Annotated in this window: 56 protein-coding genes, 16 tRNA genes, 1 rRNA gene, 1 pseudogene and 1 other annotated feature (2 of these 75 only partly in view); of the genes and pseudogenes, 56 read left to right on the forward strand and 18 right to left on the reverse strand. The window is 55.2% G+C overall.

The genetic code is table 11. The features are described from left to right. From OCY70_RS01470 to OCY70_RS01550, 17 genes are all read left to right on the forward strand, one after another. Positions 1–746: ribosomal RNA gene (locus OCY70_RS01470) — 23S ribosomal RNA — on the forward strand; it begins 2,180 nt to the left of the window's first position. A 62-nt stretch (positions 747–808) separates the two neighbouring features. Further along, positions 809–884: transfer RNA gene (locus tag OCY70_RS01475), tRNA-Asn, on the forward strand. 1 nt (position 885) lies between these two features. Then, a tRNA-Ser gene (locus OCY70_RS01480) sits at positions 886–978 on the forward strand. Between the two features lie 5 nt (positions 979–983). Beyond that, a tRNA-Glu gene (locus tag OCY70_RS01485) sits at positions 984–1,058 on the forward strand. Between the two features lie 80 nt (positions 1,059–1,138). After that, positions 1,139–1,214 (forward strand) — tRNA-Val (locus tag OCY70_RS01490). A 5-nt stretch (positions 1,215–1,219) separates the two neighbouring features. Beyond that, a tRNA-Met gene (locus OCY70_RS01495) sits at positions 1,220–1,296 on the forward strand. Positions 1,297–1,300: 4 nt separating this feature from the next. Then, a tRNA-Asp gene (locus OCY70_RS01500) sits at positions 1,301–1,377 on the forward strand. An 18-nt stretch (positions 1,378–1,395) separates the two neighbouring features. After that, positions 1,396–1,471, forward strand: a tRNA-Phe gene (locus OCY70_RS01505). 12 nt (positions 1,472–1,483) lie between these two features. Next, positions 1,484–1,559: transfer RNA gene (locus OCY70_RS01510), tRNA-Thr, on the forward strand. A 4-nt stretch (positions 1,560–1,563) separates the two neighbouring features. Then, a tRNA-Tyr gene (locus OCY70_RS01515) sits at positions 1,564–1,649 on the forward strand. 5 nt (positions 1,650–1,654) lie between these two features. Further along, positions 1,655–1,728: transfer RNA gene (locus OCY70_RS01520), tRNA-Trp, on the forward strand. A gap of 21 nt (positions 1,729–1,749) precedes the next feature. Further along, positions 1,750–1,825, forward strand: a tRNA-His gene (locus OCY70_RS01525). A gap of 6 nt (positions 1,826–1,831) precedes the next feature. Continuing rightward, a tRNA-Gln gene (locus tag OCY70_RS01530) sits at positions 1,832–1,906 on the forward strand. Between the two features lie 5 nt (positions 1,907–1,911). Beyond that, a tRNA-Gly gene (locus OCY70_RS01535) sits at positions 1,912–1,986 on the forward strand. A gap of 3 nt (positions 1,987–1,989) precedes the next feature. Beyond that, positions 1,990–2,064 (forward strand) — tRNA-Cys (locus OCY70_RS01540). A 24-nt stretch (positions 2,065–2,088) separates the two neighbouring features. Further along, positions 2,089–2,165 (forward strand) — tRNA-Arg (locus tag OCY70_RS01545). Between the two features lie 14 nt (positions 2,166–2,179). Further along, positions 2,180–2,261, forward strand: a tRNA-Leu gene (locus OCY70_RS01550). 322 nt (positions 2,262–2,583) lie between these two features. Here OCY70_RS01550 and OCY70_RS01555 read toward each other — a convergent pair. Then, positions 2,584–4,122, reverse strand: a complete 1,539-nt coding sequence (locus tag OCY70_RS01555; RefSeq protein ID WP_213426537.1) for a flotillin family protein — start codon at positions 4,120–4,122, stop codon at positions 2,584–2,586. A gap of 65 nt (positions 4,123–4,187) precedes the next feature. Next, a complete protein-coding gene (locus OCY70_RS01560; protein WP_213426536.1) occupies positions 4,188–4,727 on the reverse strand; it encodes a protease in 540 nt (179 codons plus the stop codon). A 252-nt stretch (positions 4,728–4,979) separates the two neighbouring features. Between OCY70_RS01560 and OCY70_RS01565 the strand changes: the two genes are divergently transcribed. The 7 genes from OCY70_RS01565 (at position 4,980) to OCY70_RS01595 (ending at position 9,744) form a co-directional block, all read left to right on the forward strand. Continuing rightward, the gene (locus OCY70_RS01565; RefSeq protein ID WP_213426535.1) at positions 4,980–5,285 is read left to right on the forward strand and encodes a LiaF transmembrane domain-containing protein; all 306 of its coding nucleotides are present in this window, start codon (positions 4,980–4,982) and stop codon (positions 5,283–5,285) included. A gap of 44 nt (positions 5,286–5,329) precedes the next feature. Further along, positions 5,330–6,007: a PspA/IM30 family protein gene (locus tag OCY70_RS01570; RefSeq protein WP_213426534.1), complete on the forward strand. Its 678-nt coding sequence runs from the start codon at positions 5,330–5,332 to the stop codon at positions 6,005–6,007. 8 nt (positions 6,008–6,015) lie between these two features. Beyond that, positions 6,016–6,495 (forward strand): PspC domain-containing protein, encoded by a 480-nt coding sequence (locus OCY70_RS01575; RefSeq protein WP_213426533.1) that lies wholly within the window; start codon positions 6,016–6,018, stop codon positions 6,493–6,495. 1 nt (position 6,496) lies between these two features. Beyond that, a complete protein-coding gene (locus tag OCY70_RS01580) occupies positions 6,497–7,177 on the forward strand; it encodes a PspA/IM30 family protein (RefSeq protein ID WP_168182225.1) in 681 nt (226 codons plus the stop codon). A 133-nt stretch (positions 7,178–7,310) separates the two neighbouring features. Beyond that, positions 7,311–7,964 (forward strand): cell wall-active antibiotics response protein LiaF, encoded by a 654-nt coding sequence (gene liaF, locus OCY70_RS01585; RefSeq protein WP_213426532.1) that lies wholly within the window; start codon positions 7,311–7,313, stop codon positions 7,962–7,964. Positions 7,965–8,003: 39 nt separating this feature from the next. Then, positions 8,004–9,098 carry a sensor histidine kinase gene (locus OCY70_RS01590; protein ID WP_213426531.1) on the forward strand — a complete coding sequence of 365 codons (1,095 nt, stop codon included), beginning with the start codon at positions 8,004–8,006 and terminating at the stop codon, positions 9,096–9,098. 1 nt (position 9,099) lies between these two features. Beyond that, the gene (locus tag OCY70_RS01595) at positions 9,100–9,744 is read left to right on the forward strand and encodes a response regulator transcription factor (RefSeq protein ID WP_168182228.1); all 645 of its coding nucleotides are present in this window, start codon (positions 9,100–9,102) and stop codon (positions 9,742–9,744) included. Positions 9,745–9,965: 221 nt separating this feature from the next. On the opposite strand, the gene OCY70_RS01600 is transcribed toward OCY70_RS01595, so the two are convergent. Next, positions 9,966–10,376 carry a hypothetical protein gene (locus OCY70_RS01600; RefSeq protein WP_213426530.1) on the reverse strand — a complete coding sequence of 137 codons (411 nt, stop codon included), beginning with the start codon at positions 10,374–10,376 and terminating at the stop codon, positions 9,966–9,968. 164 nt (positions 10,377–10,540) lie between these two features. Here OCY70_RS01600 and OCY70_RS01605 point away from each other — a divergent pair, with 164 nt between their 5' ends. From OCY70_RS01605 to OCY70_RS01645, 9 genes are all read left to right on the forward strand, one after another. After that, positions 10,541–11,311 carry a YwmB family TATA-box binding protein gene (locus tag OCY70_RS01605; RefSeq protein WP_213426529.1) on the forward strand — a complete coding sequence of 257 codons (771 nt, stop codon included), beginning with the start codon at positions 10,541–10,543 and terminating at the stop codon, positions 11,309–11,311. A gap of 113 nt (positions 11,312–11,424) precedes the next feature. Next, positions 11,425–12,969 carry a glucose-6-phosphate dehydrogenase gene (gene zwf, locus OCY70_RS01610; RefSeq protein WP_213426528.1) on the forward strand — a complete coding sequence of 515 codons (1,545 nt, stop codon included), beginning with the start codon at positions 11,425–11,427 and terminating at the stop codon, positions 12,967–12,969. A gap of 205 nt (positions 12,970–13,174) precedes the next feature. After that, the gene (locus tag OCY70_RS01615; protein ID WP_213426527.1) at positions 13,175–14,767 is read left to right on the forward strand and encodes an ABC transporter substrate-binding protein; all 1,593 of its coding nucleotides are present in this window, start codon (positions 13,175–13,177) and stop codon (positions 14,765–14,767) included. Positions 14,768–14,867: 100 nt separating this feature from the next. Continuing rightward, complete coding sequence (locus OCY70_RS01620) at positions 14,868–15,818, forward strand: ABC transporter permease (RefSeq protein WP_213426526.1); 951 nt, start codon at positions 14,868–14,870, stop codon at positions 15,816–15,818. 5 nt (positions 15,819–15,823) lie between these two features. Beyond that, positions 15,824–16,669, forward strand: coding sequence for an ABC transporter permease (locus OCY70_RS01625; protein WP_213426525.1), 846 nt, complete (start codon positions 15,824–15,826; stop codon positions 16,667–16,669). A 57-nt stretch (positions 16,670–16,726) separates the two neighbouring features. Then, positions 16,727–17,746 (forward strand): ABC transporter ATP-binding protein, encoded by a 1,020-nt coding sequence (locus OCY70_RS01630; protein WP_213426524.1) that lies wholly within the window; start codon positions 16,727–16,729, stop codon positions 17,744–17,746. After that, on the forward strand, positions 17,739–18,725 hold the full coding sequence (locus OCY70_RS01635; protein WP_213426523.1) for an ABC transporter ATP-binding protein: 987 nt from the start codon (positions 17,739–17,741) through the stop codon (positions 18,723–18,725). Before OCY70_RS01630 ends, OCY70_RS01635 begins: the two co-directional genes overlap by 8 nt. A 97-nt stretch (positions 18,726–18,822) precedes the next feature. After that, positions 18,823–19,281 (forward strand): hypothetical protein, encoded by a 459-nt coding sequence (locus tag OCY70_RS01640; RefSeq protein ID WP_213426522.1) that lies wholly within the window; start codon positions 18,823–18,825, stop codon positions 19,279–19,281. Between the two features lie 250 nt (positions 19,282–19,531). Then, a complete protein-coding gene (locus OCY70_RS01645) occupies positions 19,532–21,118 on the forward strand; it encodes a peptide chain release factor 3 (RefSeq protein ID WP_168179866.1) in 1,587 nt (528 codons plus the stop codon). Between the two features lie 97 nt (positions 21,119–21,215). Here OCY70_RS01645 and OCY70_RS01650 read toward each other — a convergent pair whose 3' ends face one another. Together OCY70_RS01650 and sspI are read right to left on the reverse strand one after the other, a co-directional pair. Then, entirely contained in the window at positions 21,216–22,274 is a 1,059-nt protein-coding gene (locus OCY70_RS01650; RefSeq protein ID WP_213426521.1) for a MerR family transcriptional regulator, read from the reverse strand. A 164-nt stretch (positions 22,275–22,438) separates the two neighbouring features. Continuing rightward, on the reverse strand, positions 22,439–22,669 hold the full coding sequence (gene sspI, locus OCY70_RS01655) for a small acid-soluble spore protein SspI (protein WP_213426520.1): 231 nt from the start codon (positions 22,667–22,669) through the stop codon (positions 22,439–22,441). 265 nt (positions 22,670–22,934) lie between these two features. Between sspI and OCY70_RS01660 the strand changes: the two genes are divergently transcribed. From OCY70_RS01660 to OCY70_RS01685, 6 genes are all read left to right on the forward strand, one after another. After that, complete coding sequence (locus OCY70_RS01660; protein WP_213426519.1) at positions 22,935–23,603, forward strand: potassium channel family protein; 669 nt, start codon at positions 22,935–22,937, stop codon at positions 23,601–23,603. Further along, a complete protein-coding gene (locus OCY70_RS01665; RefSeq protein WP_213426518.1) occupies positions 23,600–24,430 on the forward strand; it encodes a TrmH family RNA methyltransferase in 831 nt (276 codons plus the stop codon). The genes OCY70_RS01660 and OCY70_RS01665 overlap by 4 nt, the downstream gene beginning before the upstream one ends. Before the next feature lie 291 nt (positions 24,431–24,721). Further along, positions 24,722–25,720 (forward strand): globin-coupled sensor protein, encoded by a 999-nt coding sequence (locus tag OCY70_RS01670; RefSeq protein ID WP_213426517.1) that lies wholly within the window; start codon positions 24,722–24,724, stop codon positions 25,718–25,720. Positions 25,721–25,874: 154 nt separating this feature from the next. After that, positions 25,875–26,843, forward strand: a complete 969-nt coding sequence (yunB, locus tag OCY70_RS01675) for a sporulation protein YunB (RefSeq protein ID WP_261944544.1) — start codon at positions 25,875–25,877, stop codon at positions 26,841–26,843. A 675-nt stretch (positions 26,844–27,518) separates the two neighbouring features. Continuing rightward, on the forward strand, positions 27,519–27,773 hold the full coding sequence (locus OCY70_RS01680; RefSeq protein WP_213426515.1) for a hypothetical protein: 255 nt from the start codon (positions 27,519–27,521) through the stop codon (positions 27,771–27,773). Positions 27,774–28,269: 496 nt separating this feature from the next. Beyond that, entirely contained in the window at positions 28,270–28,503 is a 234-nt protein-coding gene (locus OCY70_RS01685) for a hypothetical protein (protein WP_213426514.1), read from the forward strand. An 88-nt stretch (positions 28,504–28,591) separates the two neighbouring features. Here the strand turns inward: OCY70_RS01685 and OCY70_RS01690 are convergent, their stop codons facing one another. Beyond that, complete coding sequence (locus OCY70_RS01690) at positions 28,592–29,737, reverse strand: M23 family metallopeptidase (protein ID WP_213426513.1); 1,146 nt, start codon at positions 29,735–29,737, stop codon at positions 28,592–28,594. Between the two features lie 161 nt (positions 29,738–29,898). Between OCY70_RS01690 and lipA the strand changes: the two are divergent. Next, positions 29,899–30,804, forward strand: a pseudogene (lipA, locus tag OCY70_RS01695) (lipoyl synthase); the annotation flags it as partial. A 68-nt stretch (positions 30,805–30,872) separates the two neighbouring features. Further along, the gene (locus OCY70_RS01700; RefSeq protein WP_213426511.1) at positions 30,873–31,445 is read left to right on the forward strand and encodes a YutD family protein; all 573 of its coding nucleotides are present in this window, start codon (positions 30,873–30,875) and stop codon (positions 31,443–31,445) included. Positions 31,446–31,535: 90 nt separating this feature from the next. Here the strand turns inward: OCY70_RS01700 and OCY70_RS01705 are convergent, their stop codons facing one another. Then, positions 31,536–32,372, reverse strand: coding sequence for an NAD kinase (locus tag OCY70_RS01705; protein ID WP_213426510.1), 837 nt, complete (start codon positions 32,370–32,372; stop codon positions 31,536–31,538). Between the two features lie 99 nt (positions 32,373–32,471). Further along, positions 32,472–33,716 carry a sporulation integral membrane protein YlbJ gene (gene ylbJ, locus OCY70_RS01710; RefSeq protein ID WP_261944545.1) on the reverse strand — a complete coding sequence of 415 codons (1,245 nt, stop codon included), beginning with the start codon at positions 33,714–33,716 and terminating at the stop codon, positions 32,472–32,474. Between the two features lie 514 nt (positions 33,717–34,230). Here ylbJ and OCY70_RS01715 point away from each other — a divergent pair. Next, on the forward strand, positions 34,231–34,635 hold the full coding sequence (locus OCY70_RS01715; protein ID WP_373871412.1) for a globin domain-containing protein: 405 nt from the start codon (positions 34,231–34,233) through the stop codon (positions 34,633–34,635). A gap of 63 nt (positions 34,636–34,698) precedes the next feature. After that, positions 34,699–35,412, forward strand: a complete 714-nt coding sequence (locus OCY70_RS01720; RefSeq protein ID WP_213426508.1) for a DUF2225 domain-containing protein — start codon at positions 34,699–34,701, stop codon at positions 35,410–35,412. Between the two features lie 21 nt (positions 35,413–35,433). Here OCY70_RS01720 and OCY70_RS01725 read toward each other — a convergent pair whose 3' ends face one another. After that, a complete protein-coding gene (locus OCY70_RS01725) occupies positions 35,434–35,664 on the reverse strand; it encodes a hypothetical protein (protein ID WP_213426507.1) in 231 nt (76 codons plus the stop codon). Then, the gene (locus OCY70_RS01730; RefSeq protein ID WP_213426506.1) at positions 35,661–35,849 is read right to left on the reverse strand and encodes a YycC family protein; all 189 of its coding nucleotides are present in this window, start codon (positions 35,847–35,849) and stop codon (positions 35,661–35,663) included. The genes OCY70_RS01725 and OCY70_RS01730 overlap by 4 nt, the downstream gene beginning before the upstream one ends. Positions 35,850–35,978: 129 nt before the next feature. On the opposite strand from OCY70_RS01730, the gene OCY70_RS01735 reads away from it, so the two are divergent. Both OCY70_RS01735 and OCY70_RS01740 read left to right on the forward strand, forming a co-directional pair. Further along, complete coding sequence (locus OCY70_RS01735) at positions 35,979–37,769, forward strand: M3 family oligoendopeptidase (protein ID WP_213426505.1); 1,791 nt, start codon at positions 35,979–35,981, stop codon at positions 37,767–37,769. Between the two features lie 28 nt (positions 37,770–37,797). Then, on the forward strand, positions 37,798–38,991 hold the full coding sequence (locus OCY70_RS01740) for an MFS transporter (RefSeq protein WP_213426504.1): 1,194 nt from the start codon (positions 37,798–37,800) through the stop codon (positions 38,989–38,991). Positions 38,992–39,067: 76 nt separating this feature from the next. Here OCY70_RS01740 and OCY70_RS01745 read toward each other — a convergent pair whose 3' ends face one another. Further along, positions 39,068–40,324 (reverse strand): methyl-accepting chemotaxis protein, encoded by a 1,257-nt coding sequence (locus OCY70_RS01745; protein ID WP_213426503.1) that lies wholly within the window; start codon positions 40,322–40,324, stop codon positions 39,068–39,070. A 248-nt stretch (positions 40,325–40,572) separates the two neighbouring features. On the opposite strand from OCY70_RS01745, the gene OCY70_RS01750 reads away from it, so the two are divergent. After that, positions 40,573–40,965: an O-methyltransferase gene (locus OCY70_RS01750; RefSeq protein ID WP_213426502.1), complete on the forward strand. Its 393-nt coding sequence runs from the start codon at positions 40,573–40,575 to the stop codon at positions 40,963–40,965. Between the two features lie 136 nt (positions 40,966–41,101). Here the strand turns inward: OCY70_RS01750 and OCY70_RS01755 are convergent, their stop codons facing one another. Together OCY70_RS01755 and OCY70_RS01760 are read right to left on the reverse strand one after the other, a co-directional pair. Next, entirely contained in the window at positions 41,102–41,329 is a 228-nt protein-coding gene (locus OCY70_RS01755; RefSeq protein WP_006675718.1) for an alpha/beta-type small acid-soluble spore protein, read from the reverse strand. Positions 41,330–41,444: 115 nt separating this feature from the next. After that, positions 41,445–42,410, reverse strand: a complete 966-nt coding sequence (locus OCY70_RS01760) for an aldose 1-epimerase (RefSeq protein WP_213426501.1) — start codon at positions 42,408–42,410, stop codon at positions 41,445–41,447. A 238-nt stretch (positions 42,411–42,648) separates the two neighbouring features. After that, positions 42,649–42,921 (forward strand) — a binding site (T-box leader). An 83-nt stretch (positions 42,922–43,004) separates the two neighbouring features. Between OCY70_RS01760 and trpS the strand changes: the two genes are divergently transcribed. Continuing rightward, positions 43,005–43,985 carry a tryptophan--tRNA ligase gene (trpS, locus tag OCY70_RS01765; RefSeq protein ID WP_213426500.1) on the forward strand — a complete coding sequence of 327 codons (981 nt, stop codon included), beginning with the start codon at positions 43,005–43,007 and terminating at the stop codon, positions 43,983–43,985. Between the two features lie 80 nt (positions 43,986–44,065). On the opposite strand, the gene OCY70_RS01770 is transcribed toward trpS, so the two are convergent. Beyond that, on the reverse strand, positions 44,066–44,239 hold the full coding sequence (locus tag OCY70_RS01770) for a DUF5325 family protein (protein ID WP_197259984.1): 174 nt from the start codon (positions 44,237–44,239) through the stop codon (positions 44,066–44,068). 122 nt (positions 44,240–44,361) lie between these two features. Between OCY70_RS01770 and OCY70_RS01775 the strand changes: the two genes are divergently transcribed. Beyond that, complete coding sequence (locus OCY70_RS01775; protein WP_006675714.1) at positions 44,362–44,583, forward strand: alpha/beta-type small acid-soluble spore protein; 222 nt, start codon at positions 44,362–44,364, stop codon at positions 44,581–44,583. Positions 44,584–44,729: 146 nt separating this feature from the next. Then, complete coding sequence (locus OCY70_RS01780; RefSeq protein WP_213426499.1) at positions 44,730–45,239, forward strand: permease; 510 nt, start codon at positions 44,730–44,732, stop codon at positions 45,237–45,239. A 12-nt stretch (positions 45,240–45,251) separates the two neighbouring features. Here OCY70_RS01780 and OCY70_RS01785 read toward each other — a convergent pair whose 3' ends face one another. Beyond that, positions 45,252–46,241, reverse strand: coding sequence for a metal-dependent hydrolase (locus OCY70_RS01785; protein WP_213426498.1), 990 nt, complete (start codon positions 46,239–46,241; stop codon positions 45,252–45,254). A gap of 141 nt (positions 46,242–46,382) precedes the next feature. On the opposite strand from OCY70_RS01785, the gene OCY70_RS01790 reads away from it, so the two are divergent. The 3 genes from OCY70_RS01790 to OCY70_RS01800 all read left to right on the forward strand — a co-directional run bounded on the left by OCY70_RS01790 (position 46,383) and on the right by OCY70_RS01800 (position 48,429). Further along, positions 46,383–46,691 carry a hypothetical protein gene (locus OCY70_RS01790; RefSeq protein WP_213426497.1) on the forward strand — a complete coding sequence of 103 codons (309 nt, stop codon included), beginning with the start codon at positions 46,383–46,385 and terminating at the stop codon, positions 46,689–46,691. A gap of 139 nt (positions 46,692–46,830) precedes the next feature. Next, positions 46,831–47,763: a heme o synthase gene (gene cyoE, locus OCY70_RS01795; RefSeq protein ID WP_213426496.1), complete on the forward strand. Its 933-nt coding sequence runs from the start codon at positions 46,831–46,833 to the stop codon at positions 47,761–47,763. Positions 47,764–47,814: 51 nt separating this feature from the next. Beyond that, a complete protein-coding gene (locus tag OCY70_RS01800) occupies positions 47,815–48,429 on the forward strand; it encodes an SCO family protein (protein ID WP_213426495.1) in 615 nt (204 codons plus the stop codon). Between the two features lie 14 nt (positions 48,430–48,443). On the opposite strand, the gene OCY70_RS01805 is transcribed toward OCY70_RS01800, so the two are convergent. The 3 genes from OCY70_RS01805 to OCY70_RS01815 form a co-directional block, all read right to left on the reverse strand. Then, the gene (locus OCY70_RS01805; RefSeq protein WP_213426494.1) at positions 48,444–48,794 is read right to left on the reverse strand and encodes a toprim domain-containing protein; all 351 of its coding nucleotides are present in this window, start codon (positions 48,792–48,794) and stop codon (positions 48,444–48,446) included. Between the two features lie 156 nt (positions 48,795–48,950). Continuing rightward, positions 48,951–49,064: a sporulation protein YjcZ gene (locus tag OCY70_RS01810; RefSeq protein WP_213426540.1), complete on the reverse strand. Its 114-nt coding sequence runs from the start codon at positions 49,062–49,064 to the stop codon at positions 48,951–48,953. Positions 49,065–49,228: 164 nt separating this feature from the next. Then, positions 49,229–50,407 carry an MFS transporter gene (locus OCY70_RS01815; RefSeq protein ID WP_213426493.1) on the reverse strand — a complete coding sequence of 393 codons (1,179 nt, stop codon included), beginning with the start codon at positions 50,405–50,407 and terminating at the stop codon, positions 49,229–49,231. A 153-nt stretch (positions 50,408–50,560) separates the two neighbouring features. Between OCY70_RS01815 and OCY70_RS01820 the strand changes: the two genes are divergently transcribed. The 4 genes from OCY70_RS01820 to OCY70_RS01835 all read left to right on the forward strand — a co-directional run. Further along, a complete protein-coding gene (locus OCY70_RS01820; protein WP_006675706.1) occupies positions 50,561–51,001 on the forward strand; it encodes a hypothetical protein in 441 nt (146 codons plus the stop codon). Continuing rightward, positions 50,998–52,164 (forward strand): transglutaminase domain-containing protein, encoded by a 1,167-nt coding sequence (locus tag OCY70_RS01825; RefSeq protein ID WP_213426492.1) that lies wholly within the window; start codon positions 50,998–51,000, stop codon positions 52,162–52,164. Before OCY70_RS01820 ends, OCY70_RS01825 begins: the two co-directional genes overlap by 4 nt. Positions 52,165–52,252: 88 nt before the next feature. Further along, positions 52,253–54,361, forward strand: coding sequence for a peptidoglycan D,D-transpeptidase FtsI family protein (locus OCY70_RS01830; RefSeq protein ID WP_213426491.1), 2,109 nt, complete (start codon positions 52,253–52,255; stop codon positions 54,359–54,361). Between the two features lie 200 nt (positions 54,362–54,561). Next, positions 54,562–55,355, forward strand: the 5' end (the start) of a protein-coding gene (locus OCY70_RS01835; RefSeq protein WP_213426539.1) for a peptidoglycan D,D-transpeptidase FtsI family protein. 1,306 nt of this gene lie beyond the right edge of the window; only the first 794 of its 2,100 coding nucleotides appear in the window; its start codon is at positions 54,562–54,564; its stop codon lies beyond the right edge, outside the window.

Here is a 55,355-nt window from a genome sequence, read left to right on the forward strand (position 1 = left end):
GCTTCGGTGGAGGCGCCGTTGGGATACCACCCTGATCGTATCGGAGTTCTAACCTGGGACCGTGAAGCCGGTTCGGGGACAGTGTCAGGCGGGCAGTTTGACTGGGGCGGTCGCCTCCTAAAGAGTAACGGAGGCGCCCCAAGGTTCCCTCAGAATGGTTGGAAATCATTCGAAGAGTGCAAAGGCAGAAGGGAGCTTGACTGCGAGACCTACAAGTCGAGCAGGGACGAAAGTCGGGCTTAGTGATCCGGTGGTACCGCATGGAAGGGCCATCGCTCAACGGATAAAAGCTACCCTGGGGATAACAGGCTTATCTCCCCCAAGAGTCCACATCGACGGGGAGGTTTGGCACCTCGATGTCGGCTCATCGCATCCTGGGGCTGAAGTAGGTCCCAAGGGTTGGGCTGTTCGCCCATTAAAGCGGTACGCGAGCTGGGTTCAGAACGTCGTGAGACAGTTCGGTCCCTATCTGTCGCGGGCGTAGGAAATTTGAGAGGAGCTGTCCTTAGTACGAGAGGACCGGGATGGACGTACCGCTGGTGTACCAGTTGTCTCGCCAGAGGCATAGCTGGGTAGCCAAGTACGGAAGGGATAAGCGCTGAAAGCATCTAAGCGTGAAGCCCCCCTCAAGATGAGATTTCCCGCATTGGTAAGACCCCTTGAAGACGACGAGGTAGATAGGTTGGAGGTGGAAGTGCAGCAATGCATGGAGCTGACCAATACTAATCGGTCGAGGGCTTATCCTAACTAAGATGATTTGATGATTTTTGCTTTCGCATTCAGTTTTTAAGGTGCAAACCTTATATATTCCCTGATAGCTCAGTCGGTAGAGCACTCGGCTGTTAACCGAGTTGTCACAGGTTCGAGTCCTGTTCGGGGAGCCATGGAGAGATGTCCGAGTTTGGCCGAAGGAGCACGATTGGAAATCGTGTAGGCGTCACAAGCGTCTCGAGGGTTCGAATCCCTCTCTCTCCGCCAGTTATGGCCCGTTGGTCAAGCGGTTAAGACACCGCCCTTTCACGGCGGTAACACGGGTTCGAATCCCGTACTGGTCACCAATTATGACTTGCGACTGGTAAAAATTGAGGGTTGAAATTAACCCTGACAATCTGTTAAGATATATTAGTCGCTACAATATGGACGCTTAGCTCAGCTGGGAGAGCATCTGCCTTACAAGCAGAGGGTCGGCGGTTCGATCCCGTCAGCGTCCACCATATATCGCGGGGTGGAGCAGTTCGGTAGCTCGTCGGGCTCATAACCCGAAGGTCGCAGGTTCAAATCCTGTCCCCGCAACCAATCTGGAGCTGTGGTGTAGAGGCCTAACATGCCTGCCTGTCACGCAGGAGAACGCGGGTTCGAATCCCGTCAGCTCCGCCATTATGCTTAACATTATTAGGCTCGGTAGCTCAGTCGGTAGAGCAGAGGACTGAAAATCCTCGTGTCGGCGGTTCGATTCCGTCCCGAGCCACCATAAGAGGCTTGTGCCGGTGTAGCTCAGTTGGTAGAGCGGCTGACTTGTAATCAGTAGGTCGTGGGTTCGACTCCTATCGCCGGCACCATCGTGGAGGATTAGCGAAGTGGCCAAACGCAGCAGACTGTAAATCTGTTCCCGTACGGGTTCGGTGGTTCGAATCCATCATCCTCCACCATACATAGGGGCATAGTTTAAAGGTAGAACAGCGGTCTCCAAAACCGTTAGTGTGGGTTCAATTCCTGCTGCCCCTGCCAATCTAACAATTGCATAATGTGGCGGTCGTGGCGAAGTGGTTAACGCATCGGATTGTGGCTCCGACACTCGGGGGTTCGATTCCCCTCGATCGCCCCATACCTTTGGGGATTAGCCAAGCGGTAAGGCAACGGACTTTGACTCCGTCATGCATAGGTTCGAATCCTATATCCCCAGCCATTTACGCGGACATAGCTCAGTGGTAGAGTATCGCCTTGCCAAGGCGAGGGTCGCGGGTTCGAATCCCGTTGTCCGCTCCAGATGGCGCCATAGCCAAGTGGTAAGGCAAAGCTCTGCAAAAGCTTTATTCCCCAGTTCGAATCTGGGTGGCGCCTCCAAGTTATTTTTTTTCTGGATGATATGTGCCCTTAGCTCAGCCGGATAGAGCGTTTGACTACGAATCAAAAGGTCAGGAGTTCGAATCTCTTAGGGCACGCCAGATTAACTTCATATGCCGGTGTGGCGGAATGGCAGACGCGCGCGACTCAAAATCGTGAGGGAAACCGTGGAGGTTCGAGTCCTCTCACCGGCACCAGTTTTAACACCAAGACACCTGAAGGGTGTTTTTTGTTTATCTAAAAAATAGCAGATAGCGTTGAACCGCAGGCGTTAAAGCCCTACCTTGCTCGTCCTGTCCCTTGAGGGGAGAATACATACTATGGCTGTAATCGGCTCTCTGAAAGTGATGAAGGACGGTTTACGGTGATGACGGCGTACAAATGATATCCAGACACTGGGCCGAGCAACCCGGCAGAGGACAACCTAGATAGAACAAGAAGCCTTGCCCTAACAATCACGGCAAGGCTCTTTTATTATACTGTATAGAGGATAGATGTTCTATTCGTGCAATAACCGGTTTATTCTGCCTTCGGCAGCTCGGTGCCTCCTGATACTGCGGATGGAGCTTCCGTTGGAACTGGGGAACGCTTCGGCTGTGCCGAACCCGATCCATTCGTCAGGCGCTGAATCATTTTCTCGACATCCAGTCCGGATACATCCTTCAACATCTGCGGGGCCGTCGCCATCAGTTCCGTTACATAGTTGCTGACACGGGCCGCCCCTTCTCCATTGCCGGTATCGACGACCGTCAGCTTATCGATCTGCTGCAGCGGCTCAGCAATCTTGCCGGCCAACTCAGGCAGCATCTTCATGACGATATCGAGCACCGCGGCTTCGCCGAACTTCTCGAACGCTTCGGCGAGCTTCTGCTTCGCTTCGGCTTCCGCCAGACCGCGCAGCCGGATGACTTCAGCTTCCGCGGTTCCTCGTGCTCGTTCGGCGTCCGCTTCCGCCAAGCCGGCGAGACGCTTCTGCTCTGCCATGGCCTTCGCTTCCGCCTCGATCCGATACTGCATCGCATCGGCTTCAAGCACTTTCTTGGATTTATCTGCTTCCGCGGACTGAACGACCGCGTAGCGCTCCGCGTCCGCTTTCTTCTTCACTTCGGCGTCATACTGCTTCTCGCGGCGCAAAATTTCTTTGGCTTCCAGGTCGATTTCCCGCTCTTTCCGAACGAGTTCAACCCGCATTTGCTCCTCGACGACGCTTTGCTTGGAACGGGCTTCTTGCACGTAATAAGCCTGGTCGGCTTCCGCCCGGGCCATATCCTGCTCCTTTTTAAAAGAAGCGACCTTCAATTCCTTTTCTTTGGCCGCTTCGGCGATATTCGTATCGCGCAGCAGTTCGGCCTTCATCCCTTGCTCCTCGGCATTTGCTTTCTGAATGCGCGAGTCTCTCATCGCTTCGGCTTCCGCAATCTCCGCGTCGCGCTTCACCGCCGCAATCCGCGGCTTCCCGAGCGCATCCAAGTACCCGTGCTTGTCACGCACGTCTTTGATCGTGAAGGAGACGATCTGTAGTCCCATCTTCTTCAGGTCTTTGGCGGCGACGGCCTGCACTTCCTGCGCGAACCGGTCGCGGTTGCGGTATACTTCCTCGACGGTCATCGATCCGAGGATGGCCCGCAGATGGCCTTCCAAGACTTCCTGCGCTTCGCTCTTCAGCGCATCCGTCGGCTTGCCGAGGAATTGTTCGGCTGCGGTGGCGATATCTTCAACCGAGCTGCCGACCTTGATAATCGCGACGGCGTCGGTCATAACGGGAACGCCTTGTTCGGTATATACTTCCGGTGTCGTTACATCAAGCTTATGAGATAATAAGGACAAGAATTGCGACTGTTGAAACACCGGCAAAATAAATGCGCCGCCTCCCCGGACAATTTTCATCTTGCGCCCCGTTTCATCGGCGCTGACATTTTTGGAACCGAGATACGTCCCGGTCACGATCATCGCCTCATCCGAGCTGACCGTCTTGTAGCGGGCCCAGAATGCGAGGCCCAGCACGAGGATGACGCCGATTACAATCACCGGCACCATGATCGCTTCATTGAATTCCATGGCATACAGCTCCCTTTTCTATGTAAATTTGTAGTGAAACCGTGAGTCTTGCGCATACAACTTAATCAGTTCTGTTGGAGGCTGAGCATTTCTTGGGTAAGAGGGGATACATACAACGTGTCTTCAACGACGTTGATGACGACAACGGTCGTTCCGGCAGGGATGTTGTCTTTGTCGAAGGAAGCGGCGATTTGATTCGTCAAGCCGGCTCCGATCCGCAAGGTCACTTCCCCGTATCCGACGGAAGGAATCGAAATGCTGACTTCTCCGACTTTGCCCACCAGGTCCTGAATGGAGAAGCCGGTAGAGCTCTCTGTATTGTGCATCGGGCGAATATAGAGGAAATACATTAGAAGGCAGACGACGAGCGCGCCGGCGATAGCGACGACCAGAATGAGCGTGGATTGCCAAGCCGTATAGCGGTTCAGCAGAATGCCGAGTGCGCCGAAAGCCGTCAGGCCGCTCACGAGCACCGTCGGCTGCAAGAAAGGCAGCCCGTCTCCGAAAACCGCATCGAAAGCATGGCTTAATATTTCCCCGAATATCAAGGTAACAATGGAATATAAAATACCGAAGATGAACAGACCCCAAAATAACGTTTCCATGGCATTGCTCCTCTCGCCTGCCAGAACCAGGCCTGATAATTCGGAAAGCTTCTTATGAATATATATACGCTAAAGCAAACATGGAGTTTCAATTTCCCTTCCCTCCAGTCCAGTGCCGGTTGACCTTGGGACGGTCTGTCCCCCCGACCTGAGTCCAGTACGAAAAACCGCCCCCAGCCTGTTTTGAAGAAAAGGGGAATCTCCTAAAATAAAGACATAAGCAAGGCACAATGAAAGGTGGTGACAAACCGAATGCAAATGAAAAAAGGCAACTCGTTCGCTATTATTTTGATAGCATTGGGAGCATTCATCCTGCTCAGCAAATTTGGGGTTCACTTGGGAAGCTGGTTTGGCTACTTGTTCCCGATTCTGCTGATTGTGCTCGGTTATTATGGAGTCAAGGCAGGGAATTCGTTCTTCGGATGGATCTTCATCATATTGGGTTCCATCACATTAATCGGCAAGCTATTCTGGCTCATCGGCATTTTCATCGCCATCGGAATGATTGTGTTCGGTATCTCCATGCTGAATAACAAACGAAGCGGCCATCATTACTGAACAGCCGGCAGCAACGTATTTGGATGAAGGAGGGACAGAGAGGCATGAGCAATATTTTGAAAAGGGTTCGCGACATTACACTGGCGACGCTCAATGAGCGGCTGGACAAAGCGGAAGACCCGGTCCGGTTAATCGACCAATTCCTGATGCGCACTCGGCAGGACATCGCCGAAGCGGACCGCTTATATCAACAGTATGTCGTGCATGCGAATCAGATGAGACATCAGATGAACCAAGCCAATGAAATGCGAGAGCGCCGCGAGCAGCAAGCGATGCTGGCCTTGAAGGCGGGAGAGGAGTTCGCCGCCAAAATCGCGCTCCAGGAAAAATTGATGCATGACGAGAAGGCGCGGCAATACGAGGATCTCTACAATAGAAGCAAGCAGGCCATTCTGGAGCTGGAGGAACAGCTGAACATATTAAAGAGCGAGTATCAGACCGTCTACGACAAGCGGCAGTATTACTTCGCTCGCATGCAGAACATACGGCTTCAGCAGCAAATGAACCAGCGCTTCGGCCAATACGGATACGGGCAGGTGGACGGCATGTTCCGCCGCCTGGAGGATCGCGTATCCGACATGGAGTGGGAAAATACAAGCCTTCAAGAGGTGCGCCGCGCCAGCGGGACCTCGCCTTACGGCGGCGGCAATCCCGAAAGAGACATTGCACTGCAGCGCGAGATGGAACGTCTGCGCAAGAAATTGGACACTGCGAAGGAGTGACATGAACCATGAACAAAAAATTGTACCGTTCGGTTCGTGACCGGAAGTTCTGCGGTGTACTCGGCGGAATCGCTGAATGGTTGAATATGGATGCAACGCTGCTGCGCGTACTGTTCGTCCTGGGCGTGTTCTTCACGGCATTCTCCCTGATACCCGTCTATTTCATCGTAGCGCTTGTGGTTCCGAAAGAGCCATTTACGACATACGGACCGTATAATTACGGCGGACCGTATCAGAATTCGAACGGATATTACGGTAATGACGGCGGCTACTCCGGCGGAGGGTACAATGGCTACAACGGATACAACAACGGCCGGAACGATTACAGCAGCTTTGGATCCTACGGAACGAAGCCGAATAACGGAAGCAAAACTCAATATGATTCCTCCATCGATTCGATGATGGATGATATTGAAAGAAAAGCAATGCGCAAAGAACTTCAAGAACTTCGCGAGAAAATCGCGAAATACGAGAAAGGGGATAAGTAAAATGGGAGTATTCAAACGAATTAAAGATATGACGAAAGCGTCGATTCATGAAATGTTGGACAAGGTGGAAGATCCGGTAGTTATGCTGAACCAATACCTGCGCGACATGGAGCAGGAGATTCGCGAAGCCGAAGTGACGGTAGCGAAGCAAATGGCCAGCGAGCGCCGCATCAAGCATCGCTATGACGAAGCGATTCGGATGGTAGCCGACCGCGAAGCCCAAGCAGAGCGCGCACTCGTATCGGGTCATGAAGATGCGGCCCGCAAATACTTGGAAGAAAAATTGTACTTCGATCAAAAAGTTACCGAATATGCCGAACTGCATGCCCAAGCGAAAGCGCAAGCCGACGAGCTGATGCAGCAGCTGCATTCGATGAAGGACGAGTTCTACAAGCTGCGAAACAAGCGCAACGAACTGGCAGCTCGCGCCCAAATGGCCAAAGCCCGCAAGCAAATGGCTTCCATTACAAGCGTGCACAGCATCGAATCGGGCGAAGCCTCCCGCGGCTTCCAACGCATGGAAGAGAAGATTATGCAGCTTGAAGCGGAAGCGGAAGTCATTCGTGTACCGTACGGCGGATATGCCGCCACAACCTACCAACCGCCGGTTGATGTAGAGAAGCAAATGAAAGTCGATGAGCAATTGGAAGCTTTGAAACAAAAATTAAACCGCAGCGAATAACCTCTTGGGACTTGGACGCGGTTATGATATGCTAACTAAGGAGCTTACGGCGATGCCCCCGCATCGCCGTTAAGTTTCGTTGTGAGGTTATTCGGCACAATATCTATTGAATCTGAGCGACAGGAGGTGCGCCATGATAAAGGGGAACAATCGTATACTAGCATATTTGCTCATTATCGCAGGACTGTTCATTCTTATTGGCAAATGGATTAGCTTCGGAACTTTTGTCGCCCTGTTCATGCTGTACCTCGGCATTAGCAAAGTAAGATCGGAGGAGCTTCGTCTTGGCTATACTTTGCTTGGTATCGGGGGAGCTATCCTCTTGTTGGAGCATCTGATGCTGTTTGTCGGCATTATACTCATATCGCTCGGTATTTTTTATTCTCGGACCCGCCATGAACAAAAGTATGAATGGATGCAGAAGCGTCCCGATCTGACAGCGAATCTGAAATGGGATCGGGAGCCGTTCCATTTGCGCAGCCAGAGCTTGTGGCATGTCATCGGAGAAAGCGATATCGACTTGTCGCTCGCGATGATGGATGAGCCCGAGACGACGCTCTTGTTCCAAGGCGTGCTCGGAGATATGGATATTTCGATTCCTGACGATATCGGAGTCACCGTGGAAGCTTCTGTCCTGTTCGGACAGATCAATGCGGGCCAGCACCGTGAGACCGGCTTGCTCAACAAATGGACCTATACTTCGCCGAATTATGAACGATCGGAGCAGCGGGTGAAACTCCGTATCTCTTACATCGTAGGAGATATTGATATCCGATTGCACGCGTAATGCGGAGAAGATGCTGCAGAAAGGAGATGCAAGCCGGCAATGGAACCGAAGAAACAGACGAAAAATATGGTTGTGCGCTTGATGGGCGAGACGCTTCTCCTTTCCTTTGTCCTGTTTTTCGTCATCGTTTATTTAATGCAATCCTATGGATATGTCAAACCGTTCGAAACCTGGATGGCCGGCGTAAAATCGACGCTGTCTGTCTCGATCGTCGTAGCGATTATTGCGGCGATTTTCGGTTTTTTCCAAGGTTTTCGCATGAAACGGCGGGTTGAGCTGCTGCGCGAATCGATGCTGCTCTTGGAGAAGGGCAATCTGTCCCGGCCGATGCCGGACCTGGGGGACGACGAGATCGGCCAATTGGCCGAACAATTGGGCAGGGTAAGCAAGCGCTGGGAGGAACAGGTGACCTCGCTGCAGCGGTTGTCCACCAATAACGCCCAGTTGGCCGAACAGGCCCGGATATCGGCCATTATGGAAGAGCGTCAACGCTTGGCGCGGGAGCTGCATGACGCCGTGAGCCAACAATTATTCGCCATCTCGATGACGGCGACGGCCGTGCGGCGGACGGTGGACAAAGATTTTGAGCGAGCGGTGAGGCAGGTGGAGCTGATCGAGGAAATGGCCTCGGTCGCTCAATCGGAAATGAGAGCGTTGCTGCTCCATCTCCGGCCGGTTCATCTGGAAGGCAAGGGCCTTACCCAAGGTGTGGCCGAACTGATTCGGGAGCTTGAAGCGAAGGTGCCCATTCAGATTCAATATGAGATGGACGAGCATATTACGCTGCTGAAGGGCGTCGAGAATCATTTATTTCGCATCGTGCAGGAAGCGTTATCGAATACGCTCCGCCATTCCAAGGCGACTCGCATGGAAATCAAGCTTCAGGACCGGGGCGATTACGTGCGTTTATTCATTCGCGATAATGGCGTCGGCTTCGAATGGGATGACAAGAAGCAAGCGAGCTACGGTTTGCGCACGATGCAGGAGCGAATCAATGAGATCGGGGGCTCGGTGCAGTTCATTACGGCGCCGAACAAAGGAACCCGCATTGAAATACGCGTCCCCGTTGTCAATGAAGAGAGCGGGCTGAAGGACGAAGAGGGCAGCGATGGCCCAGGAGGTGAAGATGCCTGATATGGACACAGATATCAAAGTACTGCTCGTAGATGACCATGAGATGGTGCGCATCGGATTGGCGGCCGTATTGAGCACCGAGGATGGCATCGAAGTCGTTGGCGAGGCGAGCAACGGCGAAGAAGGAATCCGCTTGGCGCAAGAGTACAAGCCGGATGTCGTGCTGATGGATCTGGTGATGGAGGGGATGGACGGCATTGAGACGACGCGCAAGCTGCTGAGCCTGTATCCCGACTGCAAGGTCATTGTCCTGACCAGTTACTTGGATGACGAGAAAATGTACCCTGTCATTGAAGCGGGGGCATTCAGCTACCTGCTCAAAACGTCGCGCGCATCGGAAATTGCCGAAGCTATCCGGGCGGCCGCTCGGGGACAATCCGTTCTCGAATCGCAGGTCGCATCGAAAATGATGAACCGTTTCCGCCAGCCGAAGCCGACGCAAGCCGCGCATGAACAGTTGACCGACCGGGAAATGGACGTGCTGCGATTGCTTGCCCAAGGCAAGTCCAACCAAGATATCGCCGATGACCTGTTCATCGGAATCAAGACCGTAAAGTTCCACGTCACAAATATCCTGGCCAAGCTGGGCGTGGAGGATCGCACGCAAGCCGCCATTTACGCTTACAAGAACGGCCTGGCTGAATAACGAATGACCCGACCTGACAGGCCGGGTTTTTTTGTGCCCGGCTCGGAGAGCGCCGGAATACAACCGAATAGGAAACGCCAATGAAGCGCGAAAAAAGAACCGGGTGCCGATACCCGGTTCTGTCTGCATGATGGGCGTGCGTGAAGCCCCGGCGGACGCGTTGTCCGGCAACAACTCGATGCGGAGCGGCAGGAATTCGGGGAGGAAAAGCAGAATCAGTGTTAGATGAGCACAAGAAACAAGAGAGCGATAAGCGATAGGTCCAGTTCAATCCGGCCGCGGCTATACACGCCCGGATGCGGGGCCGGATACGAAGCTGGAAAGGCTCCGTATGGTTGAACCGACGTTACGCTGCCCTTCTTCCCGCTGCATGGCTTGCAGGGACGCTTCACAGGCTTGCATGGCCGCTTGACGCGTTTGACCCGCCGCTTGCGCCGCTTTTTCTTGGGTTCGCATTCTTCCTCAATAATTGGTTGTACCTCTTCGGGAACTTCTTCTTCGTTCAGAATGATTTTGCCGTCCCGGCAAAGGCTGAGGCGCCCGATGAACCGGCGGCCATCATGGGTAACGGCACATACGATCCGCCCGCAATGCGATCGGATGACTTCTTCATCCAATGGAATAGGAATCACGTTACATACCTCCTTCTATAGCGGGAATGTTCTGTCATCAGTCTATTCATTGGAGGACATTGGCGCATGGACATTGACCTAGGAGAGAAGCGCCTAATTTTGCAGCATGGAGAGTGCTCTCTATCGGTGAATTTATTATCCATACGAAAAAGGAGACGGATACGGTGAGACTGGTTCGCAGAACGAAGACTCCGGCCATTGGATTGCTTCTGTTGGCGCTGTGCGGCGCTGTCGCTGTCGCCTGGAGCAGCGACGCCTGGAAGCCGGCGCCATCCCCGATTGCCCCGTCAGAAGTGGCGAAGCGGCTGCAAATGCTGTGGGTGCTGGCAGAGCTGAGCGGCGAGCGGAAGTTCAGCTCCACGATAATGGTCCAAGGCAGCTTTCCCGCCGAGGACGGGCTTCCGGCCGAGGCAGAGCGCTGGCGGCGGGAAGCGGGGATTGCAACCGCCCTCGAGCCCAGGCAGGAGCGGGGAAGGGAAGTGTATCGCGGGGCGTATAATACGGCACCCTATCAAGGAGATGTGCTGTTGTTCCAGGAGAACGACGGGCGCGTTTACTACACGGTCAAGTTGTCTGCGGAGGCCAAAGGAGGCATGGTGCGCTCGGCGGAGGAAGCGGAGCGGCTGCTGCGCCAGCTTGGACAGGCGGGAATCGGGTCCGATTGGAACGCGACCGTCCGCACGGCAACAGGGGCTTCCTTGACCGAAGGCTTCGCCGCGGCGGAGCAGGCGTTGGAGGAATGGGGGACAGCCGTGCCGCTCGACCGGTATGAGGACGATCGCACGATCAGCATAACGTATGAGACGGACTATATGGGAGCCGGCGTCGCCATGAAGGGGCGGCAGGCCAATCTCCAGGTTGCGGCGCATGAAGATCGGGAACGGGGAGAGACGCGGCTCTCCTTTGGCACGCCGCTGATTGCGGGGGAATATTGATTCGACCTTTTTCGCTAACCCGTGGCGTCAATCTGACAAGTATGCTAAAATGTCATCACATTCGAAATGTGTGATGTCAAGTCTATAACAGAGTGTAAGGATGATGGAGAGAGATGACTGTGATGCATAACCAAGAATCCCAACTGGCTGAAGGCGCCGTCTTCTTTATATTCGGTGCGACCGGTGATTTGGCACGCCGCAAATTGTTTCCTGCCATTTACAGCTTATATCACGAAGGCAAATTAGGTGAGCGGTTTGCTGTCATCGGCTTGGCCCGCCGTGGACGTACGAATGATGAGTTTCGCGATGATGTGCGCGCGTCCATTGAAGAATTTTGTCGTTATCCGATTCCGAATGATGAAGTTTGGAGCCGCTTCGCGAAGCATTTCGAATATAAACCGCTTGACATCAACAATGTGGACGGCTTCAAGGAATTACGGGTACAGACCGAGCATATTGAACGGGAATTCCATATCCCGGGCAACCGCCTGTTCTACTTGGCGCTGGCGCCTGAACTGTTCGGCAGCGTCTCGATGAATCTGCGCGACGGCGGAATGCTCGACAGCGAAGGCTGGCATCGACTGGTCATCGAGAAGCCGTTCGGCTATGATTTGCCGTCGGCTCAAAAATTGAACGAAGAATTGAGCCAAGTGTTCAAGGAAGAAGAGATTTACCGCATCGATCACTATTTGGGCAAAGAGATGGTCCAGAACATTGAGGTGATTCGATTCGCGAATGCCTTCTTTGAGCCATTGTGGAACAATAAGCACATCGCCAATATTCAGATTACCCTGGCTGAGACGGTCGGCGTCGAAGAGCGCGGCGGCTATTACGATCATGCCGGAGCGCTGCGCGATATGGCCCAGAACCATATGCTGCAGATGCTCACGATGATCGCGATGGAAGCGCCAAGCCGGCTGCATCCGGAAGATATTCGCGACGAGAAGGTGAAAGTGCTTCGCTCCCTCCGCCAATTCGCGAATGCCGACGAAGTGAAGCGCAATGTCGTGCGCGGCCAATACGCGGCAGGCGCGTTGAACGGCATGCCGCTGCCGGCTTACCGGGAAGAAGAGAAAGTCAATCCGGCTTCCGTCACGGAAACGTACTTCGCCGCCCGTCTCTTTGTGGACAATTTCCGCTGGGCAGGCGTTCCTTTCTATATTCGCACCGGCAAGCGGCTTCCGGTCAAAACGACCGAGGTCGTCGTTGAGTTCAAAAATATGCCGACGAATGTATATTTGTCGCAAAAGCATAAGCTTGAACCGAATCTGCTCGTCATTCGGGTGAACCCGATGGAAGGCATCTACGTCAGAATCAACGGCAAGAAGCCGGGGGCCGACGCAGGCGTGCAGCCGCTCGCGATGGATTTCTGCCAGAGCTGCATGGTCGGCATCAATACGCCGGAGGCCTATGAACGGCTTATCTTCGACGCGGCGCGCGGCGACTCCACATATTTCACCCGTTGGGATGAAGTGGCGTCCGCCTGGTCGTTCGTAGACAAGATCGCCGGGGCTTGGAAGGCATCCAGCGAAGATCTGCACCTGTATCCGGCAGGGTCTTGGGGACCGGAGCAAGCGGACAAGCTGTTGGCCGAGGACGGCTTCCAGTGGTGGCCGGTGAACGGACAAGAGGAAAGCCAGGTCGTATGGAATAAGTAATTCAACAATAGGAGAAGGCTGTGCTCCCGGCGGGAGCACAGTTTTTTTAGGCAAATATGCGCTGCGGGTCCTGCTAACTTTCCCCGATTACAAGATTAAAATATCATATTCCTATAAAATCACTCGGAAAAAAAGATTGTGTTCTCTCAAAAGACAGTTATACTATAAAATATAAAGTGTGTTACAATTTTCGGGGGGAATCGACATGAAACGCAACAAGTTATGGCTCGCACTCTTATTAACTCTAGTCGTTGCGGTGGTCAGCGCCTGCGGCGGCAGCCAGACGCCGGCTCCGGATACGGCTTCCGGCACCGATACGGGAGGAGAGCCGAAGAGCGGCGGCAGCATCATTATCGCGGTTCAGGATGATCCGCGGGTGATGAATCCGGTCTATGCCGGGGACCGGGTAACCTTGACCATTAACCAATCGTTGTTCGCTCCTTTATATCATATCGACAACGGCGAGAAGAAATTTGTCCTGGCGGAAAGCCTGACTCCTTCCGAGGACTCGCTGACGTATACGCTGAAGCTGCGCCAAGGCTTGAAATGGCATGACGGGCAGCCGTTGACGGCGGACGATGTCGTGTTTACGATGAACAGCATTTTGGATGAGAAGCAGCACAGCTCGGATCGGGCTACCTATGTATTCAACGGCAAGCCGCTGACGGCGAAAAAAGTGGATGATCTGACGGTCGAGTTCGTGCTTCCGCAGCCATCGGCTTCGTTCGAAGGCGTGTTGGCCAATTTCAAGCCGATTCCGAAGCATGTATTCGAGGGTGAAGCGGATCTGGAGAAGAGCGGCAAGAACGACCATCCTATCGGATCCGGCCCGTTCAAATTCAAGGAATACCGCGCAGGCGAATATGTGACGCTGGAACGGTTCGACGATTATTTTGCGGGCAAGGCGTACCTGGATTCGGTAACCTACCGCGTGGCGAAGGATTCGAACTCCGCCAACCTGGCTCTGCAGAACGGCGAGCTGCAAATGCGCATGATCGACTCCGTTGACTATGCCAAGCTCGACAACACCGGCAAATTCAATCTGGTGACGTATCCGGAAGGACGCCTTATCTACATGGTATTCAACCAGAACGTCGAAGTGATGAAGAAGAAGGAAGTGCGCCAAGCCATCGCGTACGCCTTGAATAAGGAAGAAATGATTACGGCGGCCTTCGGCTCGACCGAATTCGCGGAACCGGCCGCATCGATCTTCACGCCGGACACGCTGTATCAGACGCCGGATGTCGCCACCTATGATTACAATGTGGAGAAAGCGAAGGAGCTGCTCCAGCAAGCCGGCTTCAGCAATCTGAAGCTGCGTCTCGCGTATGTGAACTCGAACAAGCCGCAGACCAGCAAAGCGCTGTATATTCAGCAGCAATTGAAGGAAGTCGGCATCGACGTGGAACTGATGGCGCTTGATATCGCGGCCTTCGGCAATATGTCGCTCGATATGAACAATACAAGCTATGACATCTCGTTCGGCGGCTATATTATGGGCTACGAGCCGGACGCATATAAATCGCTCTATATGAGTGACGCGGCTTACAACTATGCTCATTATAAAAATCCGGACTTCGATGCCCTCTGGAACCAGGCGGCCGTCGAAATGGACAAAACGAAGCGCGGCGAGCTGTACAAGAAAATTCAGCAAACCGTCGCAGACGAGATGACCGTGTACCCAATTGCGTACGGCAAAGCGATCGTGGCAGTAGACAAGCGCTACGGCGGGTTGGAAGAAGCTGTTCCGAAGCCGGTTGTCATGTTCGAGGATTTGTCCAAAATTTATATGAAGTAACCTCTCGGAACCGATCGTCATTAGGTAGCGGGAACTGAATCGAGAATTCGCGGGCGCTTGAAACGTTATCGTTTCAAGCGCTCTTTCGGAGGGAACCTTTGTGCAGAAATATATCGTGCGACGCGTTCTTCAAGCCATACCGCTATTATTCTTTATTTCTATCGTGTCGTTCGCGCTGATTAAGCTGGCTCCGGGAGATCCGGTCAATTCATTCGTGACGCCCGATATGAACAAGGAAGACGTGGAACGGATACGGGAAAGTCTCGGCTTGAACCTTCCGGTCTATATGCAATATTGGATCTGGCTGAAAAATGTGTTCATGGGCAACCTGGGCTACTCCCTGACCAGTCACCGGCCTGTGCTGACGCTTATTGTGGAGCGTCTTCCGGCTACGATTGGCTTAATGGGGGCGGCTCTCTTGTTGTCTTTGCTTATCTCGGTGCCGCTTAGCATGTACGCGGCTTCCCGGAAAAACCGCCCGGTCGATCGCGCGCTCGGGCTTGTATCGTATATCGGAATCTCGATCCCGAGCTTCTGGTTCGGGATTATGCTGATCTATCTGTTCGCCGTCAAGCTCAATTGGCTGCCGAGCATGGGCATGCGGACCATCGGCGTCGACTCGGTGTGGGATGTGCTGAAGCATGGCATTCTGCCGTGCACGGTGCTGTGCTTCATGAACGTATCCGTCTATATGCGCTATATCCGATCGAATACGATCTCGCAGCTGGAAGAGGATTATGTGCAGATTCAATATGCGTACGGCTCGACGCAAGGCACGGTGCTGCGGCGCCATGTGCTCAAAAATGTGCTGCTCCCGATTATTACGATTCTCGGGATGTCCTTCCCGGAATTGATCGCCGGGGCGTTCATTACCGAGTCGGTATTCTCCTGGCCCGGCATGGGCTCGCTCGGGATTACCGCCGTGTTCGCCTTGGATTATCCCGTCATTATGGGGATAACGATGTTCTCGTCGGTTATGCTCGTGATCGGGAACCTGGCCGCGGACGTTCTGTACGGCGTAGTCGATCCGCGCATTAAGACGATGAGGTGATTGTGATGAACCGAATGAAATGGCGTAACGTACTTACCCAAGTGAAAGAGCAAAAGGCCGCCATCGCCGCGATCATTCTCCTTGCCGTCTTTGCGCTCGTCTCGATCCTCGCCTTCCTGGTGCCTTACGATCCGAACAAGATCGTCGTGACGGAGCGGCTGCTGCCGCCCAGCGCCGCGCATTGGTTCGGCACGGATGATTACGGCCGCGATTACTTGGCACGGGCGCTGTACGGCGGGCGCGTCTCGCTCAGCGTCGGCTTCCTGGCGATGGCGATCGCCGTGATCGTCGGCACCGCCGTCGGTACGGTGAGCGGATATTTTGGCGGCTGGATCGATAATATGCTGATGCGGATCGTCGATATTTTGATGTCGATTCCGTCTTTTTTCTTAATGCTGATTCTGAATGCGTATCTGAAGCCGGGCATTACGACGATTATTCTCATTATCGGGATGCTCAGCTGGATGAATATCGCCCGCATTGTGCGGGCGGAGACGCTGTCGGTCAAGGAGCGGGAATACGTGCTCTATGCCCGGGTCTCGGGTCAGAACACACTGGCTATCATTTTGAAACATATTGTGCCCAATATTATGTCTACGATTATCGTGGCCGCGACGATCAACATCGCCTCGGCGATCTTGATGGAATCTTCGCTCAGCTTCCTCGGCCTGGGCATCCAGCAGCCGAATTCGTCCTGGGGCAGCATGCTGAACAATGCGCAGGGATTTATCGGAGAAGCGCCTTATCTGGCCTTGTTCCCGGGCTTGTTCATCTTGCTGACGGTCCTCTCCTTCAACGTGCTGGGCGACGTGTTCCGGGTCGCATTCGAGCCGAAGGCGAACAAGAGATAATGAGGGGAGACAGATGGGGAAGGGCTATGGAATTCACAGAGAACGGGAGTGGGACCAATGACTGAATTGCTGTCCGTCCGACAATTGAGAACATCGTTCATGACCCGGGACGGCGAAGTGCAGTCCGTCCGCGGCGTCAGCTTCGATGTGCGCGAGGGCGAGGTCATCGGCATCGTCGGCGAATCGGGAAGCGGCAAAAGCGTGACGGCCAAGTCGCTTATGGGCCTGATTCCGCCTCCGGGCGTCATCCGCGGCGGCGAAGTCCTGTATCGGGGCGAGAATCTGCTTGAGCTGCCGGAGAAGCGGCTGCGGCAGATTCGCGGTAACCGCATTGCGATGATTTTCCAGGACCCGATGACGTCCTTGAACCCGGTCGTCAAGGTCGGGGCTCAGATCATCGAGGTGCTGCAGCGGCATAAGAAGCTGAGCAAGCAGGCGGCCCACGCCGAGGCGATCGGGCTGCTTCGCAAGGTCGGCATCCCTTCGCCGGAGGAGCGGATCGATCAGTATCCGCATGAATTCAGCGGCGGGATGCGCCAACGGGCGATGATCGCCATGGCGCTCTCCTGCCAGCCGGAGATTCTTATCGCCGACGAGCCGACGACGGCGCTGGACGTGACCATCCAGGCCCAGATTCTCGGCCTGATGAAGCAGCTCCGGGATACGACGAACACGGCGATCCTGCTGATCACCCATGACCTGGGCGTCGTGGCTCAAGTATGCACCCGTGTCGTCGTCATGTATGGCGGCCTCATTATGGAGGAGGGCACGGTCCATGATATTTTCGAGCGGCCGATGCATCCGTATACGCAAGGGCTGCTGCGTTCGATTCCGAAGGTCGCGAATGGGGAGCGGGAGCGTCTCTACAGCATTGAAGGCACGCCCCCGAATCTGCTGCATCCGCCGGAGGGCTGTCCGTTCCAGGATCGCTGTCCGCATGCGATGGAGCAATGCCGGCAGCTTCCGCCTTATGCCGTGACGGAGACGGGCCACCGCGCGCTCTGCTGGCTGCGGCAGGATGCGCCGGGCGTTACGCTGGAGGCGGCCAAACCGGAGGAGGTGGAGCAGCATGAGTAAGCCGGATCAGACGCTGCTGGATGTGCGCGGCTTGAAAAAGTATTTTTATACCTCGAAAGGGCTGTTCGGAAAAAACAAGCAGACGCTGAAGGCGGTCGATGATGTCAGCTTTCAGATTCGGCGCGGAGAGACGTTCGGGCTCGTGGGCGAATCCGGCTGCGGCAAGTCGACGACCGGCCGCTCCATCGTCCGCTTGTATGATGTGACCGCGGGCGAGATTCGGTTCGACGGCACCGATCTGGCTCACCTGAGCGAGCGGGAGCTGAAGCCGTTCCGCAAGCGGATGCAGACGATCTTCCAGGATCCGTATTCCTCGTTGAATCCGGGCATGAACGTGACGCAGCTCATTAGCGAGCCGATGGAGATTCACGGCTTCGGCACGAAGGGGGAGCGGCGGGAGACGGTGCTGGAGCTGCTGAACAAGGTCGGGCTGAAGCCCGAGCATGCGGAACGGTATCCGCATGAATTCAGCGGCGGCCAGCGCCAGCGGATCAGCATCGCCCGGGCCTTGTCCGTCAAGCCGGAGTTCATCCTGTGCGACGAGCCGATCTCGGCCTTGGACGTGTCCGTGCAGGCGCAGGTGGTCAATATGCTGGAGGACCTGCAGGCGGAGTTCGGATTGACTTACTTGTTCATCGCGCATGATTTGTCGATGGTGCGCCATATTTCCGACCGCATCGGGGTTATGTACTTGGGCAAGCTGGTCGAGCTGGCGCCGAGCGATGAATTGTACGATCATCCTGCCCATCCGTATACGCAGGCGCTGCTGGCGGCGATCCCGGTGCCGGATCCGAGTGCGGCCGGCGGCGCCGCGGCGATGCTGGAGGGCGATCTGCCGAGCCCGCTGGCGGGAGCGGCCGGCTGCCGCTTCGCTTCGCGCTGTCCGTTCGCCACGGATCGGTGCCGCCAGCAGGAGCCGGAGTGGAAAGAGATCTCGCCGGGGCATTTTGCGGCTTGCCATTTATATGAAGAGAAATAACCGGTTCCGCCTATCAATGGAGCGTGAAAATGTGATATAAAGGAAATATGCGGGAGAGGCCGATTTATGCGGTTGCTCCGACAAGGAGGCATGGACAATGGGGAATGAAGCGCGATTGTCGCAAAATACGGCGATTCTGCTGGAACGCGCCCGGCGCAAAGGATTTACGGACGAGCAACTGCTGAGCATCATTCGTTCCGGCGATGTCAGCGAGCTGACGAAGGCGAACGAGGAATGGTATACGTACGATGATTTTCTGACGTATGCCGCCGAGCATGGCGAACCATTGGAACAAGCCGTAGCGGAAGGCTACCGCATCACGTTCAATACGATGAACGGATTGAAAATATGGCTGGAAACGCGCTTCGGCATCGAGGAAGGCGTCGATTTCACCCGGGGCGAAGGGAAATATACCGGGCTGACGCTGTCTGAAGCGGACCTGGAGGCGCTCCGCTCCGCGCTGGCCGCGAACTGGGTCATTCTCGAAGAGGAAGCGGCTTCCGGGACGAAGCGGACGGTTACGCTGGCCGTGAGAGCCTTGAGCGATCAGCAGTAAGGAATTATTGCAAGGGATAGTATTGTTATTGAAGAACAGCATGAGAAAAGCGAACAAGCCGCCCGTGCCTCCGCAGAGGGGGATGCAGGCGGCTTATTTGATATAGCAGGCGTGAAAATGTTATGTTTGGCGCTCCTATGAAAATATTTTTGCCGAGATCGCAAAAGATGTGTGCATTGTCCATTTATGGGCATCCCTGTTTTGTGATACAATAACGAATACGTGATTTTAGATGAGAGGGCTATGTCTAATGAGCAAATCATTATCCGAAGAATTGAAGCAAGAAGTGGAGAAGCGCCGGACGTTCGCCATTATTTCCCACCCGGATGCCGGGAAGACGACCTTGACGGAGAAGCTGCTCCTGTTCGGGGGAGCGATCCGCCTCGCGGGAACGGTCAAAGCCCGTAAAGCGAGCAAGCATGCGACGAGCGACTGGATGGAAATCGAGAAGCAGCGCGGCATCTCGGTTACGTCGTCGGTCATGCAGTTCGACTATAACGGCCATCGGGTAAATATCCTCGATACCCCGGGCCATCAGGATTTCAGCGAGGACACGTACCGGACCTTGACGGCCGCCGACAGCGCGGTCATGCTGATCGACGTGGCGAAGGGCGTCGAGAACCAGACGATCAAGCTATTCCAGGTCTGCGCGAAGCGGGGCATCCCGATCTTCACGTTCATCAACAAGCTGGACCGCGAAGGACGGAATCCGTTCGAGCTGATGGAAGAGATCGAGCAGGTGCTGGGCATCCGCTCGGTGCCGATGAACTGGCCGATCGGCATGGGACGCCAGCTCTGCGGCGTGTACGACCGCATGAAGAAGCAGGTGGAGCTGTTCCAGGGCGACGATCATTCCGTCATCAAGGTGCAGAAGGTGGACGATTACCGCGATCCGGTCATCCGGGATATCGCGGGAGAGCATCTGCATGACCAGCTGTGCGAGGAGTTGGAGCTGCTGGACGTAGCCGGAGACGAATTCGATTATGAGAAAGTGAAGCGGGGCGAGCTGACGCCGGTCTTTTTCGGCAGCGCGATCAATAACTTCGGCGTGCAGACCTTCCTCGAGAACTTCCTCCAATTGGCGCCGAAGCCGGCTTCGCGTCAATCGACGGAAGGCCCTATCGAGCCGACGAATGAGAAGTTCACGGGCTACGTGTTCAAAATTCAGGCGAACATGAACCCGGCCCACCGCGACCGGATTGCGTTCCTGCGCATTTGCTCCGGGAAGTTCGAGCGGGGGATGAGCGTCAAGCATGTGCGCGTCGGCAAAGAGATCAAGCTGTCGCAGCCGCAGCAATTCCTCGCCCAGGACCGGGATATCGTAACGGAAGCTTATCCGGGCGATATTATTGGGCTCTTCGACCCGGGCATCTTCCGCATCGGGGACAGCTTGAGTCAGGGAGGGGCCGTCACGTTCGACGAGCTTCCGATCTTCTCCCCGGAAATCTTCGCTCGCGTCACGGTCAAAAACGCGCTCAAGCATAAGCAGTACCAGAAGGGCGTCGACCAGCTCACCGAGGAGGGAACGATTCAGGTGTTCCATTCCGCGAGCGTCTTCGAGGAGACGATACTGGGCGTCGTCGGCCAGCTTCAGTTCGAGGTGTTCGAGTACCGGATGAAGGCGGAGTACGGGGTCGACGTGCAATTGATGAGGCTGCCGTATCAATTCGCGAGATGGGTGACCGGGCCGAATATCGATCCGTCCAAATTCCGCATTAACTCGCAGCTCGTCAAAGACAAGTCCGGCAACTTCGTCGCCTTGTTCGAAAATGAATATGCAATGCGCACCGCCATGGACAAAATGCCGGAATTGAATTTCCTGGAGACCGCGCCGTAACCGATTGGCATTCCAAGCGTTAATAATAAGCGAACCCCCTCATGCAGTGATGATGAGGGGGTTTTGTTGAAAAGCGGATAAGTGCTGTATTCCCGTGTCATGGCTTGCGAATGACGAGCAGGTGCATAAGATGATTCAACTGCTCGGCTCTCACCTCATAGCGGTGCTGCTCCAGCCAGCGGATGAGCCGGGAACGGTCGGCGAAGTACTCATCGAGCACCGCCTCGACGGAGGCCTTGTCGCCGCGGCCGTTCAACTCGTCAAGGAATGCGGTACGGTGCTCGTTATCCGTGAACATCAGATCGGCGATGACGATCCGTCCGCCGGGGCGGAGCAGCCGTCCCATCTCCTCGAAGGCAATCTCCTTCTGATCATCGGTCAGATGATGCAGCGCATAGGTCGACACGATGAAATCAAAGGCTAGGTCCGCCAGCGGAATGGCCATCAGATTGCCCTTCAGCAGGCGAATGGCCGGGTATTTCCCGCGGCATTGCTCCAGCATCGCATCGGATTGGTCGATGCCGGTCATGGCCGCCCCTTCGCGAAGGAAGCGTCCGGCCAGATTGCCCGTGCCGACGCCGAGCTCCAGGCCGCTCTCTCCCGGCCGGGGACCAGCCTCCCGCGTCACCCGGTCCAATATGCTGTCGTAATCGGCATGAACCCGCAAGGAATCCGTATTGTTCGCTACGGCTTCATCATAGCGGCTTGCCTGCGCGTCGAAATTCCAACGATCGCGCCACTCCGCGCGCAGCTTCTCATAGCGCTGCGACTGTTCCCCGATATGATGCAGTTGACTCACAATCTTGTCCCCTTCCTGTTCGTTGTCCTCCATGTCCAATAAATGGCGCAGCATGCCCAGCAGACGCTGCAGCTCCGTATACTGCAAGGCCAACTGCTGCATTTGCTGATTAAGATAAGGGCGCAGCGCCGCCAGACGCCCTTCCAGCGCCTCGTCAAGACACTCGCGAATCTGATCGAGCGGCAGATTCAGCTCGCGCAGCGCGGCAATCATGCGCAGACGCTCGATATCCTCCTCCCGGAAGACGCGGTAGCCGTTGTCCTCCTGCTTGGCCGGGGACAGCAAGCCCTTCTGCTCATAAAACCGGATCGCGCGCGTCGTCAAGCCGAGCCGATCGGCAGCTTCCTGAATTTTCATAGGCCAGCTCCTTTCAGATGTATTGTAACGCTTGACGCCGCGTTAAAGTAAAGTCTCTATTTTTAAATCCTCTATATAAAAAGTTGGAGGCGTCGTCCCAGAAAGCGGCGCAAAAACACGAATCCGTCTCGGTGAATCCGGCAGATCCGCGTTTTTGCATTCCATCAGGCGCGGGGTTGATCGTCTTGATGCAGCTTATGCTGCAGCGTATCCACCATCTGTTGACGCAGCTCGCTGTCGCTTTCCTTCCAGATTACCTCGAACAGAACGCCAAGACCGGGAAGCGCCCGCTCATCATAATCGATAGAGCCTTCGATCATGTCAATGACATCTTTATCCGGCTTATTGGACACCTTCTCCATAATCGCCTGACGCAAGTTCAGCGTGACGCCCATCGGCTGCTTCCTCCTTCCTTTCAGTGCCGGTTACGTATCTATCCCCATCGCAGCGACACCCTGAGGGATGAGTTGGCACAAAAGCCAGATATCCATCGGGATACGCTATCGACTGACAGACGGCGAACCGGCACTTCGCGTATAACGTTCCCCAATTGGGTGCCCCTCATACGGGCGGGGACGGGGCATCCTTTTATCTCGCTGGATGGGCGTGATATAATTGAGATAGAATAAGCAGTGTCGGATGAATGGGGAAGGTGATAGTATGACGGCTAAAAAGCAATTTGCGATTATCGGCATGGGACGATTCGGCTCCAGCGTCGCGCAAAATTTGAGCAACATGAATTTCGAGGTGCTGGCCATCGATTCCAGCGAACAGAAGATACAGGAAGTCGCGAATATCGTTACGCATGCCGTATCGGCGGACTCGACGGATGAAGATGCGCTCCGCGCCCTCGGCATCCGCAACTTCGATGTCGTCGTCGTGGCGATCGGACAAGATATTCAGTCCAGCATTCTGACGACGCTGATTTTGAAGGATCTGGGCGTGCCGATGATTGTCGTCAAGGCGCAGAACGAGCTGCACGGCAAAGTATTGAGCAAAATCGGCGCCGATAAAGTGGTGTTCCCGGAGCGGGATATGGGAGCAAGGGTGGCGCATCACTTGATTTCGCCGAATATTTTGGATTATATCGAGCTGTCGGAGGACCATTCGATTGTGGAGATGCGGGCTTCCTCGCTTATGATAGGCAAGAACCTGAAGGAATTGGATATCCGCGCCCGCTTCGGCTGCAACGTCATGGCGATCAAGAACAATGGCAAGACGAATATATCGCCGTATGCGGAAGACCGGATTCAGGGTGGGGATATTTTGGTTATCGTGGGGCAGAATAATCATCTGAAAAACCTGGAACTGGCGTATGCCGAATCATGATGAAACGCACTGAATCGATTACTTCCGTTCAAAATCCCCGCATCAAGCGATGGGCGTCGCTGCGGGAACGCAAAGGCCGCAAGCAGGAAGGATGCTTCCTCGTGGAAGGCATCCATCTCGTGCAGGAAGCGCTTGCCTCCGGCGCCCCGATAGAGGCCGTCCTATGCGATGAAGCGCGCGATGTTCCCGCGGAGCTGCTGCCGTATGCGGATGCGCCGCGAACCGCGGCGGCAGGCGGCGGGCAGCCGGAATGGATCGGCGTCACGGATGCTATTATCCGCAAGCTGAGCGAGACGGAGACCCCGCAGCCGGTCATCGCGGTCGTGCGCAAGCCAGCTCTCGATCCGGGCGCTCTCTTCGGCGCGGACATTCCGCTCGTGGTGGCGGTAGACGGGGTGCAGGATCCCGGCAATCTGGGCACGATCATCCGCTCGGCCGACGCGGTCGGGGCGACGGGGGTCGTCCTCGGCAGAGGCACGGTGGACGTGTACAACGCCAAGACGGTGCGCTCGACGATGGGCTCGCTCTTCCATCTCCCGGTCGTCGAGGCCGACCTGCTGTCCCTGCTCCCCGAAGCGAAGGCGAACGGGATGCGGCTGGCCAGCACGAGTCTGCAGGCTTCGCATTCCTGCTACGGCTACGATTACCGCCAGCCGCTCTGGCTCGTCGTCGGCAATGAGGGCCAAGGCGTATCCCCGGCCGTACAAGCTCTCGTCGACGACACCTTGATTATCCCGATGCGCGGCCAGGCCGAATCGCTGAATGTCGCCATGGCCACGACCGTGCTGCTCTACGAGGCGATGCGGCAGCGGCATTATGCAAAATAAACTGGCGGCTGTGAAAAAATAGCACAGCTTCTAAAAGGCCGAGTGCATGGCGCACCGGCCTTTTTGCCGTAAACCTGAGGCAGAAGCTTCCCTCAGGATGAAGGTTTTCCGTTTGTCTTTTATGCATGGGGCAGGTGGCAGGTATTTTTCTTGTCGCATGCAGAGCAAGCAGAGGTTGGAAAAAGAAGCGCTGGCTGTTATGATTTTCTCCGTGTTGGCCGATATATATATTCTGGGATCCAATAATAGGAAGATTTTGATTCAAAGTAAGGAAAAAGGCGGTCGGTCTGCATGATTCAACTTGGAGCGAAGCGAACAGAACAGATAAATTACATCGGGATAACCGACTTCGACGTCGATTTATTGCATAGCAAGGAAAGCGAATTTCGTGCTGTCGTCGATGCGTTGGTGGAGGAGCTCTACGAAAAAATTACGGCTCAGCCCGACCTTCATCGCATCATTCTCCGGCACAGCACGGTTGAGCGGCTGAAGGAGACCCAGCGCTGGTACTTTTTGTCCATGGCGTCGGGAGTCATTAATGAGCCATTTATTGAAAAACGGTTACATATCGGAAAAATCCATTCCCGCATCGGACTGACGACGAATTGGTATTTGGGCACCTATATCCTGTATCTCGATCTGGCGACAGCACATTTCCAGCGGAAGATGCCGGAGGAATGGAAGCCGATCATTCACTCGCTGAGCAAAATGTTCAATCTCGACTCCCAATTGGTTCTCGAGGCGTATGAAGGCGACGAGAAAGGAAAAATTCGGGAGCTGGTCGAGAAACAGAAGGATGTGCTGACGGTGGTCAGCGCATCGATTCAAGACTTGGCTGCCATGGTGGTGCAGTTGAGCGGAAGCAGTGAAGCGGTTGCGGCAGCAGCCGGACAGACGGCCGATTTCCAGGAGCAGACACATCATAACGTCGAGTATTTGGCTCAGGAAGTCACAGCGATTCATCATATCGGAGCGGTGATGAAGGAGGTTGCCGATCAGACGCATTTGCTCGGATTGAACGCAGCCGTCGAAGCGGCAAGGGCGGGAGAACACGGCAGAGGCTTCCAGGTGATCGCGGAGGAAGTGCGGAAGCTGGCCAGCCGCACGAAGGAATCGCTGAAGACGATCGAGGACAAGCTGGAGCATATTCAAGCGAGATTGTCGGCCGTCCAGCATAATTCGGAGCAGTCGGCCGCCCATGCGAGAGCGCAGGTGGCGTCCTCCCGGGAACTGGCTTCTTTGGTGAAAATGATTGAAAAGGTGTCGGCGCAGTTGGAAAGCGTAAAATAATTCGGGACAGCTATTTCTCTTATAGGCAAAATCTCTGCCGCTTCTTCCTTCAAAGTCGCTGAGGGTGTCCTTCTTTTTTGGATGATGGCCGCATAGACTGGGATCGTACAGGCCAACCATGATATCCGAGGCCGGAAAGGGGGAGCGGAGAGGTATGGCCAGATGGCGTTCCCGCGGATTCCGAGCGACACGGTGGCGTCTGCCGCGCATCTCGATTCAGCCGCGCAAGCCCTCGGGATGGCGTCCCCGCAGAGTCTGGGGCGGAAGCCTGCGCAGCAAGGCCCCCCAAGGCCCCGCCTGGCAAGGGAGGAAGCCGTCCAAGCCGCGCCGCAAACGCAAATATGTGTTCATTGCGCTCGTTATTATGACGCTGTTGACGGCACAGCTCTTCGTGTATGTTGAAAAGCATGTGCGAGGGCCGCTCATGCATCTCGCCAAAATCCGGGTCAAGCAAATTGCGACGCAAGCGATTAACAGAGCCATTACCGATCAGGTGATGAGGGGCCGGGATCTGGATAAGCTGATCGAATGGAAGACGGATTCACGCGGCAAAGTGACGAGCTTCGTCTTGAATTATAACGAACATATGCGGATAACGTCCGAGACGGTCGAGATTGTGCAGCGGACGCTGCAGCAGGTCCAGGAATTGAAGGAGCATATTCCGCTCGGGCAAGCGTTGGGCAGCCCGCTCATCGCTTCCTTCGGTCCAAGGGTCCCTTTCCGTATGGAGCCGCAGGGCGCAGCGAAGGTAGAGTTGAGCACCCGGCCAATGGATGTCGGCATCAATATGGTGCTGGTAGAGGTTTATATCAAAGTCATTGAGGAAGTCGCCATTGTCATCCCGTTCGATCTGGAGCCTGAAGTGGTGGAAACGGAAATTCCGGTCTCGTATCTGCTCGTCGTCGGCGATGTGCCCATGTACTATTACGATGGCAAGGGGCAGCCCGTCGGCAACAACCGGGACAAAGCGCCCGCCCTCTCCTTGCCGGTGCTGCCGCCATCCGGCGCCGTCAATTCCACGGACAACGATAACCCTAGCGTGCCGGCGCATACCGATACGGTTCCGCCGGAGGCGGTACCTGGCGGCGAAAGCCAATCTTCTCCACCTGCCGTAGGAGAATAATTTTCTGACGAAGTGATTATAATTCGCAGTGGATAATGTTCAGAAGCGATGTACAGATCGTAAAAATCTGCATATCGCTTTTTTTACATTGCTGATTACGCTTTATTGCTATTGATGTGGTGGGATACTATTCGCAAGATCAAGGTGCGGCAAGGCAAATTGACGATAGTCACCTCCGATAAGCTGTCAGGTCATGGGTGGACCATAAAGATAATATAATACTGCTGCAATTCACATCATTGTGATGCTTTGTGCCTATCGTTATTGTAATCGCAAACAAGCTGATGGGGGTAGCTATAAAATGCCTGGTAATCGCATTAACCTTTTGTTGCCGAGAAATTATTGAAAAAATCAAGGCGTATGGTAAAATATAGAATGTGGGTTCATTTTCCAAAAAAGGAAGATGAATTTGTGAATGCCGTTGCTGTGAAGCCAACCAACTTGGGGAGTTGCTCCACTCTTATCGCCATACCAAAGAGTTATCAAAAATGCAAGTAGCGGTTGACGGTGATAAGGACAGCTTTTTCTATAATCAAAAACCCCAAATGGCCCGATTTTCAATCTATTGAATCCATTGCTGCTATACTAGATAAATTACCTACAAGCGACATCATCCAAAAGAACATCGAGATTGGACATCGAACTATTGTGCCGGATTAGGAGGAAGCGAGAAATATGAAACGAAGAGTACTTTCCGTCATTACTTCGGTGGCATTATCTTTTTTCATTCTTTCGATGTCGGTTTATGCAAATGGTCCAGACGAGCTGAAAACGAAAGTATATGAGTGGCAAGGGAAAACATACATTGCGATTCAGGGGCCTGTCCTCCCGCCTCCGGAAGAGGCAATTACACTTCAGGGCGCACTAGATGAAGCAAGCGTTAAAGAATCGAAGTTGATGGATGAGCGTTCAATGATCAGAAAGTGGTAGATCCGAAATTACAGCGATCACTTCGGAGGCACATATACTGATGAGCAGGGGAATATTGTCATTCAGATGAAAGGGGAAGAAACGGGGCTTGAACAAAAAATCAAACAGATGATGTCTACCCCCGAAAATCTCAAAGTTTCATAGGAAATGGTTCCCCAATATATTAACGAAGATATGATTGACTGGAAGCTAGTTGATGGTCTGAAGTTACGGGATAAAGCATATTATTTATATCCAGGTGAACAAATTGAAAGGCCAGTAAGTGAGTCATCCGCTTATATATGTAGTTTGGCTTTCAATGGAGAGAAAAACAACAAAAACGTTGGGGGTACAGCCGGGCATTGCGGCAATGGGACATGGTATGATCTTTCCGATGGATATGAACCTATCGGTTTTATGAATGATGCAAATACAAGCGGAACTTATGATGCGGGCTCTATTACTTATGTTAGCGGCGTAATCCCCAGCTATTACTTGAATGGCAGCAAGCTAACCATTGGCACTTTTGATTATGACGGCAGAAGTTTCCGGTGCAAGATCGGGGGATAGCGGTGGGCTTGTCTATTCGGATATTACTCGAAATAATAAAAAATATGCTTGTATTGAAGGTGTCTTTAAAGGATCGTTGTATAACCGTCAGGGAATAGATATACTTGATGTCTTCTCAAAAGTTTCTAATGTGTATGATGGAGCAGGGCTTAGTGGAGTGTATGCAGACCCGAATTATTAATATTATTCTGTTTAAGACAACACACGCGATTTCGAAATGGAATCGCGTGTTGTTGTCCGTCAAGTCTAAACCTGCCTTGCTGTCAGCACTATGGTTGCTTCTCGCCCCTGCCTCTACTTGCTGGAACGGCCGCGGATGGCAGCTCCGGCAGAAGCTGTGAGGTGCGGCGCCGCTCCTTCAGCTTGCGCAGGTCGGCCAGCTCCCACTGCCGCAACAGCGGATACGGATCGTAGGCATATTCCACCAGTCCGCGATCCCGGTAGATGCCGAAGTGGAGATGCGGCGGGAATTTGCCGGAGGTGCCGGGCGGACCGTAGCCGGAGCTGCCGACCCAGCCGATCGTCTGTCCCGGGGTGACGATGTCGCCGATTTTTATGTTTTTGTGGTATCCGGACAAGTGGGCGTAGTAATGGTAATTGTTGTTGATGTCGCGGATGCCGATTCGCCAGCCGCCGTAGCGGTTCCAGCCCTTGATCTCGATGATGCCGTAGCAGGTGCTGCGCACGGGAATGCCGTAACCGGCAAATATATCGGTTCCTTCGTGAATGCGGAACCCTCCGTAATGCCGCCCCATCCCCCAGGTGCTGCGGTAGGAATAATCGGCGGTCACGGGAAGCGGGAAGGCCGTGTCGAACAATTGAAGCTGATCGAAATGTTCATAGAGACGGGCGAACTGCTTCACGCGCTGCACGGCGCGGGGGTTGGCATAGTAATTCCACAGGCCGGTGCCGAAGTCGTCATCGCTCAAGCCGTAGGAGCCAACAATAGCCGCTACGCTGTACAGCAAGTCGGTGTCATTGTTCATATCGGCCCGTCCGTCTCCGGAGCCGTCGCGGCCCATCCCCTTGAACATCGAGATGGAGACCGGGTTCTGATCTTCCCAATCCGGATTCAGGATGCCGACCCACTTCGGCGGGTCGATATATACGCCGGTCAACCGCTCCGGATGCTGGCGCTGCTTCGGCTTGGCTTTCGTCAATGTCCGTTCGTATTGATCGATGGCCGCAAGCCGGTACCAGGGAATGCCGGTCAAGGTTCCCATCTTTTCATATAAATCACGTCGTTCCCGCCATATATTCACCGTGTCGGACTTCGGCGAGGCCGAGGCGGATCCGGGCACTGAAGACGCGAGCGAATGGAGTATATCCTTGTTGCCTGCCGACCAGGCGTCCAATGTGGGGCAGATGACGGCCCATAGCGCCAAGCCGGCCCACAATATGGCAGCTTGCTTCATTCGTAATTTCCCTCCTTATGCCTGTCCGAAATGCAGATGTAATGTTAGAATGTGCAGGAACGGGCTTTTTATCCGAACCTGGGACATGCAGGTATGGAATTTGGGGGGTTCATGGTATAATACTAAATTGAGGTCAAGTAAAGCGAACGGAGAAAGAAGGTAATGACTCGATGAAAACGAAAGAGCAGAAACCAGACTGGATACGCATCAAACTGACCACAGGAGAAAATTATTCCGAAATCAAAGATATGATGCGCTCAAAAACGCTTCATACCGTATGCGAGGAAGCGCGGTGTCCGAACATTTACGAGTGCTGGGCCAACCGCACCGCGACATTTATGATTTTGGGTGATATCTGTACACGTGCTTGCCGCTTCTGTGCGGTTAATACCGGCATGCCGACCGAGCTGGATCTGCAGGAGCCGGAACGTGTTGCGGAAGCGGCCGAGCGCATGGGCTTGCGCCATTGCGTCGTTACTTCCGTAGCGAGGGATGATCTGAACGACGGAGGCGCCTCCATCTTCGCGGAGACGATTCGAGCGATTCGCCGGCGCATGCCATTATGCAGCGTAGAAGTGCTTATTCCCGATTTTATGGGAAATTGGGATGCGCTGCGTGTCGTGATGGATGCGAAGCCGGATATTTTGAACCATAATATCGAGACGGTAGAGCGGATGTCCGACCGGGTACGGGCCAAGGCGAAATATTCCCGATCCCTGGAGCTGCTGCGGCGGGCGAAGGAGATGCAGCCGGGGATTCCGACCAAGTCGAGCATTATGCTCGGCGTGGGCGAGGAATGGGACGAAATTTTGCAGGCCATGGATGACTTGCGGGCGGTCAATTGCGATATTTTGACGCTGGGACAATATTTGCAGCCGTCCCCGAAGCATTTGGATGTCGCCAAATACTATCATCCGGATCAATTCGCCGAGCTGAAGCAGGAAGGGATGAAGCGGGGCTTCAGCCATGTCGAGTCGGGACCGCTCGTTCGCAGCTCGTATCATGCGCATGAACAAGTGAAATCGGCCCATCAGGCCATGTCCACGTCGCAAGCGACCGGCAGCTAACAATTTAGCTGCTTAAGAGGCCATGGCTCTGACGCAATCCGGGGTTACGGGAAGGAGGAATAACGGGCATGTTCCATATTAGCGGCCAGACATATGAACTGATTCAGGAGCATAAGAACGCGTGGAATCCGGAGGCATTCCGCGACCGATACAGCGAAGTGCTGGAACGGTATGATTATATCGTAGGCGACTGGGGATACAATCAGCTGCGTCTGAAAGGCTTCTTCCGGGATAATCATCCGAAGTCGACGAAGGACACGAATTCTTCCGGTATCCTAGATTACATTAACGAATATTGCAATTTCGGATGCGCTTATTTCATCGTGGAGAAGCTAAGCAGCAAAGATCCGCGCCACCGCCAATCCCTGGAGAATGGGGATGGAGAGGAGACGCAGCAAGGGGCCGCGCCGGACAATAGGGAGGGTGCCGCGATGAAGCAAGGCATCTCGCTTCAGCCGAAAGTCCCGACCCCGGAATCCGATGCCGAGCCTCCGGCGAAGCCGGCGATGCAGGAGCGCAAGCCGCGTCCGCGCCATCGTCACCACAAGAACCGGGGCCATCATTCCAATGAAGCCAAGCGATCGGATATCGCGAAGGTATCCGCGAAGGAGCCGCGTCCCCCGAAGGACAACCGCTCCTGATCGCGGCTATAAACATGAACACCTCCCTTATCGCAGGTTGCGAAGCGGGAGGTGTTGTTGTTTTCTCTACCGGTAATCTGTCTAATCTGTCTAATTCGTCGGGTAGCAGCCGTTCTCATCGTATCCGAGGAAGGCTTCACGGACGCGCTTCCAGAAGGGGAACGGCCGATAGCGGACGAAGGTGACCCGCTGATCCGCCACCCGGCAGCGAATCGAGCGCAGATGAGACAGCCGGATATTGATATGATCGATGGACAGCAGCAGGTTCTGCCCTTGCCGCGGCCGGATATCGAAATGGTGATGCTCCGGCAGTATCAAGGATGAGCCGAGTGTCCGGTATACCCGGTTGTTAATCGATGCGATCTCCGCCAGTTGGATGGACGGGATGGAAGGGTGAACCATCGCCCCGCCCAAGCTCTTATTGTAGGCGGTGCTCCCCGACGGCGTCGATACGCAGATTCCGTCTCCGCGGAACATTTCAAATAATTCATCATTGATGTCGATCTGGGCGACCAATGTATTGTCCGTGCATTTGAGCGTAAATTCGTTCAAGGCGATATAGGTCTTCTTCCCCGTGTCCTCCCTGTCAACCTCAAGCTCGATGAGCGGGTATCTGACAATCCGGGGGTTAATCTGATCCTTGGAACGGTTCTCCGCCATCATATGGACGAGCAGTTCGATCTCATCCGGCTTCCAGTCGGCATAGAAGCCAAGATGCCCCGTATGAATCCCGACGAAGGCGGTATGGTCGATCCGGTTGATATAGCGGTGAAAGGCTTGCAGCATCGTGCCGTCCCCGCCGATGGACAGAACGATCTCCGGTTCTTCGTCATCTCGCACCAGTCCACGCGCCTCAGCCAAACGATGAAATGTCTCCGTCAAAGAGACGGACAAGTCGTCTCCCCGGTTCAATACTGCATATTTCAAGGCGTTGACTCCTTTGTCGAACGGTATTGTTGGAACATATCAACTCCATCTTATACGTTCCGCGGCCGGATTACAATCGTGTTTTCGACAAGAATCCCTCTATCTGCTATTCCGCATCCTCTGCCAGGCAACGCACAGGAGGGAGGCGGCAAAGAGCAGGCCGCATACCGCCAGCAGCGTCCATAAGCCGCCGCGCAAGGAATGCCAGGCGGTCTCCCAAGGGGCGTAGGCTTCGGTCCACATCTGCGAGGGGAACCAGATTGCCGCTTCCGCGGTGTACGGCGCGAGCAGCGGGAAGAGGAAGTAGGCCGCCCCTGCAGCCAGCAGGCTGTGGAGCACCCGAGCTGCAAGAAAAGGCAGGTACCGCATATCGCATTCATTCATGATGCTCGCGATCTGAGCGTGAACGGACAGTCCAGCCCAGGACAGGATCCAGGCTGCCGCCACCACCTGCGAGCGAAGTCCGGCCGCATCGGCCGCTCCGGCTCCTTTGGCGCCGAGGGTGACCTCGAACAAGCCGCCGGAGAAGGCCGGCGCAAGCGAAGGCGACAAATGGAACAACGCCAGGGCCGACTGGAGCAGGCTGTCAATGATATGCATGACGCCGATGCAGGCGAGCATTTCCATCAAGACGGAGAAAAAGACGACGAGCCCGCCGACCACGGTCATCAACCGGAGCGAGGAGCCGATCGCATCCCGCAGCAGCGTGCCGAGCGAGCGCCCGTCCTGACGTCTCGCTTGGTGCATCGCCTGGAACGCGCGCCGGAACAAGAAGCCTTCGAAATCTCGGATGGCGCTTGACGAAGGGGTCATCGGCGATGCGGACGCATGGAAGCGCATCATGATGCCGATAATCAATCCGGCTCCATAATGGGCGGCCGCGAGGATGAGGGCGAGACCGGCATTGCCGAAAAAGCCGACGGCTACGGCGCCGATCAGGAATATCGGGTCGGAGGTGGAGGTGAAGGCGATAAGCCGTTCTCCCTCCTCGCGGGTGACGAGCCGATCGGCCCGCAGCCTTGTCGTCAGCTTTGCCCCGACAGGGTAGCCGGACGCATAGCCCATGGCGACGACGAAGCCGCCGATTCCCGGCACGCGGAACAGCGGCCGCATGACCGGATCGAGCAGAGCGCCGATAAAATGCACGATGCCAAAGCCGAGCAGCGCTTCAGAAATAATGAAAAAAGGGAGCAGGGAAGGGAACAGGACGTCCCACCATATCGATAGCCCGCGAACCGCCGAACTGAGGGCGGCAGACGGGTAAATGGCCATCAGGGCCGCAAAAGCGCTCAATACTCCCGCGATAACGAGCATGAGAAGGGTGCGGCTTGTCCTGCGGTTCATACAAAGCACTCTCCTTTCCTGTCACGCCGATGAGCACTCCATACTTTCAAGTTTATGAGAGGAAAGGGACAATCATGACAGGCGTGAAGCCGCGCCCTGCCTTCGTTCCGCAATATTTCTGTAATCAAAATGTAAAGAAAACGCTTGCATGTTTTCGTATTATTTTGAAAATAATTATGATAAAATACAAGTATAGAGAGATGGAACGCGTTCGTTAGGGGTGATACGGATGAGCATTATTGCTGGCATCCTGGTTTGCGCTTTCGTCTATGTCATTCGAGAGTCGTTGATGGGACCACCGGAAGAAGATTGGGAAAGTTAATCCTATTACGCAAGCGCTGAAGGTTTCAGCGTTTTTTTGTTTTTTAGCGGGAACGTGAAGCATCACATTGAAAAGCCCCCCTTTTTATAATAAAGTGGGGGGAGCAAGCAACCATTTAAATGAACCGGAGGCCGGAATGGCGGCGTCGCGTGACAGATGCTGCGGCTGGCCCCGCAAGACAGGAGCTGTGCTATGGAACGAATGCATCGCTACAATACAATTTATGATGCGATTGGCGGAGCGGATACGATTCGCCGCATCGTGGAAACCTTTTATCCCAAAGTCCAAGCTCACCCGCTGCTGGGTCCTTTGTTTCCCGAAGATATTTACCCGGTTATGGAAAAGCAGTTCATGTTTTTGTCGCAGTTCTTCGGCGGACCTTCATTATATTCCGATGCTTACGGCCATCCGATGATGCGGGCGCGGCATTTGCCGTTCCCGGTAACGCCTGCCCGGGCCGAAGCGTGGCTCGGCTGCATGCGCGAAGCGCTGACGGAGATCGGCTTGGAGCCGGAGCTTCGGGAGATGGTGATGACCCGGCTCTCCGGCCCGGCGCATCACTTCGTAAATACGGCGGATGAAGAGGGAGAAGCGTAGCGTGCCACCCAGCCGGCCCGGCGTCGGCATCCCAGACAGAGAACGCGTAAGGAGAGGAGAATTTTGGTAGAGATAGAACCGCTGTTTACAAGTAGATTGGAATGTCCGTTTTGCGCGGAATCATTCGAGATCTCGCGTGTCCGTTCACGCTTCAAAAAGCCTTCCCAGATCGACAGTGATTTTTGTCCCCATTATGCGGAGGACCGGCTGAATCCGGATTATTATGTCGTGCGGGTATGTCCGAACTGCGGCTGCGCATCGACCGAGAATTCGATCAAGGACTGGAATCAGGCCCAGCGACAGGCGTTCCGGGAGCGTATCGCTTCCCAATGGACGCGCAAAGAGTACGGAGGCGAACGGACGTGGGAGCAGGCAATGGAGACGTACCAGTTGGCCTTGCTGACGGCGCAAACCATCGGCGAGCACAAGCGCGTCGTGGCCGGCTTGCTGCATCATATCGCCTGGCTGTTCCGTTACCGCGGGATGGCGGCGGAGGAGCAGCGCTATTTGCGCTTCGCGTTGGAGGCCTATATATCGGTGTATGAGTATGAATGGCAGGGTCAGAACGATGCGCGCCTCATGTATATGATAGGCGAGCTGCACCGCCGGCTTGGCGAGTATAATGAAGCGGGCAAATACTTCACTCGCATCATCCAGGACAAGCGGATTATGGATGCGGCGATGATTCGGGCCGCGCGCGAACAGTGGCAGCAGATGCGCGAGGAGATGCAGGAAGCAGCGGAAGGGAAGGAACACCCGGAGAGCACGCCGATCTGACGGAGGACGGAGAAGCGGGAGCTAGCGAATCTTCCGATTCGCCAGCAAATAGTCGCGATCGGCATCGAGGACGACGAACTGGTTATGGCAGCAGGGCATGACGAGCAGCCGTTTTTTCCCGTCGCGAATATCAGGCAGCTCCTTCGGCTTGAGCGATACAAGCACATTATCCGTATGGCAAAAAGGGCACTCCGGAATATACATATCCCCCATAATGATGTCATAAGGAACCGTATTCTCGAACGGAATCATTGCGAACGCTCCCCATCGGAATCGGCCGCCGGTTCGGCCGGTTCCTTCTCCGCTTCGGCGGCCGCCAGTTCGGCCAGCTTCTTCATCAGAATATACTGCGGCATATGCATAAGCTGTTCAATGGGAACGCCCAGCGCTTGGGACAGCTTGACGGCGGTATCCGCAGATATTGGCAAAGGTCTCATAAGTCGCCATCCTTTCTATGCGGGTTGCTCAATTTTTTGATATAGTTTAGTTATACACGCTCAACATGCAAAACTCAAATTGTTGCAGTTATCTTTTTATTCCAAGATAAGAAAGGTGTGTCCGCAATTATGCAGCATCCGTTAAATCCGACATGGGATCTGGAATCGATCTTTCCGGGAGGGTCCGATTCGGAAGCGCTTCAACAATCTTTTGCCGCGATCGAGCAGGATTTGGCTCTGTTGAACCGGGAACTGAAGGAGATATCGTCTCCGCTCAGCCAGGACAGTATCCCGGCGCTGGCGAACATGACCACCCGGCTGCAGGATCTGAACCGCCGGATGCAGGAGGCGGGCGCCTTTATCAGTTGTTTGACCGCCCAGAACCTTCATGACAAGAAGGCCGTGCAATTGACGGGACGCAAGTCGGCGCTGTCGGCGCAGCTGGTAACCATCGACGCATTGTACGATGAGCTGCTCCGCGGAATGCCGGCTGAGCTGTGGTCCCGGTTCCTGGCGCTGCCGGAGATTGAAGGGGTGGCCTTCAATCTCAACGAACGCCGCGAAATAGCCAAGGAGAAGCTCGGGCCGGAGCTGGAAGCGCTCGCCGGAGATCTCGCGGTGGACGGTTACCATGGCTGGGCGGAAATGTACAATACGATCGTCTCCCATGTGCGAATCAATTATGAGGAGAACGGCACGACCCGGCAATTATCGGCAGGACAGGCTCATAACAAGCTCTCGCATCCGGATCGCCGCGTTCGCGAAGAGATGTTCAAGCTGTGGGAGCAGGAATGGAGCGACAAGGCTGATTTCTGCGCCGACGCGCTGAATCACATTGCCGGCTTCCGCCTGAAGCTGTATGAACGCCGCGGCTGGGACAATGTCCTGAAGGAGCCGCTTGCCAGAAACCGGATGTCGCAAGCGACCCTGGATGCGATGTGGGATACGATTGTGCGCAACAAGCCGAAGTTCGTTCAATATTTGGAGCGGAAGGCGAAGCTTCTCGGCGTAGAGAAGCTGAGCTGGTGCGATGTGGACGCTCCGATCGGCGGAAGCCAGACGACCATCAGCTATGATGATGGGGCGGAGGCCATCGTCGAGCAATTCCGCAAGTTCAGCCCGCGGATGGCGGACTTCGCGGTGCGCGCGTTCGAGAACCGCTGGATTGAGGCGGAGGACCGCCCTGGGAAGCGGCCGGGCGGCTTCTGCACCTCCCTGCCGGTCAGCAATCAGACGCGTATCTTCATGACGTATGCAGGCACGCCGTCCAACGTGTCGACACTGGCGCATGAATTGGGCCACGGTTATCATCAGCACGTGATGGAAGGACTGCCTGCCTTCGCCCAGCGCTATGCGATGAATGTCGCGGAGACCGCCTCGACCTTCGCCGAAATGATCGTCGCCGATTCGGCCGTGAAGGGGGCGAAGGATGAGCAGGAGAAGCTGGGGCTGCTCGGAGACAAGATTCAGCGGTCGATTGCTTTCTACATGAACATCCATGCGCGCTTCCTGTTCGAGACTCGCTTCTATGAGAAGCGGAAGGCCGGACTGCTGTCGAGCGATCAAATCAGCGCATTGATGGAGGAAGCGCAGCAAAAAGCCTACTGCGGGGCGCTCGGTTCGCTGCATCCGCATTTCTGGGCTTCCAAAATGCACTTCTATTTCACGCATGTGCCGTTCTACAACTTCCCGTATACGTTCGGCTACTTGTTCAGCACCGGCTTGTATGCGCGCGCGCTGGAAGAAGGCGAATCGTTCGCTGCGAAATATGACGCGCTGCTGCGGGATACGGCGGTCATGACGGTGGAGGACCTGGCCAGCAAACATCTTGACGTCGATCTGACGAAGCCGGACTTCTGGCAATCGGCCATAAATGTAACGCTCAAGGATGTGGAGCTCTTCTTGCAGATGACAGAATAAACGTATCCGGGAAAGGAACGACATATTCGTGACATCCAATCGCCTTTTGAAGGGATTCCATGCCGTGTTCTATTCGACGAATGCGCTGCTGATTCCCTATTTGCCCCTCTTGCTGACAGAGCGGGGATTTAACGCATGGGAAGCGGGGACGCTTCTCATGCTCGGGCCATTTCTGGCGATGTTCGTGCAGCCATTGGCCGGCGTGCTGAGCGATCGGCTGAAGGCGGTCCGGCCGCTGCTGTTCGCGTGCTGGATTGCGCAAGGCGCGGCCGCCGCCTGCCTGTTCCTGTCTTCGGAGAGAGTGGCGGCGGCGTCCAGCCTGCTGGCGCTGTATATTTTCTTCCTGCCGGCCGTGTCTCTGCTCGATTCCTTGACGGTGAAGACGGCGGTCGCCGCAGGCCAGTCCTACAGCAGCATCCGCTTGTGGGGATCGGCAGGGTTCACGGTGACCGGCCTTGTCCTCGGAAAAATGTTCGATGCCTGGGGCGGCGTCGATTCGCTTATGTGGATGTATGCGCCGATATGGATCAGTCTGCTTATCGGCATCGGGTTCCTGCAGGAGGCGCCGGCCGATGCGAAGGAGGCCGAGACCGCGGTCGATCTCGCGGTCTTGCGCAAGGCGCTGTCGGTGCCTGCCTTGCTGTTGTTCCTGCTGCTCGTCTTCATTGTGGCGATGCCGCATCGGATGAACGATGCGCTGCTGTCGCTTCATCTGAGCGACTTGGGAGCGACCTCCGCCCAAATGTCCTGGGCCTGGTCGGTCGCCGGGGTGGCAGAGGTTATTGGCTTTGCGGTCATGGCGAGATGGGTATCCCGAAAGCGGATGCTGCGGTTGTTCGCTATCGTATGCGCGCTGTATGCGATCCGATGGCTGCTGTACGCTTTTGTGAAGGAGCCTTGGGTCATCATCGTCATGCAAGGAGGGCAGGCCGTGACGTATGCCGCATTGTGGGTGCTGTCGATCGAATTCGTGGCAACGCTGCTCCCCCGGCACCTTGCGGCGACCGCCCAGGCGCTGCTCGGCATGGTGTTCCTCGGCCTGGCCGGCCTCGCCGGGGGGATGAGCGGCGGGGCGCTTCAGGAAGCGTACGGCGGAACCGGGATGTATCTGTATGGGGTCGTATGCGCGAGCGTAAGCGCGATCGGCTTTGGCATCTGGTCGATCCGGCGCGAGCGCGCTGAGCGTCTGCAGGCCGCGTCACCGAAGGCAACAACTTATTAGAATAGCCTTATAAAATGAATCAGGCGGCCGAAGCTTCGGCCGCCTGTAGGTATGTCTATGGGAAGTCCTGCAGGACTTACATTTTGAACACTTGAATCGTTCGCTGCAATTGGGTCACCTTCTGCTGCAGTTGCTCGGTCAACTCGACGGTAGCCTGAACGGAAGCGATCTGTTCGCTCATCGACGCCGACATCTGCTCGGTGCCCGCAGCCGCCTGCTGCGTAATCGCGGAAATGTTCACGATGGAACCGGTAATCGTCTTCGCGCTCTCCAGCATAAGATCGCTCTCCTGCGCGAAGGCGGCGATCTCTTCCGTGATGAACTGGATGGAGTCGACGATATCGTGGAAGACCCGTTCGGTCTCCCGGATCAACTCGGTCTGGCTCTGTACGACCGCCTCATTGGCCTGGATATTCGCAATCGCCTGCTTCATCCCCGATTCGATCCCCTTGACGAGCGAAAAGACTTCCTTCGTGGATGCGGAGGCCTCTTCCGCCAGATTGCGCACTTCCTGCGCGACGACGGCGAACCCGCGGCCATGCTCCCCGGCTCGGGCCGCTTCAATGGAGGCGTTCAGCGAGAGCAGGTTCGTCTGCTCGGCAATCTCGGAAATGGCGCGGGTAATCTTGGAGATGCCTTCGGCTTGCCGGGCCAGCTGCTCGATAGTGGCTGCGGCCTGCTCCGTCGCCTCGATATTGCGCTCCATGCCGGCGGACTGGCTCTCCACCGCCTGGCGGCCCTTGGCCACCAGTTCCAGCGTCGTGGCGGAGCGGTTGTTCATCTCGCGGGTGGACTGGGCATAGGCTTCTACTTTCTGCTCGATTTCTTTGATAGATTCGGACATTTGAGAGATATCCTCGGAAATCTCGGCGGAGCCGACGGCCAACTCATTGGCGGATGCGGCAACCTGTTCCATCGCGATTTTCATGTTCTGGTTCTTATGGTACATATCCCGTCCGGAATCGGACACATGGCGGGTAATATCGGTCGTCTGCTGCAAAATTTCGCGAAGCTTGAGCAGCATGGAGTTGAAGGAATGCCCCAATTCGCCTAGCGCGTCATCGCTCGTCACCTGCACGGTCTGCGAGAAATCGCCTCTGGCAATCTGCAAGGCGGAATTCGCCATGTCCTTGATCGGTTCATTAAGCGAACGTTCCAGCATATTGATGATGGGATAGCTGATTCCAACTAGGATGAAAAGGGTGATCAAGCCTGGAATCAACGTGGCGTTAGTCGTCAATAGGACTATCGTAGTAAGAGCGAACAAGCCGACGATGCCATAACAGCCAAAGAGTAGCTTTTGCTTAAAATTCAAGGAATTGAACCAATTCATATGACCGCCCCTTCTTTCATCCCAATACGTCCATAATATAACAACATTATAGCATCGCCCTTAGGGCCGGTCTATGTAATTGTTAGCAATCCGCTATAGTTTTACAATTGAAGGCCTGGCTTGCAGCAGAAGGGAAATGCTGTGATTATCTGTTGAATAAAGGTAATATCTCCTATATAATGTGTCTAAAGAACTATTTTGATGTCGTTTGAAAATGGTTCTCTATTCTTGGGGAGGTGTGATTCGTCATGGGCTCTTATGAAATATCATTGGCCAGACAATTGAGCATGGTATTTGATAAGCTGGAATCGGAGCTGCTTGGACTGACAGGAGGCACGGTGATCGTGTGCATTCGCAACGATGTCATCGGGAAATTCGGCGTCAAGCATGATGCGCTTGAAAGCCAGAACGGGGTCATCAAGCCGCTGCGCCAAGGATTGATGAAGCGGCACGTCGCGGAATTCCGGCAGACGGCGATGGAGGTGCTGAGGCACAAGAAGCAGTGGACGCACGGAGAGATTGTGTTTGATTTTGCCATGAAGCAGGACACCTTGCACATCAGCACATGGTTCGAATCGAACTATAATTTGATACATATGTTAGACAAGCCTGAAGCGCGCACATATAGACGCGTCTCCTGATGGCCGTCCGTAACATCGGGGAATGCCTTGAATAGATACAGCAAAAGAAGCTCTCTGCCTGTCGGCGAGAGCTTCTGCGGTGTTATCAGGCAATTGACGTAAGTATGGTATACACGATGCTCGAGATCGCTTGAACTTATCGAGTCGTACGGCCTGCCAGTTGCTGCTCGGCCATTTGAACGAGACGCTTCGTGATGAAGCCCCCGATAGAACCTGTATCGCGAGTCGTATAGTTGCCATAGTATCCGTCTTGAGGAATCGGAATACCCAGCTCTTGAGCGATCTCGTACTTCATTTGCTGCAGAGCTGCAGTCGCTTGAGGCACTACGAGATTGTTGGTGCGGCTTCCACCTTGATTCGGCATGCTGTTTCACCTCCCTGTGATTGTTAGTATGGAGAACGAGAGTAGAAATATGCAGACAGGGAGGGGGACCGAGGATGTAAATAATGTCAGGCCGAAAACCCGGCCTGGCATGCGTTTATGGATGGATAATCTCGAGATCCAGGGTCAAGGTAACCGGGACTTGCGGCTTCAGATCGATCAGTCCCGTCGTCTCGCTGCCGAACGGGAGGTTCGGCGCATCGGTTAACCATGTATACGGCTCGACGCAAATGATCTCGTCGGCGGCGCCGCGGGTATAGAGCACCCAATGCTTGAAGTGAGGCTGGCTTCCGGAATAGCGGATGCGGTAACCGTCATCCCGGGTCAACCACGCCTCCGGCTTGCCTTCGCCCGCGCTGAATACCGTATCGAAGTCGGCGCCTTCCAGATTCATGCCTTCAAGCAGCGCCTTATGTTCGCCGAGCGGCAGCGTCTTGCCTGTCGTAATCAATTCCTCGTCCAGCTCATATATTCCCGCTACCGGCACCTGCAGCGTCCAACGGTTCGGTTCTCCGTCGATCAGGAACCAGGTATGGGTGCCGAACCCGAACGGAGCCGACTGTTCGCCCTGATTGGCGACCGTAAGCTCCTGGGTCAATGTGCCTCCCTGAAGGCGGAAGGTGACCTCCAGCTCCAGCGGCGTAGGGTATTGCCGCATCCAGTTCGCATCGTCGGCGGTGCGGAATCGGGCGGTAACTTCGGCAGCATCGCCCGCGGCAACGGCTCGGGTCACCGTCCACGGTTGAAGCCGGTGCAGGCCGTGAATATGATTGTCGTTCGCCGTATTCCGATCGAATTGGTAGCGGATGCCGTCATATGTGAACGAACCGCGGCGGATTCGTCCCGGAGGCATCAGCATCGGAATGCCGAAATGATAAGGCTTGGTCATATAATAATCCAGGTCGCTCTCGGCAGGCGTGCGCAAAATATCCCGCCGCGCCTTCTTATCCCACAGCCGGATGACATTGCAGCCGAGCGCAGGGAGCAGCGTAGCTGCCAAGGTGTCATTTTCGAGTATGACGGTCTCATAACCGTTCCATTGCCCTTTGTTCACTTGAACCATGTTCATTGCTCCTTTTCCCATGCAGCTTCCCATTCACGTTGTTCAATTTCAGGGTTGCTCCGCGTCCAACCGACCTTGGAGGTGCCGGGCAACGGCCTGTGTGAACATGCATGATATGGTTCTAATGATAACAAATCAACCGGGCAAAGTCATATGAAGAATGGTACCCCATTGACAAGCGGGGCGATATTCGATATCCTAATGGCTAATTCGATCCGGATGGGTTGCATCCGGCCGGAACAAAGCGATGATAAGGACAAGTAAGCTTCGCGGCGGGCTTCAGAGAACCGGTGGCTGGTGAGAACCGGTGCTTCCTGCGATGACTGAATGGACCTTGGAGTGCGAAGCCGAATCGCGTAGTAGGCTTTGCCGTAAGTCCTGCGTTAAAGGAAGAAAGGTTCGCTAACGGCCCCATGGCAAGATGGGCTCGGCAGCCGCAGGCTGTCCCGCCACGATCGGCCAGGACACGCGCGAACGAATAAGGGTGGCACCACGGTCTTTCGTCCCTTTCCGGGATGGAAGGCCTTTTTTGCGTATACATCAATGCTTGCTTATTCAACACATTGAGGAAAAAACAAGGAGTGTGAATGATCTATGGCACGGGTATTATCCGGCATTCAGCCCAGCGGACAGTTGACGATGGGCAACTACATCGGGGCAATTCAAAATTTCGTAAAATTGCAGCATGAGCATGAGTGCTTCTTCATGGTCGTCGACCTGCACGCGATTACGGTACCCCAAGATCCCGAAGCGCTGCGGGAGCAGACCGAGGCGGTGGCGGCGATTTATTTGGCGGCAGGCATCGACCCGGACAAATCGGCCATCTTCCTCCAATCGCAGGTGCCCCAGCATGCCGAGCTGGGATGGTTGCTGACGACGCTCACCTACATGGGAGAGCTGGAGCGGATGACCCAGTTCAAGGATAAATCGGCAGGCAAAGAATCGGTTGGCACCGGCTTGTTCGTCTATCCGGCGCTGATGGCCGCCGACATCTTGTTATACAATGCAGACCTGGTTCCGGTCGGGGACGATCAGAAGCAGCATTTGGAACTGACGCGCGACATCGCGAACCGCTTCAATCATCGGTTCGGCGAATTTTTTACGATGCCGGAGCCGTATATTCCGGAGGTCGGGGCGAGAATTATGTCGCTGGATGACGCCTCCAAAAAGATGAGCAAAAGCAATCCGAATCCGGGAAGCTATATTTCCCTGCTGGATCCGCCGAATGTTATCCGCAAAAAAATCAGCCGGGCCAAAACGGATTCCGAAGCGCTCGTCAAGTATGATCCGGTGAACAAGCCTGAGATCAGCAATCTGCTCAGCATCTATTCGTACGCGTCCGGCCACTCTGTCGCCGAGATCGAGGCCGAGTACGAAGGGCAAATGTACGGCGCCTTCAAGAAGGAGTTGGGGGAACGTGTCGTTGCGCTGCTGGAGCCGCTTCAGAACCGGTATGAAGAGGTGCGCCGGAACGGCGAGCATCTGGAGGCGCTGCGCCGCGGGGCCGAGAAGGCCAAGGAAGTCGCCCAGCAGCAGTTGGACGAAGTGAAGCGCCGGATGGGATTCGTCGTATAAGCCGCATCCGCGGCCATGATAGCAGGGCGGGAGCCCCATGCAGAGCACGCGTGCCTGCCGGGCTCCTGCCCTGCTGCCCATCAGGCCGACTTGCGCCGCTGACGTGCCTTGACGATAAAGCCGAAGCCGATATTGAACACCGCCAGGACGGCGAAGAGGATGCTGAGCCATATGTTATGGCTGATCGTGATGGCTGTCGCCGTCAACAGCACAATGGAAGAAACCGCGAACCATAATGCCAATCCTTTACTCACGCTTACCGCTCCTTTTCAAAGAAAAATGGCTTCAGAATGAAGTATAACATTTCGTAGATCGGACAAAATAGGGTTGCAAGCTTGCGACAACAAGAACTACCGATGTGAAAGGAGCTTTACTCATGGCTAATAATCAATCCCGCACGAATAACTTGGTCGTTCCTCAAGCCACTGCAGCCCTTCAACAAATGAAATATGAAATTGCACAGGAATTGGGAATTCCGATTCCACAAGACGGGTACTATGGAAACTACACGACCCGTGACACCGGTTCCATCGGGGGCTTCATGACGAAGCGCCTAGTTCAAATCGCCGAGCAATCCCTGTCCGGCGGCAACCGTTAATTGATGCACTGATTATGGCTACTCCTGCGCGCGGAGTAGCCTTTTATATATCGACAAAATGGAGCGGAAACACAACTTTTCCGCTATTTTGTCGTCTAACAATTAGATTCATAATCATGAACATTTACTCAAAAAGGGGATAGTGCATGCGGTTAAGACTAACGATGAGTGCAGTGAAACGGCTGAGCATATGGGTCTTGGGCGCACTTATTATAGGCTGCTCCGTATTGTGGTACATACATCAATCGTCCGGCCGATCGTGGTCCACGCTCACGAGCCTTAGCAATCCCGGGCCGGAAGAGGTCGAAATTTACAACGTCCAATCCATGTCGCTAAAATCGGGGGAGGAGGACCGACTGCTTGTCGTCTTGACGGAGCCCAGTCATCTTCGACTCATCGATGAGGCCATATCGTCGGCCCGCCCGATCGAGGGTGTGGCGAAGGTGGCGCAGCCCCATTTCCGCATTCATTACAATAATACCAACTATTATGTATGGTTGTCGAAGGATGAGCTATATGGCGCATTTATGAATGCGGACCAGTCTCATACCCTATACAGTCTCAGCGACCGATCCATCAACCAGCTGCAGGAGCTTTTCAATGACCTGCAACTGTGGAACGAGCCGAAAGGATCGAAGACAGGGGGCGGATCCTAGGATTCGTCCCCTTCAGCTTCGCTCCCATTCCAGTCCATACCGCTTGGCCCTGCCCGGCCTGTTCAGCCAGCCGACGAAATAATCGATAATATCGCCCTCCCTATTCATCATGACGAGCGCCACGAGCGGAAATTGCTTCCGGTGGCGGTAGCGGACGTCTGCCCAGCGCACGGCGTAGCCGTAGCGGGTCGGCTCCATGGTGGCGCAGACGAAACGGGAGGTGTCCAGCAGCGCCTGCACGGCAGGATGAGATCGGGATGCTTCGACGAGCGGATGGCCGCTGCAGCGGACCGTATCGGTCCAGGTCACCGTCCCCCGCTTCCAGTGTCCGAGCCGGAAAGTGCCGTCCCTTCTTCGCTTCACGATATTCCAGCGGGAGAGCGCTACGGTAGGCATGACCGTATACGATTCCCCTTCCTCGCGCTCTGGGTCCCGGTCCGGCAGCCTTTGCACGACTTGGCGATGAGCGCGGATGCGCCAGATGTAGTACAAAACAAGCACGCCGTACAGAATCGGAAAGACGATGCGGGGAGAGACAAGCCCGGTCACCCACAAGGCAATCGCGGCAAGATGGGTCGAGAAGATAATCGGGTCGAAGAGAGCGATAATATTCAAGCAGACCCACCGGTTCACGAACGGCCATGCCGCCAATGTTCCATAAGGGTTGAACAGGTCGGCGACGATATGGATGAAGACGGACAGCGCCGTCCAGGCCAGCACGTGCCGGAAGGAGGCCCCCGGCATGATGCCGACCGCCAAGGCGGCAATCAGCACGGACCAGACGACCGCCATGGGCGGGGAATGGGAGATTCCCCGATGCTGCTGAATGTATAAAATATTGCTTTTCCACTTAAAAAAAGTATCCGCGTCCGGTGCTTGCGATCCAAGCATCACCCCCAAAAACACGGCTGCCGCGGTAGCCGGCTCGGAAGCGACGACCGGGTCGCACTGCGACAATCCCGCCAGACCTATCCCCATGACGACATGAGTGCTTGTATCCACTTCGATCACCTCGCTTGTATTGTGAGCAGGATTGTACCAAAATATGACGGGGAGGCAAAAACTTCCCGCTTGAAATCATGAGGTGAAAGCCCGAGGCTCTCGTTAAAGAGCCATTTTCGAATAGGAAGGATGAGGAAGAAGATGACGCAGATGGATCGAATTATATTTGTGGAATACCGTATCCTGCCGGAGGCGAGAGAGAGGTACTTGAACGCGATTCGGCGCTTGCTGAAGGATCGGCCTGACGTTGTGCTGTTTGAAGGAACCGACCAGCCGAATGTATTTGTCGAGCAGTGGCTCGGAACGACCGCCGATGACTATGCCTCGCTGAAGAAGCTCAGAATAGAGGGGGCGGACGGCTGGAATGCGGTCACCTCATGTATTGCCGGGGGCGTAGACAAACTGCATATATGGGAATTTCGGCGCTCTCCGGTCGTACCGGAGGAATAGCTGGCTGAAGTCGGTGTCAAATTGATGAACGATTCCTCGAAACGTTGTCATTGTTCGGATATATTTGCTATGATAAAAATTACAGCAGAAAGAAAAAGATTCTGCTTTTCTCTGAACACAACAAGGAGGAACGGGTCGCGTGGATAAACAAATGACTTATCGGGGGCCTTCCGATTCCGTTACATTGACGCCGGGACCGATACGGGTCGGATTATGGAAAGAGTTTATTCAATTAACGAAGCCGGGCATTATCCGCTCGAACCTGATGGCGGCGTTTTCCGGCTTTTGGGTAGCGGCCAAATGGGATATTCCTTGGCTTACGTTGCTGTGGATGCTTGTCGGAACGACGCTGGTCCTCGCATCCTCATGCGTATTCAACAATTATTTCGATCGGGATTTCGATATGAAGATGGAGCGGACGAAGAAGCGCGCGCTGCCGGAAGGGCGATTGAAGCCGAACACCGTGCTGGGCTATGCCATCATCCTTGGCGCAGCCGGGCTGGCGGTGCTGTTCGGCCTCGTCAATGTACTGTCCGGAATCGTGGGCATCGCAGGCATGTTCTTCTATGTTGTCATATACACGTTATGGCTCAAGCGCACTTCCACCTGGAGCACGTCTGTAGGCGGCATTTCCGGGGCGATGCCTCCCGTCATCGGCTATGTTGCCGTCAGGGGCCAGCTTGATATGGGAGCGGCCTTGCTGTTCGCGCTGCTGTTCCTGTGGCAGCCGCCGCATTTCTGGGCGCTCGGCATTCGCCGCGTGGAAGAATACCGGGCAGCCGGCTATCCGCTTCTGCCCGTCGTTAAGGGGATCACCCGCACGAAGTGGCAGATGATTCCGTACGTCGTCTTGCTGCTGCCGGTGTCGTGGTTGTTCTATTCGTACGGCTATACCGGCATGATTTATGGCATCCTCGGCACCGTCATCAATGCGATCTGGTTGTTCATCTGCATTGCGGGCTTCCGCGCGAAGGACACCGACGCCTGGGCGAAGAAGAACTTCATTTGGTCCATTAACGTCCTGATGCTGAATATGCTGGTCATGATTCTGGACACGATGGGGAAAGCGTAAGGACGCATTTCTGCAGGTTATAGCATGGGAAGCTAGGGGGAGGAACGGAGCATGTCGTGGGCGAAGAAGTATTCTTTTCAGATTTTCCTTGGCGCGCTGGTGGCGGTCTTTGCGATTGTGGTGGCCATTCTGTATTGGCCGCGGGAACCGGACATTCCGATGACCGACAAAAAGGCGCCGGACTTCAGCATGCAAAATGTGGACGGCAGCACGGTGACGCTGGCGGATACGAACGGCAAGGTCCGTTTGTTCTATTTCTATTTTACCAACTGCCCGGATGTCTGCCCGCCGACGACATACCGCTTGTCTGAAGTGCAGAATCTGCTTAAGGACAAGGGGATATTCGGCACCGAGGCGAGCATCGTATCGATTTCATTCGATCCGGAACGCGATACGTTGGAGGAGATTAAGAAATGGTCGGAGAAGTACAATGCCGACTATAGCGGCTGGTACTTCCTGAGGGGCAAGGAAGAGGATGTCGCGAAGATGATGCCGGAGTTCGGATCCAGCGTCTTCAAGGACGAGGACGGGAATTTCACGCATCTGAATGTCATCACCTTGGTCGATCGGGACGGCAATATTCGCAAGTATTACAATGCGAATGATCTGGAGACGGCTTCCCCTGAAAATATCGCCAAGGATGTAGCGCGTCTCGTAAAAGCTTAATATATATAGGAAGCTCACAGCGGCGGGGCTGGATCCGGATATATAATATATTCGTCCAGTCCCGCCTTTTCGAGCTGCTGAATCAAGTACTCATCCGGCGTTCCTTCGACCCCGGCGTAGCCGCGGCGCGTGTATATATGTTCGGCATCCGGGAACGCGTCCCGCAATATGCCGCGGATCCGCTTGCCCGATGCGTCGTTATCCATGAACAAGTAGACGTCCTTGTCCTGCGCTTCCTTGCGCAGTTGCTCGGTCCGGAGCGTGTTCAAGGTGCCGAACGTGCACAAGATGCCCACTTCCTCGCTTAGAAGCCGGCGCAGCCGGCTGCGGTCGTTCTTCCCTTCCACGATGATGACAATATCCAAAAGTGCCACCCCCTGCTGTATCCGTTATCGCCATGCTTCTGTACGGATAGTGTACCACAATGAAGCGAACCGCCTGCAAGGGTCTTTCCGTGCCAGCACAAAGAGGCTTGCCGGGATTGGCAAGCCGCATGAGGAGAGAGCGTAACAGAATGACTGTTAATAGAATGGCGCCCGCAAAATAATGACGAGCAAGATGTAAAGGACGAGGATGGTGCCGGTCGATGTCCAGAATCCGGGATAAACATGAGCCGGCTTCGCTGCCGGGGCCACAGCCGCAGGACCAGGTCCGCAAGGGTTGTAACCGTGGCTCATCTCGTTTCACCTCGCTTTCCTGATGGTCATTTGTTACAATGCTATACTATGTCGGCGCCTGCCGCGGGGCATGTGCATATACCCAGATCCGCCCGAATGGGCGGATGCGGCGGGACGCGGCCTTATACCCGCGTCGTCGTGCGCGTTGCGGGAAGAAGAGAAGGCGGCAGAAAAGCTTGCTTCGCCGGAAGCAGCGTGACTGCAATCATCAGAACGACGAATGCGATAAAATAAGGCGATATCGTATCTCGAATCTGGCCCGCGATCATCGGGCCAAGGAAAGAGCCGATGGAAGAGGAGATCGCCAGGATGGAAAAGATCCGCCCAAAACGGGTTCCTCCGCTTAATAAAATCAAATGGGAGGACATGGCGGGCAAAATGATTCCTTTGGTCATTCCGATAAGGAACAGTGTCGCCAGCAGCGGCACCGGCCAATGGATGGCCAGTCCGAAAAAGAGCAGCGCCAAGGCGAATGCGCCCATCCACGTCCTCGTATACGGTTGATAATGGTTCAGGAACAGCAGGCTCAACGTGAACAGTGCGCCCAAGCTGACGGCCGAGAACAGGATGCCGGCCCGCATAATCGATTCGAGCGCGTCCGCCATCAGCGGAAGCTCGAAGAACAGGATGCCCTGGGACAGCGAGATGGCAAGCGGCATGAAATAAAAGCGCCATGGGACCGGCACGGCTTCCGGCTGTTTGAGCGGCTCTGAAGGAACGCCCTCCGCCTGCGGCGTCAAAGAAACGGCATCTTGGGTGATATCCTGGATGAAGAACCAGGCCAGCACGCCGACGATGAGCAGCATAATGCCGAGCGCCTGGAATGCCATGCCGAACCCGATCTTGGCGACGAGATAGGCGCCGGCGGCCGGAGAGACGACCGAGGCGAGCGTATGAATGAGGCCGTTGCCTGCCATCAGCTTCCCTTGATGCACATGATCCCGGGCCATGCGTGCGAGGAGGGACAAGCAGGCCGGTGACAGGAAGGCGAGCACGAACCCGCTGATAGAGCGCAACACGAGCAGCTCCCATGGGTTGACGACATGGGCCTGCAAAATCATGATTACCCCGGCGCCGATCAGACTGAGCACAATAAAAATCCGGCTACCGAATCGGTCGATTCCGTAACCGGCCAGCAGGTTGCCCGGCAGATGGGTAAAGGAGTACATACCCATCATCAGTCCGATGAAGGAGGGCGCCGCACCTATTGAGATGGCAAACGGGGTTAGAATCGGGTATTGCGCGTGCAAATCAAAGAAAGCAACGAACAAGAACAAATAGAGCCACAGCACTGAGCGCAAAGTTCAGTCACCTCCAAATCGCTATGCTATACTTGTACGTTGGAAGGGACGAACTTAGTACCCCAAGATGCGATATGCCCGCCCAAGGCCGGGCTGATTGCCACAAATAATGGGAATGATGCTATAATACGTGGTGGAAAGGGTGGTTATCAGGTGAATCAGATGGATATGTGGTTTGAATTTATTAAGCAGAACTGGCTCATTTTCCTCATCGCGCTTATCGTCTTATTCGTAATTGTCAGCTTCGTGAAGACGATGGTCAAATGGGCGCTTGTGTTGGTGATTATCGCCGCGGTCGCCGTGTACAGCGGCATCACGTGGGATAATATCGATCAGGTGGTCACGAACGTGAAGGATGAGACGGTCCAGAAGCTGAAGGAGCAGGCGACGCAAGCGATGCTCGATGAAGCGAAAAAAGCGACATATACGGCCGAGAAGGACGGTACGTACACCATTAAGACGCCGAGTCTCGTGCTGACAGGGAAGTCGGACAGCGGCAAAGTGAATGTGTCGTTCAGCGGCGTGCCGCTCGGCGAATGGGATATTAACGACACGCTGCGCCAATTCATTGACAAGGCGAAGCAGAAGCAATGAGCGCGCAGATGCTGACAGACGGGAATGTGGTGACGATATTGCTTGGCGTCATCGTGCTTCTCTCGGTGCTGCTAGGGGTGAGGAGAGGGGCTTCCGGCTCCGCTCGTCACCTTTTGTCATTTGTGGTGGATACCGCGGCCGTCGTCGTCTCTGCGCTCGCTTCCTATTGGATAGCGATGACGCTGTCTCCGCTTGTGCAGAGCCAGATGGCTGAATGGAGCATCGCGATTCCGGCGCGGGAGCTGGCGTGGTGGGAGCAGATCGGCTATACGCTGCTGACCGGGATCCGCGACTTCTCGCTGCTTCGCTTCGCCGTGCTGTTCGCGTTGATATATATGATGATCCGCTGGATAGCCGGCTGGGCGCTGGGCGCTCTGGTGCCGGCGGCCGGCAGGGAACGGGCTGATCATCCGCGGGGAGCGGCAGAGGCCGGACCGTTGAAGACGGTCGGGAATTGGCTCGCCGGCGCGGTGCTGGGCGGGATCATCGGCATGGCGCGGGCGCTGCTCGTCATCCTCATGCTGTTCGCTTATGTGACGTGGCAGCCGGATACGAAGGCGAGCGCCATTATCCGCGATTCGGAAGCATACCGGCTGGCAGCCCAGGAGCTGATCGAACCGGTCGCCGGCGACTTCATCTCGTCCCAATGGCCGGTATTTACTTCCCAGGTCGCCGAAGAGCTGTCGGCGCTCATGCAGCGCAAATATGAAGTCGTCGATTCCCATATCCCGGACGACATCGAACAGGCTGCCGGGGACATTACGGCCGGCGCGCGCTCGGATGAAGAGAAGGCGCGCAAGCTGTACGATTGGATCGGAAGCCGCGTTCAGTATGACTGGGACAAGGCGAAGCAGTATGAGACGAAGCGGGTCTGGAAGGAACAGACTCCGCAGGATACGTTCGCCACCAAGCAGGGCGTCTGCATCGACTACGCCCGCCTGTATGCGGTCATGGCCCGGGCGGCGGATTTGAAGGTGAAGGTCGTGACCGGTCTCGGCTATAACGGCCAAGGCGGCTATGGCCCCCATGCCTGGAATGAGGTCTGGCTCTCGGAAGAGGAACGCTGGATTCCGCTTGATGCCACCTGGGCGAGCTCGGGCGATTGGTTCAACCCGCCGGATTTCGCCAAGACGCATGTGCCGGACAAGATCGCGGCTGGCTAATCCACAATTTAGGGCTTTGAAGGGGAATTCCTATCTATGCTAAAATGGTTGGGAAGCAAGTTACAGCGGGAGAAAGGTTGATAGAGCAGTGACTCATCCTCATCATGATCCGGAAAAGCGTGAAGTTCTCAACCGGCGTAATTTTTCGCATCGGTTGAATATATTCTTTTTTGTTACCTTTGCGGTATTCTCCGTACTTATCGTGCGGTTAGCGATATTGCAGTTCGTGGAAGGCCCGAGCCTGAAGGAGAAGGAAGCGCAGCTTGGTTACAAGGAGACGCCGATCCCGCCGCTCCGGGGCTCGATTTATGATGCGTCCGGAACGCAGGTCGCCTATTCGACCTCGACCCAGTCCTTATATTTCAATATTGAGAAAAATTACGGAGATCCGAAGAAGGCCGAACTGACCGACGTGCAGAAGAAAAACCGGGAAGAGGCGAAGCGCTTGGCCGAGCGGTTGGCCGACGTCTTCAAGGAGTACGGCGATCCCGAAGATAAGCCGCTGACGGCCGACGTCATCTACAATGATCTGATGGATCTGTCGGCCCGCGTCAATTTTACGTATACGCCGCGCATTATCAAGACCGGCCTGACCCGGAAGGAAGTGGCCTACTTCCTGGAGCACAAGCCGGAGTTCCCGGGCATCGATATCGTCGAGGACAGCGTGCGCCACTACGAACCGATGGCGGTGCAGACGGTCGGGTATTTGAAAAAGTTCAAGGGCGTGCGCGACAATCCGGGGTATTATAACGATATTTATAATAATCGCGCCACGACGCCGTCCGAGAAGCAATACCTTGATTACGAGGATGTCGGCTTCGACGGCATTGAGCTGATGTACCAGGAAGAGCTGCGGGGATTGAACGGGGTCAAGAAGTTCCCTGTCAACGTGGCGAACCGCATCATCGGGCCGATGGAGCTGACGAAGCCGCAGCGCGGCAACGATATCCATCTGACGATTCATCGCGATGTGCAGAAGGCGACCGAGGATGCGATTATGCAGACGCTGGAGCGGATCAGGAACTCTTCGAACCGCTCGGAGCGGGCGCCGTATGCGCGCACCGGCTATGCGGTGGCGATGGAGGTCGACACCGGGAATATCGTCGCGATGGCGAGCATGCCGGATTACGATCCGAACGTGTGGCGGAACGGCTCGATCACTCCCGAGGATTATGACCAATACCAATACTATTTGATGAACGGAGCGATCCGCGACGTCCCGGCGCCATATGAGGACGACAAAGAGCGGATGAAGCATCCGGGCTCCGTCGTCTATCTCGGTTCGACGATGAAGCCGCTGTCGGTGCTGATCGGTCTCCAGGAGAAGCTGTTCACTCTCGGCGAGACCTATTACGACGGCGGTTACGCCCAGTTCGGACGGGTCGGCTACGAGACCAAGGTGTGGAACTCGGGCAATGTCGGCTACGGACGCATCGGAGCTTCGCGCGCATTGGAAGTGTCCTCCAACGCCTTCATGGTCGATATGATCGGGAAGCGGCTCTATTCCATGCCGACGGTCAACGGGCGCAACGGGCTGAAGGTATGGGATGAGTATATGGACGCCTTCGGGCTCGGTGTGCTGACGGGAAGCGGCCTGCCGCGCGAGCAGGCGGGAGCCAAGGATTACTTGCTCGAGGCCGAGCGCAATAACGCCCAATCCGCGCTGGTCTATGCCTCCTTCGGCCAGCAGGGGAAATATACGACATTGCAGCTCGCCCAATATGCCGCCACGCTGGCGAACCACGGCACGCGCATCAAGCCGCAGCTCGTGAGCAAGATTACCGACGGCAACGGCCAAGTCGTGAAGACGTTCGGGCGCGAAGAGCTCGACAAGAAGAACATCGACGATGCCTACTGGAATGTCGTCGAGGAAGGCATGCTGAAGGTTAACGTCCACGGCTTCGACGGCTTCCCTTACTCGTTCTACCGCAAGACGGGTACGTCGCAGATGGACGTCGCCGGAGGACGGGTCGACAACGCGGTGTTCATCGCGTATGCGCCGGCGGATAAGCCGAAGCTGGCCGTCGCCGTTGTCGTGCCGGAGGGCGGCTTCGGGTCGTACGGTGCGGCGCCGATTGCGCGGGCGATGTTCGACGCGTATGATGAGGCGTACGGCTTGGACGGCACGCCGAAGAAGAAGCCGGATGAGCTGAAGGATGAGCAGGCGGATACGACCGCCGGGCAGGGTACGGAATAATCCCATATTTACGCAGGATGCGAGGACGCTGATGCGTTCGCATAAGCGGTTGGCCTTCTTGGGGAACCTTGTGGATACCGCTGCGAACGGTCAGCGTCTTTTGATATATCTTCGGTTCGGGCGCTTTGGCATCAAGCAATCAGGATGTGGTAAAATAATGTATCAAGACAAATTCATGGGCAGAAAGGATGACCCGACCAGTGATTCATCCCCATGATGATCCGGAGAAGCGGGAACTGGTGAACCGCCGCAAATTCTCATTCCGCTTGAATATTTTCTTTTTTACGACGTTCGCCATTTTCAGCGTGCTTATCGTCCGGCTAGCGATTCTGCAGTTCGTGGAAGGCCCGAGCCTCAAGAAGCAGGAATACGAGCTCAGCTATAAGGCGGCTCCGATCGCGCCGCTTCGGGGAACGATTTTTGACGCGTCCGGCCAACCGATCGCTTATTCCACATCGACACAGTCGTTATACTTCAATATTGAGAAAAATTATGGCGATCCGTCCAGCGGCAAACTAACGAAGGCGCAGCAGGAGAATCGGGCAGAGGCTTATGCGCTGGCGAAGCGCCTGGCCGAGGCGTTCCGGCAGTACGGCGAACCGGAGGAGAAGCCGCTGACGGCCAACCGCATCTACCATGTCCTGATGGATTTGTCTTCCCGGGTCAATTATTCGTATACGCCCCGCATTATCAAGACCGGCTTGACCCGGCAGGAGGTCGCTTATTTTCTGGAGCATAAGCCGGAGTTCCCGGGCATCGATATTGTGGAGGACAGCGTGCGCAATTACAATCCGATGGCGGTCCAGACGGTGGGGTACCTGAAGAAGTTCAAGGGCGTGCGCGCGGAACCGGGCTTCTATCAGGACCTGTTCGACAACCGGAACAAGCTGCCGCAGGAGAAGCTGTATCTGGATTATGAGGATGTCGGCTTCGACGGCATCGAACGGATGTATCAGGAAGAGCTGCGGGGGCTGAACGGGGTGAAGAAGATCCC

The organism is Paenibacillus melissococcoides (assembly GCA_944800085.1).
Taxonomy (GTDB): Bacteria; Bacillota; Bacilli; order Paenibacillales; family Paenibacillaceae; genus Paenibacillus_B; species Paenibacillus_B melissococcoides.

What these genes read in the sequence shown, in the direction of transcription:
- OCY70_RS01680 (WP_213426515.1), top strand. Translation starts at nt 27,519, where the DNA reads ATGAAACGAAGAGTACTTTCCGTCATTACTTCGGTGGCATTATCTTTT.
- OCY70_RS01730 (WP_213426506.1), bottom strand. Translation starts at nt 35,849, where the DNA reads ATGAGACCTTTGCCAATATCTGCGGATACCGCCGTCAAGCTGTCCCAA.
- OCY70_RS01615 (WP_213426527.1), top strand. Translation starts at nt 13,175, where the DNA reads ATGAAACGCAACAAGTTATGGCTCGCACTCTTATTAACTCTAGTCGTT.
- yunB (WP_261944544.1), top strand. Translation starts at nt 25,875, where the DNA reads ATGGCCAGATGGCGTTCCCGCGGATTCCGAGCGACACGGTGGCGTCTG.
- OCY70_RS01580 (WP_168182225.1), top strand. Translation starts at nt 6,497, where the DNA reads ATGGGAGTATTCAAACGAATTAAAGATATGACGAAAGCGTCGATTCAT.
- OCY70_RS01630 (WP_213426524.1), top strand. Translation starts at nt 16,727, where the DNA reads ATGACTGAATTGCTGTCCGTCCGACAATTGAGAACATCGTTCATGACC.
- OCY70_RS01690 (WP_213426513.1), bottom strand. Translation starts at nt 29,737, where the DNA reads ATGAAGCAAGCTGCCATATTGTGGGCCGGCTTGGCGCTATGGGCCGTC.
- OCY70_RS01750 (WP_213426502.1), top strand. Translation starts at nt 40,573, where the DNA reads ATGGGCTCTTATGAAATATCATTGGCCAGACAATTGAGCATGGTATTT.
- OCY70_RS01565 (WP_213426535.1), top strand. Translation starts at nt 4,980, where the DNA reads ATGCAAATGAAAAAAGGCAACTCGTTCGCTATTATTTTGATAGCATTG.
- OCY70_RS01790 (WP_213426497.1), top strand. Translation starts at nt 46,383, where the DNA reads ATGACGCAGATGGATCGAATTATATTTGTGGAATACCGTATCCTGCCG.
- OCY70_RS01760 (WP_213426501.1), bottom strand. Translation starts at nt 42,410, where the DNA reads ATGGTTCAAGTGAACAAAGGGCAATGGAACGGTTATGAGACCGTCATA.
- OCY70_RS01670 (WP_213426517.1), top strand. Translation starts at nt 24,722, where the DNA reads ATGATTCAACTTGGAGCGAAGCGAACAGAACAGATAAATTACATCGGG.
- OCY70_RS01660 (WP_213426519.1), top strand. Translation starts at nt 22,935, where the DNA reads ATGACGGCTAAAAAGCAATTTGCGATTATCGGCATGGGACGATTCGGC.
- OCY70_RS01745 (WP_213426503.1), bottom strand. Translation starts at nt 40,324, where the DNA reads ATGAATTGGTTCAATTCCTTGAATTTTAAGCAAAAGCTACTCTTTGGC.
- OCY70_RS01775 (WP_006675714.1), top strand. Translation starts at nt 44,362, where the DNA reads ATGGCTAATAATCAATCCCGCACGAATAACTTGGTCGTTCCTCAAGCC.
- OCY70_RS01780 (WP_213426499.1), top strand. Translation starts at nt 44,730, where the DNA reads ATGCGGTTAAGACTAACGATGAGTGCAGTGAAACGGCTGAGCATATGG.
- OCY70_RS01650 (WP_213426521.1), bottom strand. Translation starts at nt 22,274, where the DNA reads ATGAAAATTCAGGAAGCTGCCGATCGGCTCGGCTTGACGACGCGCGCG.
- OCY70_RS01560 (WP_213426536.1), bottom strand. Translation starts at nt 4,727, where the DNA reads ATGGAAACGTTATTTTGGGGTCTGTTCATCTTCGGTATTTTATATTCC.
- zwf (WP_213426528.1), top strand. Translation starts at nt 11,425, where the DNA reads ATGACTGTGATGCATAACCAAGAATCCCAACTGGCTGAAGGCGCCGTC.
- liaF (WP_213426532.1), top strand. Translation starts at nt 7,311, where the DNA reads ATGATAAAGGGGAACAATCGTATACTAGCATATTTGCTCATTATCGCA.
- OCY70_RS01575 (WP_213426533.1), top strand. Translation starts at nt 6,016, where the DNA reads ATGAACAAAAAATTGTACCGTTCGGTTCGTGACCGGAAGTTCTGCGGT.
- ylbJ (WP_261944545.1), bottom strand. Translation starts at nt 33,716, where the DNA reads ATGAACCGCAGGACAAGCCGCACCCTTCTCATGCTCGTTATCGCGGGA.
- OCY70_RS01640 (WP_213426522.1), top strand. Translation starts at nt 18,823, where the DNA reads ATGGGGAATGAAGCGCGATTGTCGCAAAATACGGCGATTCTGCTGGAA.
- OCY70_RS01755 (WP_006675718.1), bottom strand. Translation starts at nt 41,329, where the DNA reads ATGCCGAATCAAGGTGGAAGCCGCACCAACAATCTCGTAGTGCCTCAA.
- OCY70_RS01635 (WP_213426523.1), top strand. Translation starts at nt 17,739, where the DNA reads ATGAGTAAGCCGGATCAGACGCTGCTGGATGTGCGCGGCTTGAAAAAG.
- OCY70_RS01725 (WP_213426507.1), bottom strand. Translation starts at nt 35,664, where the DNA reads ATGATTCCGTTCGAGAATACGGTTCCTTATGACATCATTATGGGGGAT.
- OCY70_RS01590 (WP_213426531.1), top strand. Translation starts at nt 8,004, where the DNA reads ATGGAACCGAAGAAACAGACGAAAAATATGGTTGTGCGCTTGATGGGC.
- OCY70_RS01825 (WP_213426492.1), top strand. Translation starts at nt 50,998, where the DNA reads ATGAGCGCGCAGATGCTGACAGACGGGAATGTGGTGACGATATTGCTT.
- OCY70_RS01800 (WP_213426495.1), top strand. Translation starts at nt 47,815, where the DNA reads ATGTCGTGGGCGAAGAAGTATTCTTTTCAGATTTTCCTTGGCGCGCTG.
- OCY70_RS01625 (WP_213426525.1), top strand. Translation starts at nt 15,824, where the DNA reads ATGAACCGAATGAAATGGCGTAACGTACTTACCCAAGTGAAAGAGCAA.
- OCY70_RS01715 (WP_373871412.1), top strand. Translation starts at nt 34,231, where the DNA reads ATGGAACGAATGCATCGCTACAATACAATTTATGATGCGATTGGCGGA.
- trpS (WP_213426500.1), top strand. Translation starts at nt 43,005, where the DNA reads ATGGCACGGGTATTATCCGGCATTCAGCCCAGCGGACAGTTGACGATG.
- OCY70_RS01570 (WP_213426534.1), top strand. Translation starts at nt 5,330, where the DNA reads ATGAGCAATATTTTGAAAAGGGTTCGCGACATTACACTGGCGACGCTC.
- OCY70_RS01700 (WP_213426511.1), top strand. Translation starts at nt 30,873, where the DNA reads ATGTTCCATATTAGCGGCCAGACATATGAACTGATTCAGGAGCATAAG.
- OCY70_RS01645 (WP_168179866.1), top strand. Translation starts at nt 19,532, where the DNA reads ATGAGCAAATCATTATCCGAAGAATTGAAGCAAGAAGTGGAGAAGCGC.
- OCY70_RS01735 (WP_213426505.1), top strand. Translation starts at nt 35,979, where the DNA reads ATGCAGCATCCGTTAAATCCGACATGGGATCTGGAATCGATCTTTCCG.
- OCY70_RS01555 (WP_213426537.1), bottom strand. Translation starts at nt 4,122, where the DNA reads ATGGAATTCAATGAAGCGATCATGGTGCCGGTGATTGTAATCGGCGTC.
- sspI (WP_213426520.1), bottom strand. Translation starts at nt 22,669, where the DNA reads ATGGGCGTCACGCTGAACTTGCGTCAGGCGATTATGGAGAAGGTGTCC.
- OCY70_RS01595 (WP_168182228.1), top strand. Translation starts at nt 9,100, where the DNA reads ATGGACACAGATATCAAAGTACTGCTCGTAGATGACCATGAGATGGTG.
- OCY70_RS01665 (WP_213426518.1), top strand. Translation starts at nt 23,600, where the DNA reads ATGATGAAACGCACTGAATCGATTACTTCCGTTCAAAATCCCCGCATC.